This window comes from Dolichospermum sp. UHCC 0406 (genome assembly GCF_009712025.1).
Lineage (GTDB): Bacteria > Cyanobacteriota > Cyanobacteriia > Cyanobacteriales > Nostocaceae > Dolichospermum > Dolichospermum lemmermannii.
This window is the reverse complement of sequence record NZ_VILA01000032.1, coordinates 57,672-109,901: the sequence shown is the minus strand read 5'-3', so window position 1 is coordinate 109,901 and position 52,230 is coordinate 57,672. Positions and strand designations below refer to the sequence as shown.

Sequence of the window (52,230 nt, the reverse complement as noted above, 5' to 3'; positions counted from 1 at the left end):
TATGAAATTTTTATAATTTTAATAAAGGAATTTATCAGATTTTGAATGAAGTTAGATATTTTCCCATATTGATGCACTAATATAGTATTCTGTCAAGATAATTTAGATGCGTTTCCCCTGGGGATATAGTCCATAGGGTTGTAACCAGCAAATTGTAAAACTAGAACACAAGCCCAAGAATATTTACCAGATATAATCGCTTTGATTATTTGCTCTATTTGTTCAGTCTTGATTTTTTTGTGAACAGATGAATTATAATCGTTAAAATTTTGACTCATAATCTGCACTCCTGTTGGTAACAACAATCATCCAATTTTTTTGAAGACTTTCCTGATACCTATCAGCAAAGGCTTCTTTTTAAGACTACCGAAAATTACCCTCCTAATACATGAATTATTTTTTGATTAACTTGATGATTTTTTCGCTCTTATTTTTTACATTTAATTAACGTGTAAATTTAACGGGAATAATTATATAATATTTTTCTCTTTTTTTATGTTAATTTTTTTATTTTTTCAGTTGCGTGGCAAGCAAGGGGTTTAGAAATACTAAGCCCCTCCGGGATACTTTTCAGTTAAAAATCCCTACTGACTAATAAAGGAAAATGTAGAGTAAAATTTTAGATATTGATTTGCTACATCCAATTTAGAAAATTGAAGATCATTAGCAGTTCTATTTACAGGCTGTTCTAAAGTAGAAATAATGGCTTGTGAGAGATTTTTGACAGTATCACGTTCAACATCAAAATAACAACAGCTAGAACTACCAATTTCTCTAAATATGGGAATATCTGAGCAAACTACTTCACAAGAAAAATATAGAGCTTCTGCTAATGGTAAACAAAATCCTTCTTGAGATGAAGCGGCTACAAAAATTTCACATTTTTGATATAACCAACATAATTCATGGTCTTTAATTGCATGAATTAGCAGCACTTGATCTTGAAGAGATAGATGCTGAATTTGATTAACTAAACTCTCTGTTTCTGGTCCTGTACTACCAACAACTATTAGCTTAGTCTCATCTTTTAAATAACCATTTTTCTTTAAAAAAGAAAATGATTGAATTAACAAATCTATATTTTTATTTTTTCGATGTTGAGCGACACATAACAGAAAAGAATCATGATCACTAATATCTAAATTATGAGGTGGTTCAGCAACAATATTACTAAAATCCACGTAATTATAAATAACAGCAATGGGTTTGAGTGTTTGAGTTTTGGGAAAATAGGAATTAAGACTGCTTAAAGTAGATTTAGAAACACAGGTAAGACCATCACTATGTTCTATACATTGTTTTAAAAACAAGCGATTAAAGATCACATTTGGATATCCAAAAACCTCTGGTTTTTCATAAGGATACAAATCGTGAATTGTCGAAACAACAGGACAAGGAAAAAGTGGTCGTAAAAAAGGAAAAGGAAAAGATAAATGGACAATATCAGGACTAAACTGCTTTACCAACCTTGGTAAACCAAATAAAAACCAGATATTTCTTGCCAAGGAACTATTTTTAATATCTACAGTAATTAATTGAATTTTTGGGGAATGAAAAAATTGTTCAAAGTAATCTTTCTGCCATGTTCCGACAATTAAAGTCACCTTGCTAACCTCTGGAGTATCAGCCAAACATTGAGCTAGATTTGCAGCGTGTCGGCAAACACCCGTTGGTTTTGTTGGTCTGTGTAAAGCAGCAATTAATATGTGCATATTATGAAAATGGGAAAAATTAATTAGTTAAATTTAGGTTCAAAAAACTTGAGATATAACGTCAGTTTGTGATACCTTCTTGCTGGCAATCTCTAAATAAAGTTTGTGCAAACGCTCTCCCACAATCTGCCAACTGTAGTTTTCATTGACTAGTTTCCGACCTGCCTGACCCATACTCACTATTAGTTCTGGGTTTTGAACTAAATGAATCATTGCGGCCGCTAAATCACGGACAGCTTGATATGGTTCATTAGCAGTAATCTTAAAACCAGTTTCATCTGTAACTTGAACAGCAGGTCCCCCTAAATCTAAACAGATGATAGGACGACTTGCTGCCATTGCTTCCATACAGACCCACCCACCAGAATCATGTAAGCTGGGATGAACTAGCACATGACAATCTTTTAATAAATCTAAAGCCTTTTCACGAGGCAACCTACCCCAAAATTTAACTTTTTTAGCAATTCCTAAATCTGATGCCAAAGTTTGCAGGTGATGCCATTGGGGTCCATCTCCCACAATCCAGTATTCTGTATTCGGTAGATTTGCTTGAGCAAAGGCACGCAATCCTAAATGAAAGCCTTTCCAATGCAAAAGTCTACCCATGCTAATAAATTTTACTATTGGCTCATTAGGGATTTCATATTGATTTAGATGGTCTATGTCTGCCGCTGATAACCCTGATTCCGGCAAAATATGCACATGATTCACACCCATTTTATAGAGACACTGGGCTGTATCTTTAGTTGTGGCTCGGACTACAGCACTTCTTTGAGCAGTCAGACGGACAAAGGGGTCTTTTTCTCCTAGCCAGCGAGCGCCGCTACGAGCAATTTCGTAAATTTTGCCATTTAAGCTAAAATCTTGCCAAAAGCTTGCTGGTGCTGATTCTCCACCACCTACAGGACCCCAAACTAGGGGAATGGGCAGGAGTGAGAGGAAGCAAGGACTGGAATACTTAACAAAGGTAACATGATGGCTCAAGTCAAAGCCAATTTTCTGATGTAAGTCACGGGCGACAAAATAGGCTTGAATTTGCCAGAGGTAATAGTGAAACTGCATTCCCCCAGACTGTCCCCAGCGTCGGCTATCTTGCCAAAAGGGCAAAGTAAAGTAAACAAAGTGAAGATTGGGAATGGGGTGGCGTGCCAATTCTGCGTTAATAATATCCTGACTTTCATCGGGTCGGGTGAGTACCCAAACTTCATGGTATTTAGCAGCTTCGCGGGCAATATTCCAACCCACACCAGGTTCAGAACCCATACCAGGTTCGCAGGAGTAAGCAGATATTAAAATCTTCATAGGGAATTAGTAATTGGTAATTGGGAAATTCTTTCTCTCTCTTGCCTCTGTCGTATCTGTTTCTTCAGTTGTCGTTCTTGCCATGCTAGTCCTAAAATAAAGGCGATAGAAAGCATGAAGCCGGGTTCTTCCATTTGAGTAAAAATCAAACCCATGACGAGAACAGTTAGTAAAGTAACTTTTAAAGAATCATCTAGACCAAAATGTTGCCAAGCTAAGTAGGATAAAAATAGGTATGTACCTACACCCAAAAGTCCTAAATCTCCCCATATTCCAGCCCAACCAAAAATGGGCATGAAAAGAGTAGAACCCATACAAAGCCAAGAATTACCACAAAATTCCATTGCTTCCTGACTAATTGGATTGGTGGTAGCACCTAGTGGTCCGAGTATAGACCAATAATCTCTAAGAAACCATACTCCTAAACGGCTTACAGTATGTCCTGGACCAAGACCCAAGAACCAATCCAGAGGGGATTGATAATGAGATAAAATGGAACGCACCGAGTAGAATTTGGTATACCAAGCATAACCATCTGGTCCGTAAAGTTCCGGTCGCGCCCAAGCTGTAAATCCAGCAAATGCTTCTAGGTTTTGTACGCACCAAAGGAACCCGTATCCGAAGAGAGCGATCGCACTCAGCAATTTTATACTTTTACCAATATCATGGGAATTTGCTAAAACTAAAAGACCCCAGGCGATTAGATATGCAAGCAGAAGTTGTTTGGAATCAGAAAATAGAATCTGCCAAAAAGCAGCGATAATTACCGCGATTCTCATCCATAATGGAAAAGTTTTTTCATTAGTGAAGAAATATAAAGCAAAGGCAACTGATACCGAAGCCGATACATAATTCCCAGCCCCTGTAGGGAAAAAGACTCCACCACATCCGTCCGTTCCATTGAGTCCCTTCGCATAGAGTTTCCCTGCATCAATTAGGGGTTTTTGAACAGCAGCGAGAACAAAGTTAATCAAAACAGACCACATCAACCACTTTTTAAGGCGGGTAATGGATTTAAAAGACATGGGAATACAGACTATCGCTAACAGAAAAATGAAAGGTTCGCAAAGCATCATGAAAGAGACGACGGCATTAATTAAGCCTGTGTTATTCCATAATGCACTAGCTAAAACTGTGACCAGAAAAATCAAAAGTCCTAATACAAAAGAATAGGCAATATTAATTTGTTTGCGATCTTTTGCCCGACTGGTAAATAATACAACGCCTAAAACAAAGGGAACAACTGCGAAGTGAGCAAGGTTCAGGATTGAAGGAGCGCGAGTGATTGCACAAAAAATTCGGGAGTAGAAAACTACGGAAAAGGCAAGGATAATTAAGCTTGTATTATCAATCCATCCTTTCTTTTTTGGTTTCTTAGTTGTGGGTGAATGCAAATACATAATTTGCCTATTGTATGACTGGAGAATGTATATAGAATTTTTCCATTTGATGCAATAAAGAAAGCTTAGTGGGATAGAGAATAGTAACTAGATTAATATATGCGATCTAGTTATTTGTATTATTTGTAAAATGTTGTCAACATTCTGCATTATTCAAACTTTACTTTCCATTGAGTTCTATTTTGAAAATCCTCTATATTTTTGATGCCAAAAAGATTTTCTAAACCAGATAAAGGCACATATTGATTACTCACAGGTACAAGTTCTTTTGCTTCATCCTTTCTCTGAAAAAGTCTAAACCCAGATTTCTCAACCAATGTCAGGACATCTGAAGATTGATATCCAAAATTCTCGTAGTTTTTGGGACACACTTCAAAGTAAATGCAGTTTACTTTTTCAAGAGTTTCCTGAGCAGCTTCAAGAACATATTTTTCATACCCCTCAACATCTAACTTCAAAAGAGAAATGTTACTAATCTCCATTAAATAATTATCTAGGGATACAATGGGAACTTCGATGCTATTTTCAGATGTACTTGAAACTTGGTTTATTTCGTCTGTAAACTTATTGGTAAAGTAAATATATCCATCGCTATTTCCCACAGCACAATTGTTAATTTTCACGTCACCCAACTTATTTAAATCTACATTTTCTCGAAGATATGAATATGTCTTAGGATGAGGCTCAAAGGCTATTGCCTTACCACTTTTTCCAATACATTTAGCTGCTGGTATCAAAGTAGTTCCAATATTTGCTCCTATATCTATATATGTGTCACCCTCTTTTAAGAAACTGGAAATAAACTCATAATCTTTACTTCCAACAGTTGGTTTGTACCAATAAAGACTACTAAGGCCAGTTGGATTAAAAAAAATTTCATAGTCCTGAACCTGAAACCTAATTCTAAATAGCCTCGCAAGCCCAGATCTGCCAATGAAACCTGCCATTAAGCGACGTATTGGACGCTCGTCTTGAAGTATTTCCAAAATTTTTCTTCCTATGGTCATCTGTTTTTCTCCAATCAACTTATTCATGTGCAAATCTAAAATTTTTAGATGTGGATTCAATAGATAAATAAACCTTTTATATTACTCTTCCGCAATAGAAAATTTACCTATTTGAAAATATATCTAATCTACTCGTTCAAAACTACTTCATTAGCCAACTCTTCTTTCATTAATTCTCTACTAATATTCCGCTTCATTTTTGTAAGTAAAGATATTCCTCCATTGCTCGTGCAGCAATCTTTTGCCAGTGCAAATTCTCTAAAATGTACTGTCTTCCTCTCAATCCCATTTCTTTCCATTCAGAACGACGAGCAAGTAATGACAAAATTCCTGATTTGATTGCTTGTGGTTCTGACTTGACGACAACACCACAGTCACTTGCCTCAACATACGGTGCTATGCCGGCAATATCTGAAACCACCAAAACTCGACCTGCCAACATTGCTTCCATTGCAGATAAACTGAATCCTTCAAAGCGGGATACAATGCAGAAGACATCGTAGGGAGCAATAATGGCTGATGGGGACAGATTGTAATCAGGTTCGAGAAAAGTAATCTGCTGAGATAAGCCGAGTTGCTGTGCTTGCTGTTTAAGAGTTTCGCGATCGCCCCAGTCTGGTCCTTGAATTGTTAGTTTCCATTCTGGAACTTCGGTAAGTTGGGCAAAAGCATTGAGTAAGATATCAAGTCCTTTGTTATAGGCATCTAAACGCCCCAAAAACAAAAACTTAGGCACATCATCCGCATTCCAACTCAGAGTAGATTCTGGATGAACATCAGCTAGTGAAAAACCGTTAGGCACTTCAATAATGGGTGTTTTGATATTAAGCCGATGCAGCCATTCACCATGACGTTTATCTAAAAGCTGCACTGCACAAGCTTGGTTCAACATGGGACGCTCTAGAAGATACCAGTATACCCACTTTATGTAGGCATTTTTATGAAAAATTGTCGGATGGTAAGGATCATGAGGTGCGACTACATAGGGTAAAGAGTGTCTTTTTAGAAATCGCGATAATATATAAACACTGCGATGAAAAATGCCATTGAGAATAAAAAGACTTTGTTGGGAATTGAGGGAAATGTACTGTTGCAAACTGGAGGAAACTTTGAAGGATGGTTTGGTACTCTCACTTGCAAATGATGCAATCTGATATCCCATTTGCGCTTGACATACATCATCCTTACGTGTACCTTCACAAAGGACTGTTACATCAGATCCACAAGCTGTCAAGCCAGCAGCAAGACCATGAACAGCCTTACTAGTGCCATCATTTAAACTATGATCATGAGACGGAAAATGTTTTAGATAAAGGTATATTTTCATGAAGTTAAACCTCTGCCTTCCATCCTTGTAAAATTCCTTGAAAAACTGCCCAACAAAGCTGTTGTTGCTCTGGACGTTGCTGAATTAATCCCAATAATGATTTTGTTAAAGGTTTGATACATTGATAGGCAAAAAACCAAAGTGGGGCATTTGATTTACGTAAAACTCTGCCTTTACCTATGGCATAATGATAGGGCTTGATTACATCTAATTTGCTGCTTTGATTAGTATAAATTGGACCAGGATGATGTATTACCAGATTGGGATCATAGTAAATATGACAACCAATATTCAGCGCACGCAACATATAATCTGTGATTTCCCCAGCCCAGCATGGACTACCTGATCCTGGTCCGAAAGATTCATCTAATTCACCGATTTTTAGAACTAGGTCACGGCGAAAAAATACGGAATATTCGATTCCTCGCTTCCAAACATTAAATTGATTTACCGTCCCTGGGTGTCGATCCCAATAACTTTCTCCGGCAGAAGAACCTGACACTACATCCCATTCAGAATTATTCTTAAAATAACTGTTTACTTGTGCCAACAAATCTTCAGGATACCAGCAGTCATCATCTGGAAAGCCGATAATATCTCCTTTTGCTTCTCTTAGACCTAGATTTCGCGATCGCGATGCACCAGGAACAGAAGAACGCAAATGACGAATCGTAAAGTGATTTTGATAGGTTTCTATAACCCTACGTAAGCGATTATCTGAGTTTTGATCAACAATAATCAATTCAAAATCTTGATAGGTTTGAGCGTCTAGCTTTGCTAAAAAACGGCTAATTTCTTGATCTCTATTGATCGTAGCCATGACCAGTGAAAACCGCATATAACCTCTTTAGTTAGCCTTGGTGTGTAATATTTTCATAAATTTCGGCAACCTGCTTGGCTGTTTTTTCCCAGCTAAAACACCTTGCTCTTAATAGCCCTTGGTCTACTAAATGCTGGTGATAGAGAGGATCTTGCTTAATTCGCTGGGCTGCTTCTAGCATTGCTTCAATGTTCATCGGGTTAACTAAGATAGCCGCACCTTTACTAACTTCTGGTAAAGAAGAAATGTTTGAAGTAATTACGGGTAATCCGCAAGCCATTGCTTCTAGAACCGTCAAACCAAAACCTTCATAAAGAGATGGTGCTAAGAGAACATCGGCTGCATTGTAAACTTGAAGCAGAATATTTTTATCAGCAATACCAAAATCAAGAATGTCTTGATCAAGATTATGTTCTTTGATAAAGGCTGTTTGCTCTGCCATAAATTTGCCTCCTGAGCGCCAAAGACGCACTGATATTCCTCTCTGTTTTAGAGTTTTTAGCACTTTCAACACAGTAATAATGTTCTTTCGTTGGTGAGTTGAACCAACATTAAGTAAACAGATTTCTTCAGGTAATCTCTGATATTTTTGCCGAAAATATTTTATTTCTTCTGATGGTAATGGCTGAAACGATGCTTCAACTCCGTTGGGAACTACCACAATTTTATCTAATGCAATACCCAACCTTTCATGAGCATCCTTAGCTGTATTTGAGGAAACAGCAATGACACAATCAACATAACACATTCCTTTAACTGAAAATTGCCAAGATGCCATACTGAAAGCGGGAAAACGGGATTGTCCTTTGAGAATTTCTGGATAGACAAATTGCACTAAGTCGTGACAGGTAATAATAATAGGTTTGCCTTTCTTTTTCAACCAATAGGCAACATGAGCATTGGTATGATCAATAATGTGATAAATGTCTCCTTCTACCTGACAAACTTGTTGGGGATGATGCCAATAGCGTTCGTAATACTTGCGGATACCAGTGCCAGAGTGCCACAGGTTTTCTTGGCTTTTGCTCCAAGGATGGGGTGCAACCTCGACAATTTCCCAATTTGGACGGATTGCCTTTAATTCGGTAACTAAATTGTCAGCATAGACATCCATACTCAGAGCAACACCAGGTTCTCTGCGAACAATCACTAACCGCATTGCATATCTCCAAATAAATTGATTTGATATCTCCACACAAGCAATGCCTATCTATTAGGCAAAGATTGAAAATTTTCGACGAGTTCCCAATCTTTGTCTAGTTTCAATTGCAACTTGATAACTCTTCTCCTGTAAATCTCCAATGCGCTCAAGATTATATTCCTGTAAAATTCGCTCACGAGCAGCTATTCCAATCTGAAAGCGTAGTTCTGGATTCTGCAACAGTTCGATCGTAGATTGAGTAATTTGTTGTGGGGAATTTGGTGTTACTAATCTTCCGCAAGCATCAGTGTTGATCATTTCAACCATACCGCTAGTAACACTGCCAATCACAGCACAACCAGCAGCCATTGCCTCTAAGCAAACTAAAGGGAAGTTATCAAACAAACTGGGAAAAATGCATACATCTGTCTGACTAAGCATGAATGGGATTTGAGTGTTGGGAACGGGTCCAATGAATTCGAGTGAGTGGCAATAAGGATGTAAAAGTTTTTCAAGATACTGCTGCATATTTTGCTTAGGATTAGGTGATTGCATTGCTTGTCCAACAAAACGAAATTTTGCATCCGGGCAATGTTTTAGGATATCTGGAATTGCTTGAGCAAGTTCGAGTACACCTTTTCTAATTTCCAAGCGCCCAACAAATGTGACAACCTGACTGGCTTTTTGTTCAATGGGAATACTTAGCGTCTCAGGAGAGGGAATATATGGAAGTGGAAAGATGTGTACTTTTTGGCGATCTAGTTTCCATTGCTTAATCAACAATTCACCAATCAGATTTGAGGGGGCAGCAATTACATCAGCATCATGAGCATGGCTCTTCTCAATGTTCTCAATCGAATGGGGATTAAGCCATTGATGGCAGGCACCAAGCTTCGCTCTGAGCTTGGGGAGAAACTCCGTTATGGTCGCTGCTTGAACCTGACGGAAAATTCCATTAGGAGTGTGAAGCTTGACGACTAGGGGAAGCTCAGGAACAAGGTGGATTCCTCCAGCCGCTTCAGCACCAAAGTCGGGTCCTTCTAAGACATCAAATTGAACTAAAGCATGATGTTTGGCAAAAACTGGAGCAATTTCGTGAGGAAATAGCTTTCTATTCTGAACTTGAATCCGATGAATCCTGACACCACTTGCTTCAATTTCCACACCTGAGCGATGGTGACTTGCTGTAAAAACTTCTACCAGATTTCCTCTGTTTTGCAACATATTGGCGGCTTGCCCCACATAGGTGGCAATCCCCCCACCTCCAGTATCTGGCGGGTAATCGTAGCTAATGAATGCAATCTTCATCTCTAAGCCTCTACTAAATTTCCAATAAATCAACTATTTTTGTGGATTTCAAATTTCTCGATATTTTTGATGCCAATAAATTTTCAAAACCTTGCAGTTTGAATTTTTCGAGGTGTCCTTAAATTCAATTTTCAACAAAGAAGATTCTTATCTATCAGATCAAGTAAGCGAGAAGATTTGTTTGTTGTAAATTTTCTAGCAAAGAAAAAGTCATAGTAACTAAAAGCTCCGCGGATTAATGATGTATCCATTAGGTTGCACAATTCTTTAGACATTCGCTGTTCGGTTGGTTTTCTATTTAAAGACAAGTCCTCAAGAAACTCATAATCATCTTCAGCAAAAATTCTCCCCTCAAAGTTTAGCGTAATATTTGAAACTTCGTGAGGCCACCTAATTTCATCTCGAAACCCTCCTGCTTTTTCCAGAAAAGGAGAGTTAGCTACAACTGTATGGAAAAAATGTTCATCAGGTGCGTGAGCATATTTATAAAAATTTATAAAAACTGGATTTTCTTCTAGATATTGCAAAATGAAAGCTGCACATTCAGGAGTAATTGCCCACCATTGGCTACCCCAAACTATTGAAACATTGTTTAGAGGCTTTTTTGTCACTCCTAAATGGAATATTTTTTGTAATACTCGTCTAAAGAATCTATCATTATAAAAAGGTTGGAAAGGTTCCATAAACCAGTAGTTAGTGAGTCGTTCTTTTGAGGGGAATGGTGATTCATTGAGGTCAGTAAGCTTAATAAATTCTCTATCAGGATTACTTTGCAAAAAATCATAGAATGTGGATACAGGTTTAATCGGATAATCAGAACCAGAGAGCAGCACCAAATGTGAAAAATTTTCTTTGGCAGCCAATGCAGCTTTAATAAGAGTCAAAGTTGCTTTGATCATTGTAATCCCTCCCCAATAGACTTTTATTCTCTCGGAAATAAAATCTACTGACTTCATTTCAGCAATATGTATATAGCTATCAATGTTTGTTTTTTGGTCTAAATGGATAAAAATATGAGCATTATAATCAATAGATTTGACTAATCTTTCCAAGTGAATTGGATCATGATGAGCTAACACTAAGTAGGCTATCTTAACCATGAGAGAAACTCCTTAACTGACAAAAATGCCAATTTAAATTTGAAAAATAACAGATTCTAATGATAGCTATCTTCAACGCCTTGTTTGATTCGTTCTATCACTTTCAAAAAAGCTTTGACTTCGCAGTAGATATCTTGTCCGTAAAAGACTTCTTTCGACTTTGTGCTGTACTGCTTGCGAGTCTCAATATCAATCATTTCTAGCATCCTGTCTGCTAAGACATCAGAATTACCACAAGGATAGACCAGACCATTGTAACAATGCCGAACTGTATCGTTATACCCCCAATTACCACAGCGATCGCTCAAAATAGGTGGACAACCTGAGACCATTGCTTCTGAAACTACAAGGGGATGAGGATCGATCCAAGATGTGACTACAAAAACATCCATCGCTGCATAGTAAAGCGGAATTTTGGTTTGATTCACAAAACCAAGGTTGATAACCTCTCCATTGCGAAGTTGACTAAGACGTTGATTAATCTCGGATTCTAAGTCACCTCCACCAATCATGATTCCTCTGACACGCGGATCACGTTGATGTGCTTTTTCTATAGCTTCAATAAATTCAAAGGGATTTTTCCGCTCTATATATTTACCTGCAAAACCATAGATTAAAGTATCCTCATTCCAACTAAGGTCTCGGCGAATTTTCCGAATTTCGTCTTGGTTTTGCCTAATTGATTGCTCAAATCGTTCACCATCTACGGGGTGACACCCACGGACAATTTTTTCGTCTGCAACACCATAATGACGCAGGTGGATTTCATTATGGTCGCCGCATGAAAGCCAATAATCTGCTAAGTTAAGCATCCAGGGGTAAAGAATCGCCATCATAATTTGCCGCGAGCGACTATAGCGACAATCGGACATGATGGTTGCATCGTTCTGCATGATTAAAGGAATGCCACGAAGTTTACACAGCAGAGCAGTTAATCGGTAAGAGTAATTAACAAAACTCTGCATAAAAATGGCATCTAAGTTATCTAGAGTGAGACTATTGAACAACTCTGGGCTGATAGCGTTCTTTTTTTGTTCGGATGGTACTCTTCCAGAAAAATCTTTGAGGTAATCATACTCGTAGCCACTCAATAAGTCAACATCCCAAGGTTGAGAATTTCCACCCAGTAGAACGTCACCACTCGCTTGGTTTTCATTGCACAGATAAAATACTTTGACTGAAAGACCCGCTTGTTCATTGAGCTTTTTCCATAGAGGACCGTGATGTTGAGTTGGATGGGTAAAAACAACGCCTAAACGAAATGGAGTCTTCATAAATCTGAATCTTTGATCAATAATTATTGGCGGCTTATTTAACTAATGTGCGAATTTTAATTAATATCCGATCAATTGTTTTTGGACGAAGGTGGGGAGCATATAACCAGGTAAAACCCAATTTTGCTAGTGGAACTGGCATCAGTCCAACCCAGAGAAAAAAGATGCTATAAATACATCGTTTCTGCCAGTTAAAGTCAGAATATTTCCAGAGAGACCGAAACCCCCAATAAATAAGTTGAAGTGAATTATCTGAAACAACAGGATGGACTTGAGGTTCTAGACGCAGCGATGCTAAACGTGACCACAAACGACCCAGGGATCTCTTTTCCAAGTCATTAGGAACTTCTAGACCGAACTCCTTAGCGCGTTGTAGCAGCAGAGAAAAGTTTTGCAAGTCATGTTGCACAAATCGGCGAAATCGGCTGCCGGAAACTGATGTCAACGCCCATTGGTTACTGTTGTGAATGCGATATAACCCAAGTGGTTCTTCAATGCCCACAACCTCACCATAAAATGGTGTTGAGATCATCAAATAGTCATCTGCTGTGGTCTTATAGTCATCGGGAATTGGGAAAACATTAGTTAGAGCAGTTCGACTGTAAGCATTACCACTCATGGGCGTACTTGTATAGCCACTGGTTTGGAGCAAATGTCGCCATACCTCTCCAGAAGATAACTTCGCTTCAGTCGTAGGAATGTAATATCCTAATGGTTGCTTTTCGGTATCTACGACTTGTAAGCGGTAGTGAACTTTGCCAACTCCCGGTTTCCATGCCTCTACAACCTGCTCAACTGCATTAGGCAAGAGACAGTCATCAGAATCAAGAAAAAGGATAATATCACCATGACTGGATGCAAAGCCACTATTTAGAGCCGCAGCTTGTTTACCGTTTTCTTGAAAGATGGGAATGATGCAATCGCCATATCCATCAATAATATTACGGGAATTGTCAGTTGAACCATCATCAACAACAATAATTTCAGTATGAGGATAGGTTTGGTTAATGGCGCTATTGATTGCTTCTGACAGAAAGCGATCATAATTGTAGTTGTTGATGATGATACTTACAATCAAATTCTTATCCATAACTGTAATGCTTATTAATTAATATTGCGGTGAATATGAGAAACATCTAAGAATTTTGAGAGGAGTAGTTACTTTTAAGTTGAGATAGTGATGAAATTAATTAACTATTTGAGTGAAGGACAAGCCTAAACGGATTGGTTTAGGAAGGTAAGTAATACTCAGCCTTAGTACAGCTTTCCAGGACAGAAATAAGCGTAATGATTCTTTAAATAATTGGCGAGCTTTTTGAATATCGTTAAATTCCAATCTGGCCCTACCACACCTATACAACATATATGCTAACTGCTGTTCAATAAACTTTTGCCATTCAGGAAAGTAATTCGCTTGCAGCAAACTACGGTATATGAAAACTTCTGGCTCAAATTTATCAGCAGCCAGTCTAAGCGTTTCCATCTGGGGATGTGTTCTATAACGAGTTAAACGTTCCGCAACATAGTAAAATGGCTGACCACTAACTGCGAGTAAACAAGTAATCCAGAAATCATAAGCTCCAGAAACATTAGTAACGAGTAAATCGGTATCTAGAAACTCTTTTCGGAAAACAGATGCCTGTACAAGGGGAATTGTTTTGTTGAGCGCGAGATCGGTTGTGTTTCTTAACTCACCTTCAGAAAGTTTATCTCTTTTGAATATCTTTGTATTTCTATCGGTTTGTTGCATATCAATTTTGCCATCTTGAAGCATGATCCAATGATCGCTAAATGCTAATACGCGTCCAGAATCTTGCTCTAATGGCAATACTAGTCGAAACAAGAAATTAGGTTCCCAATAATCATCATCATTGAGAATAGCCACATATTTCCCTCTTGCTTGCAATATGGCAACACGGAGATTTAATGCTACACCAAGTCTCCGCTTGTTAGACCGATAACGAACTCGATCAGGTCTACTAACTGATTCGCAAATAGTTTTTGCAGCTTCGCTATCTGCATCGTCTGTAACAATAATTTCATAGGACTCAAATGTTTGTGCTAAAACGCTCTCAATAGCCTCTCGGATAAATTCAACTCGTTTAAAAACAGTGACAATGATTGTTACCAGGGGTTCCATATTACTTAATCCTCTTATTATAGAGTCTTATTTTGTTTGGCAAAGGTATTGTTGAAGGAAAACCAAGAGTTTTTTAGCCGCCCGAAAAAAGTGATTTAGATATTGCCGAAGACTTAAGGATGGGATGTTTAGGTAATCCAATCCAACCAGGTGGAAGAAAGTCAGATAAAATAGATTGTTGATTATTCCAGGGTTCGGGGCGAACTATCAACTTATCTTTATGCTCTGATAACCAAGCACCCCACCAACTAAAGGTGCTGTTTGCAATCACAAAATGCTTACATTGACTCATTAAATACAAGGATTTTGCAGGTGTAAATCCTTCCACATAAATAACTTGACACGGAGATAATTTTTAAATCGGATGAAAAATGACATAATTTCTTATCTTTCTACAATCACTTCCTGGTAACTGCCTGATTTGAGAATTCGACCCTGTTCAAGTTGATAAATACAATCGCAATGCTCAATTGTGGAAAGACGGTGAGCAATAATAATGATTGTCTTACTACCAGCTAAAGCTTTTGTTGCTTCAGTAATCAGATGTTCTGTTTCAGTATCTAAAGCGGCGGTGGCTTCATCAAAAACCAGTATTTCTCTTTCGTGATAAAGCACCCTCGCAATGCCAACTCTTTGGCGTTGTCCTCCTGATAAAAGAACTCCCCGTTCACCAATAATAGTTTTCACTCCATCTGGAAGTTGTTTGACTACTTCGCTAAGTTGAGCCATTGCAATTGCTTTCTTTAATTTATTTTTGTCAATTAAATGATCAGCAACTCCATAAGCAATATTTCGCTCAAGGGTATCGTCAATCAAAAATATAGATTGGGGAACATAGCCAAGCATATTCTGCCAGGAGCGTAAATCGCTATAAACTGAAACTCCGTCAACTTTGATATCTCCAAATTGAGGGATAAAAAGACCGAGAATAACATCAACCAAAGTGGTTTTACCAGCACCAGATTTACCAATTAGTCCAATAGACTCTCCCTTGCGAATAGATAGGGAAATATCTTCTAGTACATTTCTGTCAGTGTTAGGATATTGAAAAGTGAGTCCATCTAAAATAACTTTATCAGCAAACCGAAATGTTTGCTGCCCTTTTGGCAATAATTTGTTAGAAACTCTAGCAGAATCAAAGTTACTTATCAGCTTTTCTTTTTCCAATTCTTTAAGGTCAAAGAATAGCTGATCAAGAGAATAACTGTTACCTCTAATTACATTAATGCCAGAGATTAAATTTCCAACTGCTGGTAGCAGACGAACCGAAGCGAGCGCAAAAATTCCTAAAACCCCAGTCAGATTTTGCGTTTTATCTTGATTTAAGGTGATAAATAAAAATGTAAAGCCTATTAAGAAGCTCATCATTAATGGCTCAAGTACAAAGCGGGGAAGATTACCATAGGATGAAGCTAAAGTGTTACTTTTGGCATAAATTTTTGATTGCTCCTCCATCTGATCCTCAAAATAGGATTCGCAACCAATAATACGAGTTTCTTTCAATCCCCCTAATCCATGATTTGTAATCCGAATCATCTCCCCATAAGCATGAAACCCCTCTTTACTCCAACGAGCTAAACGGTCTTTCATTGGATGCAACAATCCAAAAGAAATAAGTAGCAGCACCGCAATAAGAATTAAAGCGATCGCATTAGTTTTGATTAAAAGCAGCATTAATGCCAGGACGATTACAGTATTAGAGATAAATGTCAAAGATGTAGATACTACACCAATAGAAACGGCATCTGTTGTGTTAGTGATATTCTGAATAAGTGTTGCTGAATTAATCTGTAGGTGGTAGCCATAAGGAGCTTCGATATATGATTTTAGGAGTTTACAAGATAGTTCTCTTTTTAAACTAGAGCTAAATTTGAACACTGCTTTTTGAGCATTAAAAGCCAAGAATGCTTTTAGATAAAAGGCAATAATAACTACAGATCCTAGAATGATCAAAAATTGCTGCTCAGAGTTAAAATGCAACTGTTTGTAAATTAAATCTAACCAGTAAATACTTTTGATTGCATCTGGACTGACAGCGATCGCAATAAATGGAGAAATCATTCCAGTTCCAAAAACTTCTAAGCCAGAAACAAGGATGAATAGGAAAAGCATCGCTATCAGCGACTTATGATTTCCTTTTGTGATATATAACAGCTTGGAGAGAAAATGAGTCATTAGTGCTTAATACCTGATGAATTTGATTTATAAAAAGAGGTATCTAAAATTAGGTTATTCAGAAAATTGGGGAATCTTTCTTTATGATTTATAGAACCTATTTGGTATCTTTTACGATGTAGAGAAATCAAACCAAAAGGTGAGGTAAATATGCTCAAGTAGCTTGACGGATGAAGAGTGGTTAATCATAGAACCGCCATTGCCAAAGAAAAAGCTGACTCGTCCGCAGACATGGACTAAACGAGAAATCTTAAAATCTTAGATGGTATTTTCTATCAACTCAGAACCGGATGTAATTGGGGAGACTTACCCAAAGATATGCCTTTCTACTTAATTATGTACGTGTACAGACTAAAGGATTTTGTTTTTATATGTGTACCAAATGGTCGCGCAATTCTCTGATAGCAGAACGGCAAAGCCTAAGAATTTTTTTAGGTACTTGCCTATAATCTTCACCATGGCTGTGAATTAACAAAAGATAGTGGTATATTAAGAAGACTTTTATTTGTTTTGAGTTAGCTGCACTATAAACAACGTTCTTGATTGATCTTAAAGTAGCTTGTCTTAGCCTTGATTGACTTATAGTGGCAGATTTATTAATTATTTTCCAAAACTCATAGGTTTGCTGATGGATTCGTGTCATACCCTTGGGCGTGTTGCATAAGTTCGAGTATACACCTCCTTGATGAATGCGATAAACACTCATTATCTCATTGAGATATCTTATCTTTCCGTGTTGTGCTGCGATTAGGTATAGTCCATAATCTCCAAAAGGAAGAGAAGCAAACCAATCAGGCAGATTTTGAATCAAATTTGTCTTGATTACAACTGAAGCAGTTGCAATATAGTTGATTCCTTTAAGGAGGTTATCCAAAGTGCTAACTTCTGGGGTTAAATCATCACTATTTAGTCGATTTTTTTCGGGATAATACTCATTAATAACTGCGGCGTTATGAAAGCAAATGGCAAAGTCAGGGTTAGCTTCCAAAAAATCAACTTGTTTTTGCAGTTTAAGAGGATCTGTCCAATAGTCATCACCGTCACAGAGGGCAATATACTTAGATTTGGGAGTGGTAATTAAGTCAATACAATTTTGTGCTGCTCCTACATTTTTTTCTTGTAAAATTAGTTTTATCAAGTCAGGGTATTTATTCTTGTACTCTAATAAAATTTCTCTTGTACCATCTGTCGAAAAATCATCTGCGATAATTATCTCCCATGCAAAATCAACTTTTTGCACAAGAAACCCATCAATTGCTTGTTTTATGAAATTCACATGATTGTATGTTGTCGAACAAACTGATAGTAAAGGAACGTCCATCTTATTTACCCTTTTCACACATTAGAAAAATACTTGAGCATAAATCAGGATATTGTTGTCCCAGTTGATAACACCCTTCCACATATTCTGGGGAAATTATATCTGTACTTAATAATCTATCCCATTAAAAATTGGCAAGTGCTTTAAAAAATATTCCAGAGCGGTGAATTAAAATATCAATAGCTTCATTTGAGGCTTCAACACAGGTAATATCTTTAAAAAGAGTTAACAATCTCCTTCTAAAATCTCCTTTAAAACTTCCTAATTCCATTATATTGCCTAAACGAAAAAATGGAGTAAATGACTTAATCATGAAAGGATGAATTACATCTAAATCGAAATCATAAATATATTTGTGATTAGATGTGTCTTTCCATTCTTGGTTGTAATCTCTGTTTGTAATCATAGTTTTAAACTCCGGTGATTATTAATCTTGTCCTGGACGATAAAAACGATTTTCCGGTTTTTGATACCACTCATCAAGTGTTGATGGAGTTCGAGAAAAGAAACCTATTAATTGTTGTAACCGAGAACTCATTTTTTCTAATTTATCATACCCTACAGCCCTTGGGTAATCTAACTGTTGTTTCATAAATGGTTTTGTCAAAGTTATAGTTATTGCTCTTCTTGCCTGATCAGTTTTGTTAATCCCTGCTGCGTGCCATAAATTTGAATTAAAAAATAAAATATCTCCTTTTTTGCCTAAAGCTCTATCCGATATATCATAAAATTCTTTTTCAGTTGGTTTTTCGTCCTGCTTATGAGATCCAGCTAACAGATAAGTAGCTCCGTTCTCCAAAGTAAAATCATCCAGCATGATTAACAAATTAAGCATCAATGGAAATTCACCTGAAAAAAATCGGACATCTCTATGAATATTTGCTACATAAGACGGCTTTTCAGGTAGATTTATAACACCTCCATAGCTATTAAGAATAAAATTGCCATTGAAATAATCTTTAATAAAATTAAATATTTCTGATTGGCATATTTTATCAATCACTTTTATATAAACCATGTCATGAGATGCAATTAAATGATGAACTGTTCCATCTGTAACAGCATCTATGCCATTTTTAATCTGAATCTTTCTACACAAATCATAACTTCTTGCAAGAGAGAGATTAATTTTATCAACAAACTTATCATCGAAGACAGAATCTATGATAGTAAATCCGTATTCTAGTAAACTATTTTTATGGCTGTTCATGATTATTTGCTCCATATATGTCCATGAATTCCTCTCTTAAAATACCTAAAAATATTTTATCAACAAATTCACCATTCCTAAAGTACCAATTTCTTAAAACACCTTCTTTTTTCCATCTACATTTATTCATGAATAGATTCAAAGATGGCTGATTATTGGCAATAATAGTTGTTTCTAATCTATTTAATCTTAATTCATTAAAGGCATAATTCATTATAGCCACAACTACATTATAACCGTATCCTTTACCCCGATAGTTTTTATCCAATAATAAACCATGTTCAGCATTACCATCCTTATAATTGATATTAATCAGATTTGCCATTCCCATTGGAACATTATTTTCATTGAGAATGATAAATCTTTGATTGTTAGAATTACATGAAAGAGATTTATACCAAGTTTGTTGATCATTCATACTAGTTGGAAAATGCCAACCTCCAAGCATATATTGAATTTCTGGATCATTTGCCCATACTTGAAGTTGTTTTAAGTCTTCTGCTTCTATAGCTATTAATATAACCTTTTCACCGTGAATGTTCATTCAATTCTACCTTTAATATTGTTCAAATATAATCGTTACTATTTTGCTTAAATCATCTTCAGCATATCTTTGATCTATTGGTAGATGAATTATATTAGTAGTAAATTTATATTCAATATTATCTTCATCAACCCAATCCAAAACATTAGACCAATATTGTGCTGTATATACTCTATTTTCAATCAAGATTTTCCTAATAGTTAAATCATCTGTATAAAATGGATAAACCATAGGAACTTGATCCAAATTGAGTTTAAAATCTATTTTATTTAAATCTTTTAGAGCAATATATAAATAATTATAATTGTCTCTCCTACAAGCAGCAACATCTTGATAGTCTATTGAACTCAGCATTCTTTGAGTCAACTTTGACATCCTCAAAATAGGCATATTAGACAATGATTTATCATTGTTTATAAAGAATGAATAACCATTTTCCGCATTCATATCAATCCTACGAAGTAGGTGTGCAAACCTTTCATAAGAAATATCTTGTTCCAATTCTCTTTGAATAATCTTAGTAGTGTATAAATATGCTCCATCAGCAACACCAAAAAACTTTCGAGGTGAATAAAATGTATCAGTATCTTCTAAAGGTTCTGCATAAAAGGCTTGGGCATTATCTATGATTAAATTAGCACACCTCATTTTTAACGTATAGATAAAGTCATCTTTAAGCCCAAAGTAGTTAGTATATAAAAAACATTCGTCTTCTTTAATTAATGAAAAGTCAAATATGGGTTCAAATTTTTCATTAATGAAATAGAATTCATGTAATAAACCTAATTTTCTTACCGGCTCTACTAGAGCCTCGCAAGTGTAATAAGGTAAATATATTTTCTTGTAAAATCCTGAGATTAAGATATATTCTAAGGCATTTCTTCCAGTATTTAAACGGATAGCTTCAGAATGATATTCATTTTTCTTATCAAGTTCCAAGCCAAAATATCCACCTATTGCATTCATATTAATTCATACTCCTGTAGCATTTCTCTTGTTTTCTCAACTGAATTAAACATTAAAACATCAATAATTGAAAGCCAAGGAACAAACTGATTTTTAAATTGTTTGTATTCCACTAATTTGGGTTTGATAAAAGATAATGTTATACCATTTTCTTTAAATACATCTTTTGAGTATAATGTCTCTCCTCCAATTGAATTTATGTAATGTTTCGAGTCTAAGCATTTATTTATAGCAATAACTCGTTCTTCTCCTTTCAATGTATTATCTTTATCAATTCCTGAAGAAATATAAAACTGTGTACCTATATCTAAATAATTGCAAATCAGTATTAAGCTTTGTGTGATCATATCTGATACATTCAGTTCGCCAGTAAATAGTATACACTCCAATAATTTTTTGGTATTTGAGTAAAAGGGAGCTTTTGAGTAAGCAGAGTCAACCATTTTAAAGAATTTTTCTTTCTCCTTATCAAACTTATTTGTAAAATATCTCTGATTGATGTTCAAAAAAGTGGAGTCGTTATTGATGCTAAATGCAAATAGATGGGCTTGCGAGTTTAAGAGAATTCTGTTTCTATTTATCCATCCACCTTTTATGTACTGTACATCATCATAGATGATAAACTTTTCTACTGTGTTTATAAGTTGAAAATATCCAAAGTACGGAAAAAGATATGGTTGCATTATTGCCAGTTTCATAATTGTTCAGAACCTCTATTTGTCTCTTTGATTTCGTTTGCAACTACAATTTGAATAATTTGACATATTTTACTAATATCATCTTCTGAAATCGCTGTTCCTGTCGGCAAAATCAGAACCCTTTGCGCTAATTTCTCTGTCTCAGGTAGCAGCAAACCCGCATGAGGAAAATAAGAGCGATATGGTTCCATGCGATGACAACCAGGATAAAAATATCTCCTAGCAATCACATTCTCAGCATGAAGAATCTTAATTAATAAGTCTCGACTAACCTGAGTCTTCTCCTCATCTATATCCAAGATAATATATTGATAGTTATGCTTCTCAGATTCATTGACTGGAAATAATGATATTTCTGGAATGTTAGCTAAACCCTCTTGATAATAATGATAATTACGGCGATTGACCTCAATAAACTCTTCCATATTTTCTAAAGAAGTCAACCCCATAGCGGCTGATACTTCGGACATTTTACCATTAGTACCTAAGTAAATGACCTTATCAAAATCAGAAAAACCAAAGTTTTTCATCAACCGCAATTTTTGATTTAACTGATCATCATTGGTGACTATTGCACCTCCTTCAAAGGTATTGATAAATTTAGTAGCATGAAAGCTAAATACCTCAGCATTACCAAAATTACCAATCATTTTTCCTTGATGAGAACAGCCAAAAGCATGGGAAGCATCAAACATTAGTTTGAGTTGGTGCTTGTCAGCAATTTCGGTCAAAGATTCAACGTCACAAGGCTGTCCCCAAACATGGACACCCATAATCCCTGATGTATGCGGTGTAATTAAAGACTCTACTTTCTCCGGATCAAGGGTATGGGTTTTAGGGTCAACATCACAAAAAATCGGTGTAATCTCTTGCCATTGTAAAGCATGGGCTGTGGCAATAAAGGTAAAAGAAGGAATAATTACCTCTTCCTTTAACTCTAAGGCACGAATGACCAACTCTAGGGCGATAGTACCGTTACAAACAGCGATACAGTGCTTAACTCCTAAATAATCAGCAATCCGCTGTTCAAAGTCTTGCACAAATACCCCATTGTTAGATAACCATCGGCGATCTAACATATCATTAATCCTGTTGAGAAGAATATCTCGATTTCCAATATTTGGACGACCTACAAATAGTTTTTCTTTAAATTTTGGCTCTCCACCAAAATATGCAAGTTCAGAAAGTTGATTTATCATTGGATTTATTCTCAGGAAGATAAGTAAATTAGGGTACTTTAATAGTCAGATCACTTCTCAACTACGTAAAGAACTGATCTAGGATGTATCCCATGCTTGTCAAAAGTTTCATAACCAAAAAAGTTAACATCTAGTTGATGAACTAAAAACCCTGTTTTTTTGCACCTACATTTTTTAAAACTAGACTATGTTGTAAATTAGCATTGTTGCATGGTTTATTGTAGACAAATTGGCAGAAGGTTTGTAGGCTTGCGAATCAATACTTGTCGGTTAAGCTCAAAACGATAATAATATATTTACCAAATTGAAAGCTTCAAGATATTTGCCAAATTGTCCACTTTAACCCATGAAACAGTGTTACTTTACAACTTAATCAACTGTTTAAGTTGTTGAAGTCAAATCATGTCCAAATATTCTGATTATTTTATCAATACCTGTGCAATTTTTTTGTGGGTTGGGTTTTACTTTGCTCAACCCATAAATTAAGGCTTTTTTGAATTTGGCAAAGATATTGAATTAAATTAGAAATTATCTAAGGTTTGAGATGAGAAAAAAACGCTATTCTCTGCAAAATTTAGCTCAAATAAATGAACAGCAACGTCAATCTAAGCCTTTGATTTATAAAGTTCCATCTGAAGAAGGTAATGAAGGTGGATTGAACTTAGGTGAAGTATTAGCAGTTATTCGGCGCAGAATACCAATAATTATCATTGGCACAACTACCATTGCGGCTGCGGCGATAGGATTGGCTTTGACTAGCACTCCCACTTATGTCGGTAAATTTGAACTTTTAACTGAGCCGATAACTGCTGAAGATAAAGTTGCACGAGACGATAGATCAAAAAGAGATGAGACTGCTCATAAAATTGATGAAACTAAGTTGAAGATTTTACAAAGTCCTAAATTGATGTCTCCTCTCACTCAAAAAGTGCAAAAGCATTACCCAGGTAGCAGCGCACCTCAACTCAATATCAACCTCCTACCCAATACTCAAATTTTAGAAGTTAGTTATCAAGATAGCAACCCTAAAAAAGTTTTGTTTGTATTAAATCAAGCATCTGAATCATACTTAAAATACAGTTTAGACGAACGCCAAACAGAAACTAAATTGGCAATTAATTTTGTGGAAAAGCAATTGCCGCAACTATTACAGAATGTGGAAACCCTCCAATCAAAACTACAAAACTTTCGGCAAAAATATGGCATTATTAATGCTGAAATTCAAGGACAGCAACTTGCTAATCAATTTGATCAAATTGTCCAAAAACGGGTAGATAATGAAATACAATTGACTAGAACTCAAGCACTTTATAATAGTCTGCAAGAACAGTTGCAATTAAAAAGTCATGAAGCAGAGGCTATTTCAGCCTTGAGTGAGTCTCCTGATTATCAGAAGCTATTGAGCCAACTTCAAGATATAGAAGCTACAATCGCCATAAAATCATCTCAATATACAGAAAATAGCCCAAATATTCAAACCCTGCTCATTCAAAAACAAAATTTATTGGCTTTAATTATCAGGGAAAGATTGCAGATTTTGGGCATAAAATTTGCAAATACAACTATGAATTCTTTGTATTCAGCCCCACCAAATTCGGCTCGTTTGCGAGAAATTCAAAAATTCCTCGATACGACTAAGCAAATTCAATTATTAAAAACCCAAATCCAATCTCTTAGTCAAGTTGAAAGTTCTTTGCAAGAGCAGGTTAGACAGTTTCCGGCTCTTATTCGTGAAAAAGATGATTTAGAAAGACAATTAAAAATTGCTGTTGATAACCTCAATCACTTTTTAACTGAGCGGGAAAGATTACGCATAGATTCAGCCCAAAAGCAGATACCTTGGCAGATACTTACTCCTCCTAGTCAGCCGGAGAATCTTGCACCGAGTCCCATCCGAAATTTAATTTTAGGAATAGCTTTGGGGTCATTATTAAGTACGGGATTTGCCTTATTTATAGACAAGCTTAATAACGTTTTTTATAATATTGAAGAAGTGAAAGATAAAACTAAACTACCAATATTAGGGAACATTCCTCATATTAAGTTTGCTAAAAGTGGTCAGCCTTTTCAAAACCATAATACCTCCAACTTTTGGGAATCTTTTCGCTCTGTTTACACAAATATTTCTCTGCTCAATGGTGATAATAATATCCGCTCTCTAGCAATTATTTCAGGTGATGCTGGAGATGGCAAATCAACAATTGCTTTTTACTTAGCTCAGACAGCAGCAGCTATGGGTAAACGGGTGTTACTGGTGGATGCAAATCTGCGTAATCCTAGTATTCATAAAATGTTGGACTTACCGAATAAAGAAGGATTAAGCAACATTATTACTGAAGGTTTAAATTTTGAAAATGTTATCCACAAAAACATTAGCGGTATCAGAGAAAAAAATTATGACCCTAAGAAAAGAACTGTAAAAAATACAGGAAAATTATCTTTAGAGCATAATTTGTCTATCTTAACTACTGGTCAAATTACCACAAATCCGACAATTTTACTTTCATCACCTCAGATCCAAGATTTGACAGAACAATTTAAGCAAAATTTTGACTTAATTATCTATGATACATCAAATCTATTAGGTTTTGCAGATACTAGTATCCTGATGAAACATACAGATGTAAGTATTTTAGCTGTAAAAATAGGTGAAACAAAATGTTCTGTTTTAACCAAAGTATTAGAACAATTAAATTTCTCTTTTACTCCTATTTTGGGAGCAATTACTATTGATTCATAAGGTTGAAGAAGGAGTCAGGAGTCAGTAGCCAGGAGTCAGAATCAATCAGTCGAGGATTCAAACCTGCGACTGATTAAAGACCACCAAATCGTAGATTTGGTGGGGGGTCTTAAACCCAGTTATTCATCCGCCACTCGCACAGAATTCATTCTGACTCCTGACTCCTGAATTCTGTTCGATAAAATGCGAAATTACTATTACTAGAAAGTAACTCGCATAATTGTCTAATAGCCTTGATTTTTTAAACATTCTGTGCAGATTTTTGTGAACACAAGAATATCAAAAATATATGCTAACCGTAAACAAACAAAGTCAAATTCAAGATGTCAGTCCATATCTCAACCTGGAAACTCCAACAATTGATATAATTGGCTCTCCTGTGACTGCGTTACCTTTTGAGGTACAAATAAACATCATTTTAGAATGGGCTATGAGCAAAGTCAGCAAAGTTATTTGCGTAGCTAATACTCATATGCTAGTAGAATCTTATTGGCATTCTGAATTTTCCTCTGTTTTAAAGAATGCAGATATTGTTACTCCCGATGGTATGCCGCTGGTATGGATGCTGAAACTAATGGGTGCAGGTACTCAAAACCGCGTTGCTGGTTTGGACATTCTGTTATCTTTATGTAAATTAGCCCCACTCAGAGACATTCCGCTTTTTTTCCTAGGTGCTGATACAGTAACTCTAGAGAAGATGCGAAAGAACTTAATGGATCTTTTTCCGAACCTGAAAATTGCTGGTATGGAGCCTTTACCATTTCGTCCACTCACATCTACAGAGGATGAAGCTATGATCAAAAGAATTCATGATAGTGGTGCAGCCATAGTTTTATTGGCTTTAGGATGTCCAAAACAAGAGTTGTGGATGAATCAACATAAAGATAAAATTCAGGCTGTAATGATTGGTTTAGGGGGAGCATTTCCTGTTTTTGCTCAGAGTCAGAAAAGAGCGCCCTATTGGGTTCGTCATTTAGGTGGGGAGTGGTTATATCGTCTGACTCAAGAACCATCCAGACTATTTAAAAGATATATGACAACTATCCCAGCTTTTATCTGGTTAGCTTGCAAGCAAATCTTGAATTTGACTCTACTTCAATACTTAAGGTTATAGCAACAGCTTGGTCGTGCATAAAACTCCTGAAACACCTATAAATAAAGGATTATTACCGAAACTCTTGTAGTGCGGGCATCTTGCCCGCTATATATCATCTTGCCCGCTATATATCCCACATAACACCGGAAAGTGCTGTATTTACTGCATTCATTTCTCTTCCCTAGGGAGGATGCTAAATGATTAGTAGCCAATTTGAGACAAAAATATATTCCTGGGGGCAGATGACTTTGTATATTCTTTCGTAGTTGAATGCAAAAGAGACTAAATTTGGTAAAATCAGGTAAATAACTCACAATTTACCTATTTATCAAATCTCGCAACCTCCAAATATACACAAATATTAATTGACAATAGCGCAATTTTATGTTTCTACGTTCAGATTTTAGGGTAGCTCAATTAAAAAGCAATATAAACAAAAATTATTTGTTTTATGCAACTAAGTTGAAAGTATTTACTTTTTATTGATAAAATTAAAATTATTCAATCTTAAATGCGAATCTGCCAAGATTAATTACTAATTGAGATAATAGCAATTATCAAGATTGTATTAACTCTTCGCTATAATTTTATCTTTCCTATTGCTCAGTTTATATCTAAAATTTGTCCGTGAATCGGTACAGATTTTAGTAATGGCTAAAAACACCAAAATCTAGTGATTGGAATAATTATGTACGCAACAAAAAAAATTATCGTCATTGACAATGAAGTTGTGAATCGCAATTTTGTTTTAGATTATCTTCAGGCTAAGGGCTATCATGGGATAGGTGCAGAAAATGGTATTATTGGACTGCAATTAATCAAAGAATATTTACCTGATTTAGTAATTTGTGAGATGGTAATGCCAGACATGGATGGTTATACTGTATTAAGGAATCTACGGGAGGATAGATTAACGGCAATTATTCCTTTTATTTTTCTAACTGCTATTAATACAAAGGCATCTTTGCGAAAAGCAATGGAATTCGGAGCAGATGATTATTTAACTAAACCTGCAACAACTGATGAATTATTGCGAGCAATCGCAATTAGATTACAAAAACAGGATCTTTTTAGATCTTGGTATGCTACTAATTTTCCTCAAGTCACATTAGCAGAATTACCCAATACACCAGTAAATTCTCAGTCAATTTTTCCGAATATTCCCCATTTGAAAAAGGTTTTTGATTATATTGAAGCTAATTATCAAGAAGGAATTACTTTATCGGATGTTGCTGAAGCTGTTGGTTATTCTTCTGCATATTTAACTAATCAAGTTGCTAAACAAACAGGAGATCCCATAAATGTTTGGATTATCAAAAGACGAATGGTAGCAGCCCTACCTTTACTGAAAAATACTAATCAAACAATTGAGGAAATTTCTACAAATCTTGGCTATCAAAGTGCTTGTCATTTCTCCCGACAGTTTCGCCAATATAATCATACATCTCCCACAGATTGGCGCAAAAAAAATCAGTTAAATTCAGGTTTGAAAAATACTAACTTGCAATTTATCAAAAATCGCTCACAATTAGTTAAACCTGTAGCTGTCGGGAGGAATTAAGTGAGGAGTTAGAGAAGAAAGCAGGAAGAAGAAAATAACTTCCTATTCCCTATTAGCTAAAACTAACTACTTTTAGGATTGCTTAATTTTTGGATAAAAAGTTGTACTGATAAGGCTAATAAGCCTAATGCAACTAATCCAAATATGCCCGCACCCAAGGCGACTATACCTACTACTAGGGTACGGACAGCGGCAGCGATATTGATGACGGTTTGGTTATCAGAATGGTTGGGTTTATTGGCAAAAGTAGTAGCGATCGCTATCATGAGAGAATAGGTAATAAAGGCAAATCCACCCGAAATTGTAGCTCCAGTTATACAGCGTAATGGAGTTGCTTGTACTTGAGTAGAACTATCTGCTGATGACGTTTCTTTTGGTTGATTCATAATAAATTAGGCGATTTTAATTCCATGTTTAATTGTCCGCGTTACAAACAATTCTAAATCCTCATTAGCAATAGCTGCACGTATTCGCTGCTTGACTATTTCTGCTTGAGTTTGAGATTCAACAATGGCAAAGACTGAAGGGCCAGAACCTGACATCATTGTCCCTAAAACCCCTGGTTGACTGGCGAATAATTCCCGCAGTTGCAATACTTGAGGGTAAGCTGGTAAGACAACCTTCTCCAAATCATTATGTAGTTCTTGGACAATTTTTTCGGTATTTTTATTCAAGATAGCTTTTACCATGCCTTCTGAATGAAAAGCACTAGCACGAGCCGCTAAACCTTCTGAATCTTGAATATAATTAATCCCAAATTGTTCTCGATAGGTTTTATATGCCCAAGGTGTGGAAACTTCTAAACTGCGATATTTGGCTAATACGATATGTAAATTATCCAAACTTTGTAAAGGAGCGAGTTTTTCACCTCTACCCGTAGCAATTGCCGTTCCTCCAGCAATACAAAATGGCACATCTGAACCGAGATTTGCGCCTAATTCTTCTAGTTCTGATTGAGTTAATCCCAAGTTCCAAAGTAAATCTATTCCTACTAACACCGCTGCGGCATTGGTAGAACCTCCCGCTAAACCAGCAGCAACAGGAATATGCTTTTTAATGGTAATATCAACACCCCCAAAATTACTAAAAGCATTGGGAAATTCCTTGGCCATTAATTCCGCAGCTTTATAAACTAGGTTAGTTTTATCTGTGGGTACTTGGGGATGATCACAGTAGACGCGGATATTATTTGTACTGGCAGGGTGAATATCAATTTGATCAGATAAATCTATACTTTGGAGAATCATTGCTAATTCATGATAGCCGTCGGGACGACTACCAATAATTTCCAAATACAAATTGATTTTGGCAGGTGTAATTAAACTGTAAGAACGCATAACGGTTATAAAAGCAGGGAACAGGGAATAGGGAATAGGGAACAGTAAAGACAACTATTCAGCATTTCCTATCATATTTACCAGTGATACCCATTGGGCAACTCCGAGGTCTTCAGCGCGGACTTGGGGATTTATTTCTAATTGTTCCAGTAATTGCGTCAATTGATCACGGTCAATTACCGATTGTAAATTATTTCTTAACATTTTTCGCTTTGACCCAAATCCCAATTTAACTAGAGTTTCCAGCTTCTTGGGGTCATGGGCTGGAATTTCTATTTGTTTAGGAAGTAACCGTACCACAGCGGAATCTACCTTTGGTGGTGGCACAAATGCCGCAGCGGGAACTGTACAAATTAACTCACAATCTGCTAAATATTGTACCCGCACCGATAACGCCCCAAAAGTTCTCGAACCTGGTTTAGCATATAATCTTTCCGCTACTTCTTTTTGTACCAATAAAACGATAGAATCAAAAGGCTCTGGATTGGGATGATAAATAGTCCCCAGTAACTTTTCAATAATTGGCCCAGTAATATTATAGGGAATATTAGCAACAACTTTATTTTGCTTTTGGAAATTAGGAAATGCTGTTAATTGGGATAGTAAATCAAGAGTCAGAAAATCGCCTTGCAGAAGTAAGAAATTTTCTTTTTCCCCCAATTGTTTAGCTAGTAATTTGCACAAATCCCGGTCAATTTCCACTGCCAGTAAAGATTTTACTAGCGGTAATAAACGCCGAGTGAGAATTCCTGTACCGGGGCCAATTTCTAAAACTTTATCAGTTTCCTGACAATTAGCCGCTTGGACAATTGAGTTGAGAGCTTTATCACTTTTTAACCAATGTTGAGCAAACTGTTTACGGGGTTGAATCATTTTGTTAAAAAATATTGCTTTAAAAAACTATCATATTGTTAGGCGTTTTATGTGTTTTATTTTGTTGACATAAACTTCTTGCCGATAACCTAACTTGTCAAAAATTCATTCTAGTCACAGGACAAATAAAAACATGAATAAATTCTTTTCAACTCTCACTCTAACAACAGGTACAGCTTTAACTCTCATATTAATGGGAATAGCTCCCTCTCAATTTGCCAGTATAATTCCCATGAGTAGCGAACCAGTTTTAGCACAAACATCTATTGATCTAACGACTTTGCGTAGCACTTCTTTATCTAAACATAACAGTTATCGAGCTACTCACCGTAGTCCTAACATGACTATTAGTAGTTCTGCTAACAACACTGCTCAAGCCTGGGCGCAATACTTAGCAACCAATGGATTGTTTCAACACAGCGCAACCAATCAACGGAACAATGCTGGAGAAAACTTGTATGTCTCCTATACTACAGCACCCTCAGTAAACTATGCCGCCCTGGCTAACACAGCAGTTCAGTCATGGTACGATGAAGTCAAATTATATAACTATAATAGTCCAGGGTTTTCCTCGGCTACTGGGCATTTTACCCAGGTTGTGTGGAAAAGTAGTACCCAATTAGGTTGTGGTACAGCACAAGGCACTAAAACCATAAACGGTACTAAATACAAAGCTTTCTATGTCGTCTGCCATTATGCACCCGCTGGTAATGTCCAAGGGCAGTTTCCCGCTAATGTGTTAAAACCGTAGTCAAAAAGTTAGCAGGGGTACAGGGGAGAAATTTCCGTCTTTCTTGTTCCTTCCTCCTACTGAACTTCTGACTTCTCTTTTTCTATCATTCCCAATTTACCATTTTTAACTAATTTAAACTTTGTCCCTCGCCATTCAATAGTATTACCAAAAAAGCCACAACACCAAATTATAAATCTCACTATATCAGCAACAGGAATTAACCAAAAATACTTTTTAGTAACTGCATCATTAAGAACTTTTACCCCTATTACCCAAGCCATAATTAATCGCATGAGTAAAGTTATGGATACAACCAACAAAGAGAGAATAGAACCACCACTAGTTATTAATAATAGTAAACTAGAAACTGTGCCAAAAGTAAATATTAATCCTGCATAACCCCCAGGACGAGAAACACGAATACAACGCGCCCAACGAATTTGGCGATTGATAGAATCTAATAAATTACTATGTCCTAATCCGTGTTCTACTATATAGTTAGATAAAACTACTTTATCCCCGGCTTGAGTTGGTAAATAACCGAGTTGATAGTCGTCTGCTAAATAATCAGCTACAGCCGCAAAACCGCCAATTTTTTTTAATGTAGTTTTACGAATAACAATAGTTGAACCTAAAGCAAATTTTATCCCTTCTAATTGATTACTAACTAAAATACCGGGTTGAAAATCTGTGGCTGTACAAATAGCTTCTAAAATAGTAGCTATTCCTTGGGCTGTGGAACGATATAAACAGGTAACAACACCAACTTTTTCATCTTTTAGCGGTTGAATAACTGTTTGCAAATAGTCTGAACCGACGAGAATATCACTATCAGCAATTACTAAAATATCATGTTTGGCAGCGGTGACAGCATTAGCTAAGTTACTAATTTTCAAATTTGCACCCAGAATATGATCTTTCACCACCAAACTAATGTCTATTTCTGGGAATTGTTGAATTAGTTTCTCAACTACTTCTATACTAGGGTCTGTAGAACTGCGGACACTAAAAATAATTTGATATTGGGGATAATTTTGTTGACAAAATGAAGCTAAGTTGGTGTAAGTCCCCTTATCAACACCACACAGCGGTTTCAGGATAGTGACAGGGGGATGAAATTTCGGGTTTATGGGAGGGGAGTCACGCAAAAAAGCGATTCCTACGGAGCGCTTCGCTATCGCTGTATAAACCCCATAGGTGTAAAATAAAACGGCTGATAAACAAAAAATTAACATCAGGAATAGGAAATCAGGGAGTAAAACAACTGACAACTGACAACTGACAACTGACAATTGACATAATGAATCTAATTTACTTTCTTTTGCGTTCTTCTTGGACAATGGTAGCAATAGCCATTATTACAGGTTTCTTGAGTGGTGGTAGTAGCGCGGGATTAATTGCCCTCATTAGTAGTGCTGCGAGTAAAAGCAATGCTGCACCTCTGACAACTATAGCCTGGGGTTTCGTCGGTTTAGTCACCGTGGCCTTAATTACCGGCGTAATGTCCCAAATCATGTTAATTCGCTTATCTCAAAATGCGGTTTTGCAATTAAGAATGCGGTTAAGTCGGCAAATATTAGCCTCGGAATTAAGTCATTTAGAACAATTAGGAAATCCCCGCTTATTAGCAACTTTAACAGAAGATGTCCAAGCTGTAGCTAATGCTGTCTATGTCATTCCCTTTTTATGTATTGATATGTCCATGGCTTTGGGGTGTTTACTATATATAACTTGGCTATCTTGGTTAGTATTTATCATGGTTGTGGTTTTAATGATTGCTGCTATTGCTAGTTGTAAATGGTTATTAGATAGAGGAGAAAAATTATTAGCTTTAGCCCGTGAAGATCAAGATGCCTTGTTTAATAACTTTAGCACTATTACAGCCGGAATCAAAGAACTCAAACTCCACTATCAACGCCGACAATTTTTCCTCAGCAATCGTCTAGAAGCCACAGCCAGCAGATTTAGAAATCATAATGTCCAAGGTTTAACTTTGTTTGCCACAACTACCAGTTGGGGTAAATTAATATTTTTCTTTGCCATTGGTTTTGTCCTCTTTATTTTACCGCATTTATTCGCCATTGATGCCGAAACTTTATCAGGTTATATTCTCACATTTACTTATTTAATGTTGCCCATGGATAATATTTCTAATAATTTACCATTAATTAGTAAAGCCAGTGTTGCTTTACAAAAAATCGAATCTTTAGGTTTATCTTTAGCCAGTCGTGCAGAAGTTGCCACTGCACCACCTCATGCTCTCACAAATTGGCACAGTTTACAACTTCAAAATATTACTCACACTTATTACACAGATAAAGAAGATAGTAGTTTTATTCTTGGTCCAATTAATCTTACCCTTTATCCCCAAGAATTAGTTTTTATTGTGGGTGGCAATGGTAGCGGTAAATCATCTTTAGCCAAATTAATTACAGGGTTATACATTCCTGAAAATGGCGAAATTATTTTAGATGAAAATTTGATTACAGAAAATAACCGTGAATGGTATCGTCAACATTTCTCTGTAGTTTTTTCTGATTTTTATTTATTTGAAGAACTACTAGGATTAGAAAATAATAACTTAGATATTCAAGCCCAAAAATATTTAGAGAAATTGCAACTTGATCATAAAGTCAAAATCGAAAATGGGCAACTTTCCACCACATCTCTTTCTCAAGGACAACGAAAACGCCTCGCATTACTCACAGCATATTTAGAAAATCGGCAAATTTATCTATTTGATGAATGGGCTGCTGATCAAGATCCCTTATTCAAAGATATATTCTATACTCAATTACTGCCAGAATTAAAAACACAGGGAAAAACAATTTTAGTAATTAGTCATGATGATCATTATTTTCATTTAGCCGATAGAATTATTAAATTAAACTATGGTAAAATTGAATTTGATAAACTCCCACAAACTTAAAAAATCAAGACCTACGCAAAATATCTCTCAAACCCTCTTTCTCTGCGTCCTCTGCGCCTCTGCGGTTCGTTTTCCCTAATAAATAATAATTGTGAGGAATTAATCATGACAGAAGCTAAAAACGTACTGGGTACAAAATTAGAACTTTGCTGCACTTCTCCCATGACTGGATTTTACCGCGACGGATTTTGTAGCACCGGTGGACAGGATATGGGAATGCACGTCGTTTGCGCTCAAGTTACAGAGGAATTTTTGCAATATACTAAATCCCAAGGTAATGATTTGAGTACACCTGCACCTTATTTTAGTTTTCCCGGCTTAAAACCCGGTGATTGCTGGTGTTTATGCGCTGCAAGGTGGCAAGAAGCCCTAGAAGATGGTGTAGCACCGACCGTGGTTTTAGAAGCCACTCATGCTAGGGCGTTAGAAGTTTGTAATTTAGCAGATTTGCAAAAACATCGGGTAATTCGTAATCAGGAAAATGGTTAATTAATAATTATTAGTAAAACCGATAACCCAACTGGGAATTAATTCCCAGTCTAATAGCAAAAGTCATCTAAAGATGACTAAAGAATAGAAAATTGTAAAATTGGGTAGGGGTTTAGCATTGCTAAACCCTTACAGCTATGATATCAAACTAATACCCTTATTTACCACCGTTGACGATTTCACAGCTTTCTAACAGTGCCTTTAATTCATTCTTGCTATTACTGGCAGATTTAAAACCAACCACACTAGAAATTACACCCATACCGATGTTAAGATGGGATTGTTCGATTCTACCACTGTAAAATAAAATGATACTCACAAATGTTAAAATTGCTGATGTTGTACCAATGGCAGTCTTAACGTTATATCCTAGCTGACATTGCCTAATTAACTCATTCACAATTTGACTTTGCTGTTCTTTGCTGATTTGATAGTTTTTAGTTTGGGACTGATTGAATAGGTTAAACATAATTGCTATCTCCTTTATTTAACTTGGGAATTTGTTTAACTATTGGTATCTTATGGAGATTTAAAAAAATCGAAAAGATGAAAACGGGGGGGTATTTTGGAAAATATTTCTCTAAAATTTAGGGAGTTTGGGAAAATAAAAATACCCTAATTTCCCTAGACGGTAATAATCCAGATTTGCTATAGTTATAAAAATTAAATTAAAGGTTGAATCTATGAACAAAATTCAAGTTAGTGAAAAAGGAAAAGCTAAAATTAAAGAAAAATATGGTAAACAGCAAGCTGGTTATACTGTTGAAACTCTAGCGAAAGCAGCAAATGCCAGTCCAGATCAAATTAAATATTTAATAGGAAATGATACCCAAAAAGTAAAAGCAGTTGATAGATTTGTAATTGAAAATGTGGTCAATGCTATCAATGCAGGACTTAAAAAAAATGGTATAGATGAAAAACTCCAAGCATCAGATATTGTTGATAACTGGTATCCTGTCACTATTCCCACAGACTTTCAAACTGTAATTGATGATAAAACAAAACTATTTTGCGGTCGAAAATTTGTATTTAATGCTATTAATCAATTTATCAAAGATCACAAAAATGGCTACTTTACCATCCTTGGTGATGCGGGAATGGGTAAAAGTGCCATCGCTGCTAAATATATAGTAGATCATCCTGGAACAATTTGCTTTTTTAATATTCGTGCAGAAGGTAGAAACCGCCCTGATGTATTTCTGAAATTAATTCGTCAACAATTAGTAAATATAAATAGGTTTGATCTACAAAACGCAGAAAATGATGATTTATCTACTTTATTAACTAAAGCTAGTGAAAAATTATCTAATTCTGAAAATTTAATCATTGTCATTGATGGTTTAGACGAAGTTGATCAAGAAGATAACGGAAATTTATTAAATTTACCGATGTATTTACCGGAAAAAGTTTACTTGATTCTCACCAGAAGACCTTATAATTCAGAAGATAAAAGATTAACTCTTTCCCCAAATACTAAATATACAGAATTGGATTTAAGGGACTATCAAGATAACAGTAAGGAAGATGTTGAAGAATATATTTGGGAATTTCTCAGTTTAGGAAAATATAAAGCAGGTTTAGAAAACTGGATTAATCAACAAAATGATTTAAGTAAACCAAAATTTGTAGATACTATCGCTGCTAAAAGTGAAAACAATTTCATGTATTTACGCTATGTGTTAGAAGCAATTGCAGAAGGATTTTATCAAGATGAAAAATTAGAAGAATTACCTAAAGGTTTAGAGGGATATTATGAGACTCATTGGCGCATTATGGGAATGACTACTAGACCCTTACCCAAGGATAAAATTAAAATCATTTATGTAATGTGTGCTTTAAAAAGTCCTGTATCCCGTGAGATGATTGTGAAATATTCCCAGGAAGATAATCTCACAGTACAGGAAGTTCTCAAAGGTTGGACACAGTTTTTACAGGAACAAAAAACCTATCAACCGCCCCGTTATCGCTTTTATCATGAGAGTTTCCGCGATTTTTTACAACGTCAGGATATTGTGGAAGCTGCGGGGGTAAGTTTACCAGAAATCAGCGCGGAAGTTGCTAAAAATATGGGTGAGGGATTAATACTATGAGTAACTTTCGCAGTTGGTTTGATGAACAGTCAGAGGAAGCAAAAGAACAGTTTTTAGGTGAATATCCCCGATTATTATTAGATGGGAAAGAATATGCAAAACTGTTTAAATTATTATCTAATTACTACTTTATTGAAGCTAAAATTAATCATCCCTCATTTGGAGTGCAAGCACTGATTGAGGATTATGATTTATTAGATACTTCTGAAATCAGGAATGATTCAAAATATACCGAAACAGTCAAAGCATTAAAATTAATCCCATATACTCTTTTTATAGCAGGAGATATTATTTCTCAAGATCAAAAACAACTCAAAGGACAGTTATCAGCACGATTAACGTATTTTGATTTACCAGAAATTCAAAATTTATTGGCACAAATTACTACAGATAAAAATATAGGTTTATATAGTCTAAGAGGTAGCCTCACACCTCCTGGTGGTGGGGGATTAATTCGTACTATATATGGTCATAGTAGCTATGTAAATGCAATTGCAGTGACACCAGATGGGAAAAGTCTTATTTCTGGTTCATCTGACAGGACAATCAAAATCTGGGATGTGGTGACAGGTGCTGAAAAGTTCATCCTCAGAGGCCATAGTGACTCGGTAAATGCAATTACAGTGACAACAGATGGAAAAAGCTTGATTTCTGCTTCATCTGACGAGACAATCAAAATCTGGGATGTGGGAACAGGTAGAGAGGAGTTTACTATCTATAGTCATAGTCGTTATGTAAATGCAATTGCAGTGACATCAGATGGGAAAAACCTTATTTCTGGTTCATCTGACGGGAAAATCAAAATATGGGATGTGGGAACAGGTATAGAGAAGTTCACCCTCAGAGGTTATAGTGGTTATTCAAATGCGTTAGAATTGACAACAGATGGAAAAACCCTAGTTTCTGGTTCATTTGACGGGAAAATCAAAATATGGGATATAGGAACAGGTGCAGAAAAGTTCACCCTCAAAGGTCATAGTAGATCAATAACAGCGATTGCACTCACACCAGATGGAAAAACCCTAGTTTCTGGTTCATTTGACGGGAAAATCAAAATATGGGATATAGGAACAGGTGCAGAAAAGTTCACCCTCAAAGGTCATAGTAGATCAATAACAGCGATTGCACTCACACCGGATGGAAAAACCCTAGTTTCTAGTTCGTTTGACGGGAAAATCAAAATATGGGATCTTACCCAGAAGACAGCAAGATTTTTTTATTTAATTCTTCAATATACAATTTTTGACGATAAAGTATCAGGCTTAATCTCTACTATTTCCAATGATTTTTCCTCAGTAAATGCAATCGCAGTGACACCGGATGGAAAAACCCTAGTTTCTAGTTCGTTTGACGGGAAAATCAAAATTTGGAATTTGGTAACAGGAGCAAAAGAATTTATGCTCTCTGAGCATATTTCCAGGATAAATACAATTATATTGATACGGAATGGAAAAACAGTGATTTCTTATTCTGATGATGGGAAAATCAAACTTTGGAATGTAGTAACAGGTGAAAAAATATTAAACATATCTAGAAATTATGGCATAGTCAATTACGTGATCTCACTTACATTTTCTAAAACTGCTCTTTTCGATGTAATAAATGTAATAAATAAAATAATAGAACTAATGATAAATGGTTACAATGTAATTTCTAGTGTTTATAATAGCACTATTGTACTCTGGGATATTTCCCTGTACAAAACAGGATTTTTAGATTTTATTTACGAACGTATTAAATTAATATTAATAATTCTCTTTGGTCAGAGTGATTGGGTAAATGTGATTGCACTTACACCAGATGGAAAAAATCTGATTTCTGCTTTATTGGATACTAAATTTAGTTCTAAAAATCCACTCATAATAATCGGATTACACAGTATTATTAGTTTAATTTCCTATAATCCTCTAATAGGGCTGTATACGAGACGAATTAAGTATGAAAACACAATCAAAATATGGGATTTAGAAACAGGAACAGAAAAGTTCACCCTTCAAGGTCATAGTAACTGGGTAAATGCGATCGCACTCACACCCGATGGTCAAACCCTGATTTCTGGTTCTGATGACAACACTATCAAAATCTGGGATTTAGCAACCAGAAAGGAAATAGCAACTTTCACCGGAGAAAGTCCTATAACTTGCTGTGCAGTTGCTCCCGATGGGGTGACAATTGTTGCAGGAGAACAATCAGGAAGATTACATTTTCTGCGTTTGCAAGGAAGGTGACAGATGAATAGTTTATCTTTCTCTGCTTCAGCAAAGAGTGAAAATTTTGTTGGTCGTGATTTTGTCTTCACTGCTATTAATAATTTTCTCCACCGTTACCCCAAGGGTTATTTCACCATTGTCGGTGTTCCCGGTAGCGGTAAAAGTGCCATTCTTGCCCAATTTGTGCGCCAAAATCCCCATACTATTTATTACAATGCCCAAATTGCTGGTAAAAATCGAGTTGAGGCATTTTTTCCAGAGGTTTGTACACAGTTAAATTTATTGTTAGAGAATTTATCTAGCACCCCTCCCCAACCTTCCCCGCAAACGATGACGGAGATAGGATTTATCAATGCACATGAGGGAAGTTGGTTATTTTCTACTTTATTGCAACAAGTCAGCGAGAATTTACCAGATCAGAAAATAATTATTGTGATTGATGGTTTGGATGGAATTGATATAAATAGTCAAGCTGTAGGCACGAATTTATTTTATCTACCGCGATATTTACCGGATCAAATTTATTTTATTTTCGCTCGTCGTCCCTATCAAAAATCCCATAGTGGCTTGTTAATTGAAGCACCTTCACAGATTTTAGATTTAGCAGATTATCCGGTGGAAAATCGGGAGGATATTAAAGCATATATTCGGAAGAAACGAACCGCAGAGACGCAGAGTTCGCAGAGAAATATAATTGAATTAATTAATGAAAATGAAGATAATTTTATGTATGTGCAGGAAGTTTTAAAAGCTATGGCTGATGGTTTTTATTCTGTCAATAATTTTGAGCAAATTCCCCCAGATTTAGAAAGTTATTATCAGCAACATTGGCAAAAGATGCAAGGTGATGGTTTATCTGATGTTGCGATGGATATTTTGCGGGTTTTAACTGCTGAAGAAACTCAACCAATGTCAACGGTAGCTATTAGTAAAATTATCAAGGCTGATGTTTTTGATGTGGCGGAAATTATGGAAACTTGGTTAGAATTTCTGCAAGAAATACACACAAATAAGGAAACTAAATATCAATTATATCATCACAGTTTCCGGTTATATCTTCATGATTACAGCACTTTGCGTAACATTTAAATACAATAATTAAAGGAATAATTTGCAAAATCAAGATGAAACCTGTCTCACTCGCGCAAAGTGCTGTATATCATTTTAGTTTTCCTGGTTTATTAATTGAAAGTTACTAAACCTGACATTCTGGATTTTTTTGATAATCAGGAGTAGCATCAGGATAAAAGGTACGAATACCACCTTTTTTAGCAACAAAAACATTAACAAATGTTTTGTTGTCATCAGTTACAGTCAGCAAACAAGCTTTAGATGTAGGTTCTGAATTGGGGTTATTTTTGTATGCTTTCGCTGCAATTGTTAAAATCTCTTCTGCATTGAGGGTGTAACCATATCCTTTTAGTGGATCATTCACAGTGCTTCCACCAACTTTCATTCTCACACCAAAGGAATAAACAGCACCTGGTTTAACTTCAGATGTACTCACAGACTTGGGTAAAATTCCAGCAATACGTTTATTTTGTAAATCCAAATAACGTCCAGCAAAATGTAAACCACCAATTTTATTTTTTTCTGGTTCACCACAAAAAACATGATCAAATCCTTTAGCATTAAACCAAAGATTAGTTAGATCTTCCAGAAATTCTTGATTAGAAGTTCTTTTGGGAAAAATATAACCCCCAAGATTATTTTTAATATTGCTGAAAACATCGGGAAAACTGTTAAACATGGTTTTAAAACTAGCGGGTTTAACTACTGTTCCCACTTCTCGACACAGTTGATTAACTGCTATATCAAACTTATTCAACACAGGAGGGGGAGGAGTTAAATCTTGTACACCACCAAATTTAACCTTGACAGGATTCTTTGTATTGTCAAAGAAAGGTAAAAATTCCTCTGCACTCACTAAACTGGGACTAAATAGAGTGGTGATGAAAAATAGTTCCGCTGCTAAAATTAAGCACCGAAATTCATGCAAATTTTTACAAATTTGAACATTGATGGTTTTAGACAAGAGGTTTAACATCATTGAAATCTCACTAGTATTTGAGTATTATTGTGAATACTTACACATTACTAATATGAAACTATATAGTAGTGTCAATTATTCTTAATAAATCTTAAAATTATTTGCTAATTAAAATCCATCATCCCCCCAAATTCTTCCATCATTCTTTCCAGTAGTTCTTCCATCATATCCTCTTTCATAGAACGGAGACTTTCTGGTCCTGCGAGAAATTCTTTAATAGTGATCTTTTTATCTTTAAAGTCTTGAACAAAATCACGAATTTCCACAACTATCTTAGTTTGAGCTTGCATGGTTTCCAGCATCAATTCAATACAATCAACACCTTGTTTAGCTGCTTTTTTGTAATCCGCAACCATTGATCCTTCCGGGGTATTTTTTGCTAACCGGAGTTCCTGTTTCAACTTCTCATATTGATTTTTGAGAATTTGATTGTGTTGTTCTATATTTCTACATCTGCGACTTAAATCATCTTCGCTATTATTATCAATTGTTTCTCCGACTTCATATTTACGTTCAATTTCCAAAAGTCGCGCTAAATCTCCATCTTGGTAAGCTTTATTAATTTCCTTCATTATTTCCGTGTGAGTCATTTGGGTTTCATTATCTTTAACCTTATCAGGGTGAAAAATTTCCGCTAACCGCAAAAATGTCTGTCGGATTTTTCTAGATTCATCTGTTCTCGCTACTGTGGGAGATTCTGAATCTTGTTCTGCTTCCCAAAATTGACGACGACGTTGATGATTTTCTTGAGAATCATTATCTTCAAATAGTTCATCTAATTCTTCATCATCATCATCTTCTTCTTCAATAGGTTTATAACTAATAATTCCTCCCATTTGTAAACTTCTGTACAATGATTGGATATTTTTCTGGGTTTGTTTACCCATTTTTTTCGTAGTTAAAATTTCGGCAAACAAAGCATGAATTTCTGCATCTAATTCGGCCATTGTTTTCATATTCGGACTAACTCGATGAAATACCTCTGTCGCTAACGAACGCATTTTTTCGACAAAGTTATTTAATTCTGTCCGCTTTTTCTTAATTTGCTTTAATAGAGATTGGTGTTCTTTCTCTAAACCCGCTAACTGGAGATGTAAGTCAGAAAGAGCTAGGGGAATTACTGTTGTGGAGGATACTGTTTTTGTTTTGCGTACCATAGCAGATGCAATTAAGTTTAGGTTTAATAAAAGAAATACATTTATTATTTTATTATTTTAAGTTAATTTTGACAATAATCAGGGTTCTCAGGTGGTAAATTTAGTTTTATCCTTAGTTCTCGATCATAACAGGCTTTTTCCCAATTTTTTGCAGATTTGACTTGTTCAGCAGTTAGATTTTTAGCTCCAATAAACTTAGCACAAATATATTTTTTAGAACTTGTAGCTTGATCAAAAACAAAAACATCACCGCACATTATAGCATCTTTGAGATTTGTTTTTTCTAAATCTGCTCCTTGAAATTCTGCATCTCTAAGTTCTGCTTCTCCCAAATTAGCTTCAGAAAGATAAGCATTTTGGAACTTAGCTTGTTTAAGATCTGCTTTTTGTAAATTAGCATCAATAAGATTCGTTTCTTGAAAATCTATTTCAGATAAATAAGCAGTATAAAAATTACTTTTATAAAGATTTGCTTTCCTTAAATTACTACATTCTTTTTCACGTTTACATTCTAATATTGAACCTTTAAAACTTGCATTAGCTAGTTGAGCATTTTGCAAATTAATACCACTTAAATCAAATCCATCAAGTTTTAAATCTCGTAACATTTCACCATTTTTATTCAAATGTTCTAAACCAATAATTATACTAACACCTGTAGCTTTTTGCTCAATAGCAGAATTAACCATTAACCAAACTTGTAAAGTTTGAAAATTTGCTTGTTTTTCTCGTTGTGGTGCTTCCCAGTAATATTTAAATACTGCAAAAATTAAACTAATTATAACTCCTTTTTCTAAAGCTGTAATCAGGATTTTTTTAAATAAAACTGCTTTAGGAAATTTTGAACCCCACTCTACCCATTCTTTGAGAATCCACCATTTTGGTGGATATTGGGGAATGAATTTATGATTACAAATATATGTTTCATATAAACGGCGGTAAGTTTCGGTAGATAACCCAACTTTTTCTGCTTCTTTTTCTAACAATGCAAAGTGATATTCACGAGTTAAAGGATCAGAAATTTCTGTAATAATCAAAAATTTTTCTCGCAATTCTTTAACTTCTGCTATTTCTTGCAAATGTAAATGTTTGTCCACTTGAGAACTATTCTGTTGTTTAGATTTATCTGTACTCATTGCTCAAATATATCCTCGTGATTTTTTAAGACTATGCCAAAATTTTAAATGCTAAGAAAGACGTTTTATAAAACGTCTCTACATTATTTTTCACTAGATATCTATTGATTATGGAAAAAGTCTTCGACATCCTTTACAAATTTCTATTTCTCTCTGGGTATTAGCATTACGACAAATATTATCACACTGCCTTTTTAAAGCAGCAAATACTATAGTTGAAGCCGTTGAACTTGAGGGTGCAGTCAAAGTAGCTAACATTAAAGTTGGACTACTTGTTTGTTGTTTGTCAGGAGTAGTAACTTCAAAATCAAATTTGTGATTACCAATACTGTTTGCTGTTGTGTGAAATTCATCATCTATTTCTTCACCGCTTAGTAATTGCGATAAAAGTCGAATAGATTCTTCACCTCGTAAGATGGATTGTGTTAACTCTTTTGCTAACTCTTTATCCTCATCACTTAAATTATCCCATGTAGAGGGGAGTAAAATTTTGTCTGCCATAAGTAGAAATGTAACTGGAATAAATCAGATATACCATAACTAGTATATATCTCTTGTATTATAATAATAATTTTTTTTAAGTAAAATAACATAGGGCAAACAAATGTACTCTTGTTTTTTCAGGTTTTGATTAATACCTTATTATCAATGAGTCATTTTCAGATAATTACTCAACTCAAACCCCTTCACAGTCAGCAATTCCCGCACTTTATGACTCAATAAAGCTTTTAATTCTATTTCACCACCGTTATTTATCTCAGTATTCACTAAATCAGGATGAGAATAAATTTCTACTAATTCCGCTTCTATTTGCGGTATCAAACCGAGTAAATATTCTTCGCTCATGTCACCAGTTTGTAACAATCCATAAACCCTGTCAGCAAATTTAATTTGATTCGCTTTTAATAAACCTTCTCCATAACGACGTAATTGTCCAAAAACAATAGACCAAATTATTTTAGTGAATAAATTACGGTTATCAATTTTGATGTTTTTGCTTAATTCTTCTGAAGGTAGACGAATAAATTTAATCTTAAATTCCGCGGCAAATTCTGTTAAAATATTCAAAATTACAGGATGTACATGAAGGTGTAAATGTCCATCAACATGAGCAAGATTTAAACCAGAATCCCGAAATTTTTCTAATTGAGCAGATATTTCTAATCGCAATTCTGCACGGGTAGCTTGATTAAATTGATAACTTAATCCTGCTTGGGTGGGATTATTAGAGAAATTCCCTTGAGAGTCTACTAAATTGGGAATTTGTGCAGGTGGTAAAACCGATTTACCGCACACTAAAACCAGGTGTAACCCCACTGCTAAATGAGGATGATTTTTTGCCAGTGCGATCGCTTCTTGTGCAGCATCACCAGTTACCATTAAACTAGTGCTAGTTAAAATCCCTTCCGCATGGGCTTTAATAATCGCTGAATTTACACCCTGGGAAAACCCGAAATCATCAGCATTAATAATTAAATAAGACATTGGTAAAAAGTGATTGAAATCAAAAAATGTCAGAATCAGGATACCCAGGATTAAAGGATTAACAGGATTAATTAAAAAATACTCAGCAGATAATTCAATTAAATTAAATCCTGAACATCCTTAAATCCTGTAAATCCTGATTCTGACAATTTACCTAGCTAAAGCTTGAGTCCGACGTTCATTCAAATAACCAAAGAACTCCTTACCTTCCCGCAAACGACGCACTAACATTTGTCTATCAGCCAACATTTCCCGCACAATGGGAATAATCGCTTTGGGACGGAAGTAAAACTTGCGATACATTTGTTCAACTGAATCTTCAATTTCCGCACTAGAAAGACTTGGATATTGCAAAGTTGAAGTTTGAATACCAGAAGTTGCTACTAAAGACTCATTCGCAAACCAACCCTTTTCTCTGGCCTGTTCATACAACTCTGTACCAGGATAAGGTGCAGCAATAGAAACTTGAATTGTATGGGGACTTAATTCACAAGCAAAACGAATTGTTTCTTCTACAGTTTCCTTAGTTTCTATCGGCAACCCGATAATAAAAGTTCCATGTACAGTAATACCAAGTTTGTGGCAATTCTTCATGAATTCTCGCGCCACTTCTAGCTTAATGCCTTTTTTGATATTATTGAGAACTTCTTGATTACCAGATTCAAAACCTACCAATAACAACCTTAAACCGTTATCCCGTAAAGTTTTGAGAGTATCATAATCTAAATTAGCACGGGCATTGCAACTCCAAGTTAAATTGAGTCGCTTCATGTGTTTACTAATAGCGATCGCTCGATGTTTGTCAATGGTAAAAGTATCATCATCAAACATATACTCCCGCACCTTGTCCCCAAAGAGAACCTTGGCTTCTTCCATTTCTCTACCTACGGCATCGGGGCTTTTATGACGGTATAAATGTCCGCCAATAGTTTGCGGCCACAAACAAAAAGTACATTTTGCTGGACAACCACGCCCAGTATAAAAAGAAATGTAAGGATGTTGCAAATAGCCAATAAAATATTTGCTAATATCCAAATCGCGGGCATAAACTGGCAACACACTGGGCATAGCATCCCAGTCATGAATTAAAGGACGTTCTTCCGTTTGGTGAATATTCCCCAACTTATCCCGGTAACTCAAACCCTTGATTTCATCCCAAGGTTTCCCTTCTGCCAATTCTTTACAGGTATAATCAAACTCATTGCGACAGACAAAATCAATAACCGGATTTTCCCGTAAAGTTGCCTCTGGTAAAACCGCAACGTGCGCCCCTACAAAGCCAATTTGCACATTGGGATTTTGCGCTTTGATCGTTTCTGCACACTTGACATCATTAGCCAAAGAAGGCGTGCTGGTGTGCATAATCACCAATTCATAATCCTTGGCAATTTTCAGCACATCATCCACTGTCTGCCCATGAGGAGGTGCATCAACTAACCTACTGCCAGGAACTAAAGCCGCAGGTTGTGCTAACCAAGTCGGATACCAAAAAGAAGTAATTTCTCGTTTTGCTTGATACCGCGCCCCCGCACCACCATCAAAACCATCAAAAGAAGGTGGACTCAAAAATAAAGTAGTTTTCATGAATATTTTTCTTGTCAGTTGTTAGTTGTTAGTTGTTAGTTGTTAGTTGTCAACTTAAGCCAACCAGGGAATGAATTCCCTGTCTAAAAGCTAAACTCGGTTAAAACCGACTACTTTGACATAAATAGGATAGTTTTTGATCTTGAGTTAACCAGAGTGCGTTTTAACGCACTTTAGCTTTTAGACCGGAACTTAAGTTCCGGGCGGATTTGTTCCCCATACCCTATTTCCTAACTAGCTTTAGCATTCACACCCATGAGGTTTTCAATCAGGGAAACAACATCACTACGAGTGAGTTTTTCCTTACCACTAGCCAAAGCATCTAGAGTACCATGAGCTAAAGCCAGAGGAATTTGGCAAAATTGCAAAGCCGGTCCATTTGGCAAAGAGTTCGTATAGGCATCTGCTAGGATGAGATTGCGACGGGCATATTTTTGGAGATGATCATTATCCCAACCTGCTGGGTAAAAATTGACTCCACGAGTTAAATCCTCACCATTGTTTCGCAGAATATTTACTGCTTGCAAACCCCTACCAAATCCTATGGCTTGAGTGCGGTTGCTTTGAGTTCCATCATACCAATTCCATAAATCTGAGAGTAACAAGCCCACAGCACCAGCCACCCCAAAAGTATAACGGTCTAAATCCGCCTCTGTTTCTATTTGCCAATTTCTATCTGCCCAATAAGCCATTCTATCAGCCATTGCGGCTGTTGCATCCCAAATTCGCGGGGCAATGCTTTCGGGTGCTAATATTGACCATTCTCTAATGCGTAAACTGACTTCTTGTAAAGAATTTTCGTAACCTTTAAATCCTACAGAGAAAGCATCAAGGGGAAAACCATCTATTCCCGCTTGCAATGTTAGACTAATATTCTGCAACAGGCGTTTTTTAGTCCCATTATCCAAGTTTGGATCATCTTCAATTTGGTCAATGGCGCGCATACACAAGTATGCTGATGCCACTGCTTCTTGTAATCCTGATGGTAAAATACTAATTGGGATATAAAAAGTTCTACTAGTTTCTTTAAGGATTTGCAACGCATCTCCACGTAAATCCATTTTGTTCACTCCTCTCTTGATTTGCACACCACACCTAATTTCGGACTTTTCAATAATACTAGATTTAGTATTGATTAAATCTTAAAAACCATAGACACTCTAGAATTTAATCTAGGAATACATAGTTTATAGTGTCGCATTTAACACAATTTTCCAGCTTATCAAAGCTTAGTACAGTATATAAGGTTTTGGTAACAATAACCTTGTCTACAAGGATAGAAATAAGAACACCAAAGTTCTTAGGCTGAAGTATTGCAGAAGTGCCGATAGAGTCACTTATTTTACCAGGATGTGGATTTTATTGTTTAGTATATGATTTTATGATTTAAGCTGTATTGTTCTATAGTTTTTTATTTGTCTGAATCAGGATACTCAGGATTAAAGGATTTACAGGATGTTATTGGATGATTTTTGGTGGGAAGTTGGTGATTTTATTTGTCTTATTAAACTCTCATATTTTCAATTTGAAAATTGATTATTAAATATTAAATGAATATTTAAAATATGACATTTAAAACCAACATCCTGCAAATCCTAAAATCCTGGATATCCTGATTCTGACAATTGAGAGATTCATATCCCCGACTGCTTAAAGAAGTCGGGGATATGGAAGATTAAGCCACAACTTCCACTGGTTTGGCTTCCGGTAACAACCGCTTCACACCTTGCTTGACAAAAGCTTCCAAAACAGCCATTTTTTGATTTTGCTGGAATACAGTTTGCAAAACTTGACGCAGTTTGTCGAGATTTAAAGCACTTCCCGATTCTAAAGCAATTTCTTGCTGTTCAAAATATGCCACTAAACTTAATCCCGCTACTCTTGTCAGGTAAGCAGCACTAACTCCCTCTACCATTCCTCCAGCGACAAAGGTAGCAACATTAGTTTTCAGAATACCCGTTACAGCCCTAGTTGAAAGTTCCACTAAACCTAATTTCAACATCAAACTTCCCATAGTTCCCGCTACTTGTTGCGCTTGTTCCCAGGAAATTTTCTGCTGATAAATATTACCCAAATCTATCACCATTTGAGCAGTAATCGCCGCAGTTGCGAGAATATCTAAAGCTGGTACGGGATTAGCAAAAGCTGCCGCCGCTGCAATCCATTGATATTGTTCTATAAAAGGTGTGGCTTGATCTCTTCTCACACCATTTAAACAATTTTTGGCTTCGGCTTTGAGTAATAATACCTTGCGATTTGTGGTATTACAAACTAGCTGTTCTCCTTGCTGTCCCACAACCGCTGCTAATTGTTGTGTTAATTGCTGGATATCTGGCGTTGGTTGTTCCATCCATTCTTGGCAAGAACCATCTTCTTCATGTTTCCGCACTTTCACAGGTACGGGAGAAGCCGCAGTCGCAACTACATTTGCACCAATGCGCTGTTTTAATGATTGAAAAACTGTAGCGCGTTCATCAGGTTGATATTGATCTTGTTTGTTGAAAACCAGCAAACTTGGTTGTTTTGTGGCTTTTAGCTGTTGTAAAACCTGAAATTCTGAATCTGTTAAATCACCGTTGGTCAGAAATAAGACAAAATCAGATTTCTGCATTTCCGATAAAGTGACAACATCAGAATTTTCACCAGCTACGGAAAATAAAGGCGCTGTTTCCGCAAAATGCAAAGACATTCCCGGAATAGTTGGGGCAGTTTTTAGAACTTCAATAACTGTACTTTTACCTACAGATTTACCACCAGTAACGGCCAGGTTAATTTCCTTTCTATCCAGTTCTAAGGGCAATTTAGCGAGATTTTCGCGGAGAATTGCTAGGTGAGGATGATTGACTGCTTCTTGTGCCAGTTGATTAATTATTACTTGGGTTTGAGCGATCGCTTTATCCACATCTGCCCGATTGACAACTATATCATTTAGCTGTTCACCTAATTGGGGCTGATTTTTATTGAACAACCACAAACCCCCACCGACAGCCAAAGCACTCAGGAGTCCGAATTCTCCCACTTGCACCATTGAATCATGCCAACTGTCTAACATCCACAGGGAGAACGATAGTCCTAGTCCTCCCACTAAAATCGGTCGCTGTAACTTCACAATTGTGATTCTCCACGCGAGGAAAAAGCTTTTACCTCACTTTAGCTTAACCGACAGAAGCCCCACGCTCACTATACCGGAGCGTGGGATGAATACAATACGCGCGAGTGAGGAATTGCCCAACGGGCGAAATTGAACGTAGTTCAATCAAGATCGTTGGTCAATGACGAATGAACATTTTCCGCTTTGAGAGAATCTATCCAATCTTCGACTAAGGACGTAATAGTTTTATCTTTGACTGCGGCGTAAGTTTGCAATACTCGCATCCTTCTTTCGCTGATTCTCAGACTTAATCTTTTATTTTTCATAAAGAGGTGGCAAATGGCTATCCTTTATGTTATGCTATAAACAGGTCGAAAGGAAACAAAAAACATGAGAACATCTTATCAATACCGTTTGCAACCAACGAAAGAACAAGCCGAAAAGATTGATAAAACATTAGATATGCTACGGTATCAGTACAATTATCAACTGGCTCAACGCTTCCATTGGTACGAACAAAACCGTTCTCCTATTGATAGATGTTCCATTTTCGTTTGTCATTTACCAGAACTCAAGGATAAACCGAATTATTACAGCCAAAAAGCATCATTAACCAAACTTAAAAAAGACCGTCCTTGGTACACAACAATTCATTCTCAGGTGCTACAAGAAGTCCCCAAGAAGGTCGAGATAGCCTTTGACCGATGGTTAAAAGGTGATGTGAATGGTAAAAAATCAGGCAAGCCTAGATTCAAAGGTGCGGGTCAATACAAAACTTTTACCTACCCCCAATTCAAGCAGCATCACTTTACTAATAACAGAATTACGTTATCAAAAATAGGTGATATTAGAGTAATTGTTCATCGTCAAATTCCAGATGGATTTGAGATTAAAACTGTATCTGTCACTAAAAAAGCAGACGGGTATTATATCACTCTAAGCCTTGATGATAAAAGAGTTCCAACGGTTAAACCTGATTTTAATGCTAATAATATTGTTGGTATTGATGTAGGATTAATTGATTTTATTGTTGCTTCTGATAATACCAGAATTGCAGCCCCTAAGTTTTTACGCAAGGCTGAACGCAAATTAAAAGCTGCACAGCGCCGCGTCTCTCGTAGGAAGAAAGGTTCTAATCGTCGTAAAAAAGCGATAAAAAAACTGGGTATTCAACATAAGAAAGTATCAGATACCCGCAAAGATTTCCACTTTAAAACTGCAAACGATTTACTCAAAAAGTATGATGTAGTAGCTGTTGAAAAGTTCAATATAAAAGGACTCGCTAAAACAAGATTGGCAAAAAGTATTAACGATGCTGGTTGGGGACAATTTATTTCAATACTAACAGTCAAAGCCGAAAATGCTGGACTCCAAGTAATCGCTGTAAATCCCAATGGTACAAGTCAAGAATGTTCTAGTTGTGGTCAAAAAGTTAAAAAGCCGCTATCCCAAAGAATACACAATTGCCCTAACTGTAAGGTCAGTTTGTGCCGGGATCTAAATGCGGCTGTAAATATCAAGAACCGTGGGGCGCACGGTCTTAAAGCTCGGTCAATGTCTTCATAGAAGAGTCGCCGAGAAGCCCACACTCACCTGTTCGCGCAAGCGTGCCGCAAGGCATAAGGGAGTGTGTGGAGTACGTCACTCCAAAACCTGCTACTCGGATTGAGGTTGGTGAACAAACGTCTTTTGATTTTGAAGACTCGCAAGCGGCTAAAAGCATTCTTTTTGCTATGTATAAACAATACATCAATTTTTCTTAATTAATTGTTGTATCTAGTGATAAAGTCAATGTTAACATATTAACTTTTCTTGAAATGACAGGTAGATAGGATAAATAGTCTGCTCACTAATTATACAGGTGAAATCAGTGAATAAAACAGCAAGCCAATTAGTCTTAACTTTCGGAATACTAGCATTGACAAGCAGTTTTACAAATACGCTTGGTCTTGCCCAAAATATTCAAAAACCAAGTGAAGCGACAAAAGTTACTAACTCTGCCACTGACGCACTTATCAAAGTAGATGGTTCTAGTACCGTATATCCCATTACCCAGTCCATAGCTAAAGCATACCAAGCCAACCTAAAAAATAATAGTCAAATACAAGTAAATATTTCCGGTACTAGCGGTGGGTTTGAAAAATTTTGTACTCGTAAAATAGATATCAATAATGCTTCTCGGCCAATTAACCAGTCAGAAATGGCAGCTTGCAAGAAAAATGGCGTAAGTTACATGGAATTACCCATAGCTTTTGATGCCGTAACCATTGCTATTAACCCCCAAAACACTTGGGCAAAAGACATTACAGTAGCCGAATTGAAAAAAATCTGGGAACCTGCGGCTGAAGGAAAAATTACAAAATGGAATCAAGTCCGAGATTCTTGGCCAGACCGCCCAATTAAATTATATGGTCCTGGTGGTAAGTCTGGAACTTATGATTATTTTACCGAAGCAATTGTCGGTAAAGCCAAAGCCAGTCGCAAAGATTACACAGCCAGTGAAAATGATGAAATTTTAGTTACTGGTGTTAATAAAGACCCTAATGCTTTGGGTTACTTTGGTTATGCCTACTACCAAGAAAACAAAGATAAGTTAAAAGTTTTAGCAGTTAATAGTGGTAAAGGTGCCGTTTTACCATCACCAGAAACAGTAGAAAAAGCCAAATATCAACCACTTTCTCGACCTCTATTCATATATGTCAATCTTCGGTCTAGTAAAAACAAAACTTTAGTGTATAACCTTGCGGATTTCTACATTAAAAATGCGGCAAAAATAGTCAGTTCTGTTGGCTATGTTCCCTTATCAGAGGAAGCTTACAAACTTAATTCTATCCACTTGTATAAAGGCAAAGCCGGAACAGTATTTGGTGGTAAATCGGAGTTTAACCTAACTATTGGGCAATTGTTACGCAAACAAAAGCAATTTTAGTAATTAATAAAAATCATGACAATTAGAGTAGGAATCAATGGATTCGGGCGCATGGGAAGGTTGTCCGTTCGCGCTGCTTGGAATTGGCCAGAAATA

Annotated in this window: 48 protein-coding genes (1 of these 48 cut by a window edge); 12 read left to right on the top strand and 36 right to left on the bottom strand. The window is 36.1% G+C overall.

Features of this window, described 5'->3' with window-relative positions; translation table 11 throughout:
• Nucleotides 1–92: 92 nt before the first annotated feature.
• The 22 genes from FJR09_RS23685 to FJR09_RS23580 form a co-directional block, all read right to left on the bottom strand.
• Nucleotides 93–278 (bottom strand): HetP family heterocyst commitment protein, encoded by a 186-nt coding sequence (locus tag FJR09_RS23685; RefSeq protein ID WP_168654208.1) that lies wholly within the window; start codon nt 276–278, stop codon nt 93–95.
• A 306-nt stretch (nt 279–584) separates the two neighbouring features.
• Nucleotides 585–1,712: a glycosyltransferase family 1 protein gene (locus tag FJR09_RS23680; RefSeq protein WP_015081000.1), complete on the bottom strand. Its 1,128-nt coding sequence runs from the start codon at nt 1,710–1,712 to the stop codon at nt 585–587.
• 39 nt (nt 1,713–1,751) lie between these two features.
• Complete coding sequence (locus FJR09_RS23675) at nt 1,752–3,014, bottom strand: glycosyltransferase family 4 protein (RefSeq protein WP_015080999.1); 1,263 nt, start codon at nt 3,012–3,014, stop codon at nt 1,752–1,754.
• A complete protein-coding gene (locus tag FJR09_RS23670) occupies nt 3,011–4,414 on the bottom strand; it encodes a hypothetical protein (RefSeq protein ID WP_015080998.1) in 1,404 nt (467 codons plus the stop codon). The genes FJR09_RS23675 and FJR09_RS23670 overlap by 4 nt, the downstream gene beginning before the upstream one ends.
• 149 nt (nt 4,415–4,563) lie before the next feature.
• A complete protein-coding gene (locus tag FJR09_RS23665) occupies nt 4,564–5,421 on the bottom strand; it encodes an FkbM family methyltransferase (RefSeq protein ID WP_217361138.1) in 858 nt (285 codons plus the stop codon).
• Nucleotides 5,422–5,614: 193 nt separating this feature from the next.
• Nucleotides 5,615–6,748: a glycosyltransferase gene (locus FJR09_RS23660; protein WP_015080996.1), complete on the bottom strand. Its 1,134-nt coding sequence runs from the start codon at nt 6,746–6,748 to the stop codon at nt 5,615–5,617.
• A 4-nt stretch (nt 6,749–6,752) separates the two neighbouring features.
• Nucleotides 6,753–7,568: a glycosyltransferase family A protein gene (locus FJR09_RS23655; RefSeq protein ID WP_158310540.1), complete on the bottom strand. Its 816-nt coding sequence runs from the start codon at nt 7,566–7,568 to the stop codon at nt 6,753–6,755.
• Nucleotides 7,569–7,599: 31 nt separating this feature from the next.
• Nucleotides 7,600–8,727: a glycosyltransferase family 1 protein gene (locus FJR09_RS23650; RefSeq protein WP_015080994.1), complete on the bottom strand. Its 1,128-nt coding sequence runs from the start codon at nt 8,725–8,727 to the stop codon at nt 7,600–7,602.
• 54 nt (nt 8,728–8,781) lie between these two features.
• Nucleotides 8,782–10,017: a glycosyltransferase family 4 protein gene (locus tag FJR09_RS23645; protein ID WP_015080993.1), complete on the bottom strand. Its 1,236-nt coding sequence runs from the start codon at nt 10,015–10,017 to the stop codon at nt 8,782–8,784.
• A 131-nt stretch (nt 10,018–10,148) separates the two neighbouring features.
• Complete coding sequence (locus FJR09_RS23640) at nt 10,149–11,117, bottom strand: beta-1,6-N-acetylglucosaminyltransferase (RefSeq protein WP_168652505.1); 969 nt, start codon at nt 11,115–11,117, stop codon at nt 10,149–10,151.
• Between the two features lie 56 nt (nt 11,118–11,173).
• Nucleotides 11,174–12,391: a glycosyltransferase family 4 protein gene (locus FJR09_RS23635; RefSeq protein WP_168651926.1), complete on the bottom strand. Its 1,218-nt coding sequence runs from the start codon at nt 12,389–12,391 to the stop codon at nt 11,174–11,176.
• Nucleotides 12,392–12,425: 34 nt separating this feature from the next.
• Nucleotides 12,426–13,481 (bottom strand): glycosyltransferase family 2 protein, encoded by a 1,056-nt coding sequence (locus FJR09_RS23630; RefSeq protein WP_015080990.1) that lies wholly within the window; start codon nt 13,479–13,481, stop codon nt 12,426–12,428.
• 96 nt (nt 13,482–13,577) lie between these two features.
• Nucleotides 13,578–14,531, bottom strand: a complete 954-nt coding sequence (locus FJR09_RS23625) for a glycosyltransferase family 2 protein (RefSeq protein WP_015080989.1) — start codon at nt 14,529–14,531, stop codon at nt 13,578–13,580.
• A 73-nt stretch (nt 14,532–14,604) separates the two neighbouring features.
• Nucleotides 14,605–14,859: an alpha-1,2-fucosyltransferase gene (locus FJR09_RS23620; RefSeq protein WP_015080988.1), complete on the bottom strand. Its 255-nt coding sequence runs from the start codon at nt 14,857–14,859 to the stop codon at nt 14,605–14,607.
• 56 nt (nt 14,860–14,915) lie between these two features.
• Nucleotides 14,916–16,706, bottom strand: a complete 1,791-nt coding sequence (locus FJR09_RS23615; protein WP_015080987.1) for an ABC transporter ATP-binding protein — start codon at nt 16,704–16,706, stop codon at nt 14,916–14,918.
• A gap of 367 nt (nt 16,707–17,073) precedes the next feature.
• Nucleotides 17,074–18,027, bottom strand: a complete 954-nt coding sequence (locus FJR09_RS23610; protein WP_168652504.1) for a glycosyltransferase — start codon at nt 18,025–18,027, stop codon at nt 17,074–17,076.
• A 124-nt stretch (nt 18,028–18,151) separates the two neighbouring features.
• Nucleotides 18,152–18,433, bottom strand: coding sequence for a hypothetical protein (locus tag FJR09_RS23605; protein ID WP_051155199.1), 282 nt, complete (start codon nt 18,431–18,433; stop codon nt 18,152–18,154).
• Between the two features lie 21 nt (nt 18,434–18,454).
• Entirely contained in the window at nt 18,455–19,237 is a 783-nt protein-coding gene (locus FJR09_RS23600) for a phytanoyl-CoA dioxygenase family protein (RefSeq protein ID WP_041458100.1), read from the bottom strand.
• Complete coding sequence (locus FJR09_RS23595; RefSeq protein ID WP_168652503.1) at nt 19,224–19,781, bottom strand: GNAT family N-acetyltransferase; 558 nt, start codon at nt 19,779–19,781, stop codon at nt 19,224–19,226. Before FJR09_RS23595 ends, FJR09_RS23600 begins: the two co-directional genes overlap by 14 nt.
• A gap of 12 nt (nt 19,782–19,793) precedes the next feature.
• Nucleotides 19,794–20,747, bottom strand: coding sequence for a hypothetical protein (locus tag FJR09_RS23590; protein WP_168652502.1), 954 nt, complete (start codon nt 20,745–20,747; stop codon nt 19,794–19,796).
• Nucleotides 20,744–21,445, bottom strand: coding sequence for a WbqC family protein (locus FJR09_RS23585; protein ID WP_168652501.1), 702 nt, complete (start codon nt 21,443–21,445; stop codon nt 20,744–20,746). Before FJR09_RS23585 ends, FJR09_RS23590 begins: the two co-directional genes overlap by 4 nt.
• A complete protein-coding gene (locus tag FJR09_RS23580; RefSeq protein ID WP_168652500.1) occupies nt 21,442–22,644 on the bottom strand; it encodes a DegT/DnrJ/EryC1/StrS aminotransferase family protein in 1,203 nt (400 codons plus the stop codon). Before FJR09_RS23580 ends, FJR09_RS23585 begins: the two co-directional genes overlap by 4 nt.
• Before the next feature lie 544 nt (nt 22,645–23,188).
• On the opposite strand from FJR09_RS23580, the gene FJR09_RS23575 reads away from it, so the two are divergent.
• The 3 genes from FJR09_RS23575 to FJR09_RS23565 all read left to right on the top strand — a co-directional run bounded on the left by FJR09_RS23575 (nt 23,189) and on the right by FJR09_RS23565 (nt 28,041).
• Nucleotides 23,189–25,384: a tyrosine-protein kinase domain-containing protein gene (locus FJR09_RS23575; RefSeq protein WP_168652499.1), complete on the top strand. Its 2,196-nt coding sequence runs from the start codon at nt 23,189–23,191 to the stop codon at nt 25,382–25,384.
• A 289-nt stretch (nt 25,385–25,673) separates the two neighbouring features.
• Complete coding sequence (locus FJR09_RS23570; protein ID WP_174782860.1) at nt 25,674–26,498, top strand: WecB/TagA/CpsF family glycosyltransferase; 825 nt, start codon at nt 25,674–25,676, stop codon at nt 26,496–26,498.
• A 670-nt stretch (nt 26,499–27,168) separates the two neighbouring features.
• Nucleotides 27,169–28,041: a DNA-binding response regulator gene (locus FJR09_RS23565; protein ID WP_015080978.1), complete on the top strand. Its 873-nt coding sequence runs from the start codon at nt 27,169–27,171 to the stop codon at nt 28,039–28,041.
• 62 nt (nt 28,042–28,103) lie between these two features.
• On the opposite strand, the gene FJR09_RS23560 is transcribed toward FJR09_RS23565, so the two are convergent.
• The 3 genes from FJR09_RS23560 to rsmA are packed head-to-tail and all read right to left on the bottom strand — an operon-like array spanning nt 28,104 to nt 30,251.
• Nucleotides 28,104–28,427, bottom strand: a complete 324-nt coding sequence (locus FJR09_RS23560) for a DUF3082 domain-containing protein (RefSeq protein WP_015080977.1) — start codon at nt 28,425–28,427, stop codon at nt 28,104–28,106.
• Nucleotides 28,428–28,433: 6 nt separating this feature from the next.
• Complete coding sequence (gene ispE / locus FJR09_RS23555; protein WP_168652498.1) at nt 28,434–29,378, bottom strand: 4-(cytidine 5'-diphospho)-2-C-methyl-D-erythritol kinase; 945 nt, start codon at nt 29,376–29,378, stop codon at nt 28,434–28,436.
• Nucleotides 29,379–29,432: 54 nt separating this feature from the next.
• A complete protein-coding gene (gene rsmA / locus FJR09_RS23550) occupies nt 29,433–30,251 on the bottom strand; it encodes a 16S rRNA (adenine(1518)-N(6)/adenine(1519)-N(6))-dimethyltransferase RsmA (RefSeq protein WP_168651935.1) in 819 nt (272 codons plus the stop codon).
• Nucleotides 30,252–30,384: 133 nt separating this feature from the next.
• Here rsmA and FJR09_RS23545 point away from each other — a divergent pair, with 133 nt between their 5' ends.
• Nucleotides 30,385–31,002 carry a CAP family protein gene (locus tag FJR09_RS23545; RefSeq protein ID WP_168652497.1) on the top strand — a complete coding sequence of 206 codons (618 nt, stop codon included), beginning with the start codon at nt 30,385–30,387 and terminating at the stop codon, nt 31,000–31,002.
• Nucleotides 31,003–31,058: 56 nt separating this feature from the next.
• Here the strand turns inward: FJR09_RS23545 and hpnI are convergent, their stop codons facing one another.
• Nucleotides 31,059–32,255, bottom strand: coding sequence for a bacteriohopanetetrol glucosamine biosynthesis glycosyltransferase HpnI (hpnI, locus tag FJR09_RS23540; protein WP_371260347.1), 1,197 nt, complete (start codon nt 32,253–32,255; stop codon nt 31,059–31,061).
• Between the two features lie 29 nt (nt 32,256–32,284).
• On the opposite strand from hpnI, the gene FJR09_RS23535 reads away from it, so the two are divergent.
• Both FJR09_RS23535 and FJR09_RS23530 read left to right on the top strand, forming a co-directional pair.
• Nucleotides 32,285–33,913 carry a cyclic peptide export ABC transporter gene (locus FJR09_RS23535; protein ID WP_168652496.1) on the top strand — a complete coding sequence of 543 codons (1,629 nt, stop codon included), beginning with the start codon at nt 32,285–32,287 and terminating at the stop codon, nt 33,911–33,913.
• Nucleotides 33,914–34,018: 105 nt separating this feature from the next.
• Nucleotides 34,019–34,402: a DUF2237 family protein gene (locus tag FJR09_RS23530; protein ID WP_168651938.1), complete on the top strand. Its 384-nt coding sequence runs from the start codon at nt 34,019–34,021 to the stop codon at nt 34,400–34,402.
• 157 nt (nt 34,403–34,559) lie between these two features.
• Here the strand turns inward: FJR09_RS23530 and FJR09_RS23525 are convergent, their stop codons facing one another.
• On the bottom strand, nt 34,560–34,871 hold the full coding sequence (locus tag FJR09_RS23525) for a hypothetical protein (RefSeq protein ID WP_168652495.1): 312 nt from the start codon (nt 34,869–34,871) through the stop codon (nt 34,560–34,562).
• 214 nt (nt 34,872–35,085) lie between these two features.
• Between FJR09_RS23525 and FJR09_RS23520 the strand changes: the two genes are divergently transcribed.
• The 3 genes from FJR09_RS23520 to FJR09_RS23510 are packed head-to-tail and all read left to right on the top strand — an operon-like array spanning nt 35,086 to nt 39,791.
• Nucleotides 35,086–36,492 (top strand): ATP-binding protein, encoded by a 1,407-nt coding sequence (locus tag FJR09_RS23520; protein WP_168652494.1) that lies wholly within the window; start codon nt 35,086–35,088, stop codon nt 36,490–36,492.
• Nucleotides 36,489–38,720: a WD40 repeat domain-containing protein gene (locus FJR09_RS23515; protein ID WP_168654207.1), complete on the top strand. Its 2,232-nt coding sequence runs from the start codon at nt 36,489–36,491 to the stop codon at nt 38,718–38,720. Before FJR09_RS23520 ends, FJR09_RS23515 begins: the two co-directional genes overlap by 4 nt.
• Nucleotides 38,721–38,723: 3 nt before the next feature.
• Nucleotides 38,724–39,791, top strand: a complete 1,068-nt coding sequence (locus FJR09_RS23510) for an ATP-binding protein (protein ID WP_015080970.1) — start codon at nt 38,724–38,726, stop codon at nt 39,789–39,791.
• Between the two features lie 106 nt (nt 39,792–39,897).
• Here the strand turns inward: FJR09_RS23510 and FJR09_RS23505 are convergent, their stop codons facing one another.
• The 9 genes from FJR09_RS23505 to FJR09_RS23465 form a co-directional block, all read right to left on the bottom strand.
• Nucleotides 39,898–40,752 carry an EndoU domain-containing protein gene (locus tag FJR09_RS23505; protein ID WP_015080969.1) on the bottom strand — a complete coding sequence of 285 codons (855 nt, stop codon included), beginning with the start codon at nt 40,750–40,752 and terminating at the stop codon, nt 39,898–39,900.
• Nucleotides 40,753–40,856: 104 nt separating this feature from the next.
• Complete coding sequence (locus FJR09_RS23500; protein WP_015080968.1) at nt 40,857–41,909, bottom strand: J domain-containing protein; 1,053 nt, start codon at nt 41,907–41,909, stop codon at nt 40,857–40,859.
• Nucleotides 41,910–41,971: 62 nt separating this feature from the next.
• On the bottom strand, nt 41,972–43,045 hold the full coding sequence (locus FJR09_RS23495) for a pentapeptide repeat-containing protein (RefSeq protein WP_015080967.1): 1,074 nt from the start codon (nt 43,043–43,045) through the stop codon (nt 41,972–41,974).
• A 108-nt stretch (nt 43,046–43,153) separates the two neighbouring features.
• A complete protein-coding gene (locus FJR09_RS23490) occupies nt 43,154–43,546 on the bottom strand; it encodes a hypothetical protein (RefSeq protein ID WP_015080966.1) in 393 nt (130 codons plus the stop codon).
• 144 nt (nt 43,547–43,690) lie between these two features.
• Nucleotides 43,691–44,530 carry a hopanoid biosynthesis-associated protein HpnK gene (gene hpnK, locus FJR09_RS23485; protein ID WP_168652492.1) on the bottom strand — a complete coding sequence of 280 codons (840 nt, stop codon included), beginning with the start codon at nt 44,528–44,530 and terminating at the stop codon, nt 43,691–43,693.
• 150 nt (nt 44,531–44,680) lie between these two features.
• Nucleotides 44,681–46,114 (bottom strand): hopanoid biosynthesis associated radical SAM protein HpnJ, encoded by a 1,434-nt coding sequence (hpnJ, locus tag FJR09_RS23480; RefSeq protein WP_168652491.1) that lies wholly within the window; start codon nt 46,112–46,114, stop codon nt 44,681–44,683.
• A gap of 230 nt (nt 46,115–46,344) precedes the next feature.
• Nucleotides 46,345–47,175, bottom strand: a complete 831-nt coding sequence (locus tag FJR09_RS23475; protein ID WP_168652490.1) for a squalene/phytoene synthase family protein — start codon at nt 47,173–47,175, stop codon at nt 46,345–46,347.
• Nucleotides 47,176–47,789: 614 nt separating this feature from the next.
• On the bottom strand, nt 47,790–49,166 hold the full coding sequence (locus FJR09_RS23470; protein WP_083881477.1) for a DUF697 domain-containing protein: 1,377 nt from the start codon (nt 49,164–49,166) through the stop codon (nt 47,790–47,792).
• 200 nt (nt 49,167–49,366) lie between these two features.
• Nucleotides 49,367–49,531, bottom strand: a complete 165-nt coding sequence (locus tag FJR09_RS23465; RefSeq protein WP_168651906.1) for a hypothetical protein — start codon at nt 49,529–49,531, stop codon at nt 49,367–49,369.
• A 64-nt stretch (nt 49,532–49,595) separates the two neighbouring features.
• Between FJR09_RS23465 and FJR09_RS23460 the strand changes: the two genes are divergently transcribed.
• From FJR09_RS23460 to FJR09_RS23450, 3 genes are all read left to right on the top strand, one after another.
• The gene (locus FJR09_RS23460) at nt 49,596–50,771 is read left to right on the top strand and encodes an RNA-guided endonuclease TnpB family protein (RefSeq protein ID WP_015080961.1); all 1,176 of its coding nucleotides are present in this window, start codon (nt 49,596–49,598) and stop codon (nt 50,769–50,771) included.
• A gap of 304 nt (nt 50,772–51,075) precedes the next feature.
• Nucleotides 51,076–52,134 (top strand): PstS family phosphate ABC transporter substrate-binding protein, encoded by a 1,059-nt coding sequence (locus FJR09_RS23455; RefSeq protein ID WP_168653566.1) that lies wholly within the window; start codon nt 51,076–51,078, stop codon nt 52,132–52,134.
• 15 nt (nt 52,135–52,149) lie between these two features.
• Nucleotides 52,150–52,230: the 5' end (the start) of an ArsJ-associated glyceraldehyde-3-phosphate dehydrogenase gene (locus FJR09_RS23450; protein WP_168653565.1), read on the top strand. 936 nt of this gene lie beyond the right edge of the window; only the first 81 of its 1,017 coding nucleotides appear in the window; its start codon is at nt 52,150–52,152; its stop codon lies beyond the right edge, outside the window.

Excerpts from the sequence above, each read along its gene's own strand:
- FJR09_RS23685 (WP_168654208.1), bottom strand. The coding sequence starts at position 278 with ATGAGTCAAAATTTTAACGATTATAATTCATCTGTTCACAAAAAAATC.
- FJR09_RS23680 (WP_015081000.1), bottom strand. The coding sequence starts at position 1,712 with ATGCACATATTAATTGCTGCTTTACACAGACCAACAAAACCAACGGGT.
- FJR09_RS23675 (WP_015080999.1), bottom strand. The coding sequence starts at position 3,014 with ATGAAGATTTTAATATCTGCTTACTCCTGCGAACCTGGTATGGGTTCT.
- FJR09_RS23670 (WP_015080998.1), bottom strand. The coding sequence starts at position 4,414 with ATGTATTTGCATTCACCCACAACTAAGAAACCAAAAAAGAAAGGATGG.
- FJR09_RS23665 (WP_217361138.1), bottom strand. The coding sequence starts at position 5,421 with ATGACCATAGGAAGAAAAATTTTGGAAATACTTCAAGACGAGCGTCCA.
- FJR09_RS23660 (WP_015080996.1), bottom strand. The coding sequence starts at position 6,748 with ATGAAAATATACCTTTATCTAAAACATTTTCCGTCTCATGATCATAGT.
- FJR09_RS23655 (WP_158310540.1), bottom strand. The coding sequence starts at position 7,568 with ATGGCTACGATCAATAGAGATCAAGAAATTAGCCGTTTTTTAGCAAAG.
- FJR09_RS23650 (WP_015080994.1), bottom strand. The coding sequence starts at position 8,727 with ATGCGGTTAGTGATTGTTCGCAGAGAACCTGGTGTTGCTCTGAGTATG.
- FJR09_RS23645 (WP_015080993.1), bottom strand. The coding sequence starts at position 10,017 with ATGAAGATTGCATTCATTAGCTACGATTACCCGCCAGATACTGGAGGT.
- FJR09_RS23640 (WP_168652505.1), bottom strand. The coding sequence starts at position 11,117 with ATGGTTAAGATAGCCTACTTAGTGTTAGCTCATCATGATCCAATTCAC.
- FJR09_RS23635 (WP_168651926.1), bottom strand. The coding sequence starts at position 12,391 with ATGAAGACTCCATTTCGTTTAGGCGTTGTTTTTACCCATCCAACTCAA.
- FJR09_RS23630 (WP_015080990.1), bottom strand. The coding sequence starts at position 13,481 with ATGGATAAGAATTTGATTGTAAGTATCATCATCAACAACTACAATTAT.
- FJR09_RS23625 (WP_015080989.1), bottom strand. The coding sequence starts at position 14,531 with ATGGAACCCCTGGTAACAATCATTGTCACTGTTTTTAAACGAGTTGAA.
- FJR09_RS23615 (WP_015080987.1), bottom strand. The coding sequence starts at position 16,706 with ATGACTCATTTTCTCTCCAAGCTGTTATATATCACAAAAGGAAATCAT.
- FJR09_RS23610 (WP_168652504.1), bottom strand. The coding sequence starts at position 18,027 with ATGGACGTTCCTTTACTATCAGTTTGTTCGACAACATACAATCATGTG.
- FJR09_RS23605 (WP_051155199.1), bottom strand. The coding sequence starts at position 18,433 with ATGATTACAAACAGAGATTACAACCAAGAATGGAAAGACACATCTAAT.
- FJR09_RS23600 (WP_041458100.1), bottom strand. The coding sequence starts at position 19,237 with ATGAACAGCCATAAAAATAGTTTACTAGAATACGGATTTACTATCATA.
- FJR09_RS23595 (WP_168652503.1), bottom strand. The coding sequence starts at position 19,781 with ATGAACATTCACGGTGAAAAGGTTATATTAATAGCTATAGAAGCAGAA.
- FJR09_RS23590 (WP_168652502.1), bottom strand. The coding sequence starts at position 20,747 with ATGAATGCAATAGGTGGATATTTTGGCTTGGAACTTGATAAGAAAAAT.
- FJR09_RS23585 (WP_168652501.1), bottom strand. The coding sequence starts at position 21,445 with ATGAAACTGGCAATAATGCAACCATATCTTTTTCCGTACTTTGGATAT.
- FJR09_RS23580 (WP_168652500.1), bottom strand. The coding sequence starts at position 22,644 with ATGATAAATCAACTTTCTGAACTTGCATATTTTGGTGGAGAGCCAAAA.
- FJR09_RS23575 (WP_168652499.1), top strand. The coding sequence starts at position 23,189 with ATGAGAAAAAAACGCTATTCTCTGCAAAATTTAGCTCAAATAAATGAA.
- FJR09_RS23570 (WP_174782860.1), top strand. The coding sequence starts at position 25,674 with ATGCTAACCGTAAACAAACAAAGTCAAATTCAAGATGTCAGTCCATAT.
- FJR09_RS23565 (WP_015080978.1), top strand. The coding sequence starts at position 27,169 with ATGTACGCAACAAAAAAAATTATCGTCATTGACAATGAAGTTGTGAAT.
- FJR09_RS23560 (WP_015080977.1), bottom strand. The coding sequence starts at position 28,427 with ATGAATCAACCAAAAGAAACGTCATCAGCAGATAGTTCTACTCAAGTA.
- ispE (WP_168652498.1), bottom strand. The coding sequence starts at position 29,378 with ATGCGTTCTTACAGTTTAATTACACCTGCCAAAATCAATTTGTATTTG.
- rsmA (WP_168651935.1), bottom strand. The coding sequence starts at position 30,251 with ATGATTCAACCCCGTAAACAGTTTGCTCAACATTGGTTAAAAAGTGAT.
- FJR09_RS23545 (WP_168652497.1), top strand. The coding sequence starts at position 30,385 with ATGAATAAATTCTTTTCAACTCTCACTCTAACAACAGGTACAGCTTTA.
- FJR09_RS23535 (WP_168652496.1), top strand. The coding sequence starts at position 32,285 with ATGAATCTAATTTACTTTCTTTTGCGTTCTTCTTGGACAATGGTAGCA.
- FJR09_RS23530 (WP_168651938.1), top strand. The coding sequence starts at position 34,019 with ATGACAGAAGCTAAAAACGTACTGGGTACAAAATTAGAACTTTGCTGC.
- FJR09_RS23525 (WP_168652495.1), bottom strand. The coding sequence starts at position 34,871 with ATGTTTAACCTATTCAATCAGTCCCAAACTAAAAACTATCAAATCAGC.
- FJR09_RS23520 (WP_168652494.1), top strand. The coding sequence starts at position 35,086 with ATGAACAAAATTCAAGTTAGTGAAAAAGGAAAAGCTAAAATTAAAGAA.
- FJR09_RS23515 (WP_168654207.1), top strand. The coding sequence starts at position 36,489 with ATGAGTAACTTTCGCAGTTGGTTTGATGAACAGTCAGAGGAAGCAAAA.
- FJR09_RS23510 (WP_015080970.1), top strand. The coding sequence starts at position 38,724 with ATGAATAGTTTATCTTTCTCTGCTTCAGCAAAGAGTGAAAATTTTGTT.
- FJR09_RS23505 (WP_015080969.1), bottom strand. The coding sequence starts at position 40,752 with ATGATGTTAAACCTCTTGTCTAAAACCATCAATGTTCAAATTTGTAAA.
- FJR09_RS23500 (WP_015080968.1), bottom strand. The coding sequence starts at position 41,909 with ATGGTACGCAAAACAAAAACAGTATCCTCCACAACAGTAATTCCCCTA.
- FJR09_RS23495 (WP_015080967.1), bottom strand. The coding sequence starts at position 43,045 with ATGAGTACAGATAAATCTAAACAACAGAATAGTTCTCAAGTGGACAAA.
- FJR09_RS23490 (WP_015080966.1), bottom strand. The coding sequence starts at position 43,546 with ATGGCAGACAAAATTTTACTCCCCTCTACATGGGATAATTTAAGTGAT.
- hpnK (WP_168652492.1), bottom strand. The coding sequence starts at position 44,530 with ATGTCTTATTTAATTATTAATGCTGATGATTTCGGGTTTTCCCAGGGT.
- hpnJ (WP_168652491.1), bottom strand. The coding sequence starts at position 46,114 with ATGAAAACTACTTTATTTTTGAGTCCACCTTCTTTTGATGGTTTTGAT.
- FJR09_RS23475 (WP_168652490.1), bottom strand. The coding sequence starts at position 47,175 with ATGGATTTACGTGGAGATGCGTTGCAAATCCTTAAAGAAACTAGTAGA.
- FJR09_RS23470 (WP_083881477.1), bottom strand. The coding sequence starts at position 49,166 with ATGTTAGACAGTTGGCATGATTCAATGGTGCAAGTGGGAGAATTCGGA.
- FJR09_RS23465 (WP_168651906.1), bottom strand. The coding sequence starts at position 49,531 with ATGAAAAATAAAAGATTAAGTCTGAGAATCAGCGAAAGAAGGATGCGA.
- FJR09_RS23460 (WP_015080961.1), top strand. The coding sequence starts at position 49,596 with ATGAGAACATCTTATCAATACCGTTTGCAACCAACGAAAGAACAAGCC.